Genomic DNA, 57671 nt, shown 5'->3' on the forward strand with positions numbered 1-57671 from the left:
AAAGTCAATAATTCCGAATAATATATTTATTGTTATTTCAGGATAATAGTCCTATTCGCGTTTTTTAGTGCTTTTTACACAGCGGGACGGGGGGACAGGTCCCTTGTCCCAGTAACCGAATGAATCCTATCCAAAACTCAAAAACTCCTATTTAGAAGCCTTTATTTGTCCCTCAAAGAGAACAGACTTCTAAATAGGAGGTTCTTTTTCATCTTCTCAGCTTTTCAAATCTCACCTTACCGCCTCTTCTTAACTGAACAACCTTCCAAAGATCGTCTCTGGCTATTTTCCCAATGGTTGAATATCCCCCGATGGTTTGTGCGTCTGCCATTAGAATAATCGGCTGCCCGCTATTCGGGACTTGAATGGTTCCGAATTGAGTGGCTTCAGATAAGATATCGCTTCCATTTAGAAACTTAAGAGGGTTTCCCTCAAGAAGATACCCCATTCGGTCTCCGCCTTTTAGCTGATAGGCGGATTGAAAGAATTCATTTAAACTATCCGGTTGAAAACGGTCCCAATGCGGGCTCGGCCAGATCCTCACCTTCAGATCCGCAGAATATTCAGGAATTTCACTTCGGCAAAGCCCTCTTTGAAATTTCCCTGATTTTCCCTCTCTAGCAAATAAAATCATTTCTTTTTTCAATGGCAAGCCAAGCTTCCCCTTTGGATAAACGGACGAACTGCCTAAAAGCTCTTCAGATAGAAAGCCGCCTTCTGGCATGATATAAGCGATGCTCCCTTGGATCGGCCTCGTCAAACTTAACGTTTGACCCTGATAAATATTGAAGGTTTTCCAGTTTGGTACGGGCCGGCCATCTAATTTTGCCCCTAAGTCGGCTCCTGTAATGACAATTCTGTGATTAGCCAAAATCTCTAATTCTATCCCGCCTAAAAAAATCTCGAGGGCAGGACTGTTGGAATCATTCCCTAAAATATAATTTCCTAATCGAAAGGCATGGAAATCCATTGCACCAGATACAGGTACACCAAACCGCCGATAACCAGTGCGGCCCAAATCCTGAATTGATCCATAGACACCTGCTTTCAATACTTTAAACAGCGGAATCATATCGGCATTCCTACTGAACGAACAAGAACGCCGGCACTTTCCAACATTTTGCGGATTTCCGAGGAATAGAGGGCTGCATTTTTTCCATCGCCATGAAAGCAAATTGTATCTGTCTGTAAAGACAGCCATTGTCCAGACCGCGTCTTTACCCGTCCGTTAAAAACCATTTCCTTCACCTGTCCAAGAATATCATCAAAGGATTGCAGGACAGCATCTGGCAGGAGTCTTGAACATAATCGGCCATCTTCCGTATATCGCCTGTCCGCAAAAGCTTCAGAAGCTGTTTTCAATCCAATCTTCTGACCGGCATAAATGAGTTCACTATTGCATAGTCCGAATAAATAAGCCTCAGGGATAGAGTCATAGACTGCTTCAGCAATCGCTTCGGCAACTTCACTCTTTTCCGCTGCCGCATTATACAGTGCGCCATGAGGCTTCACATGCTGAAGCGGTGCCTCGTGAATCTCACAAAATACTTTTAATGCCCCAATTTGATAAACGACACAATTATAAATTTCTCGCACTGTCATCTGCAGCTCTCTGCGCCCAAACCCTTGTAAATCAGGGTACCCAGGATGGGCTCCAATCGCTACTCCAAAGTCCTTTGCACGCTTCACCGTCTCCCTCATGACATTAAAATCGCCAGCATGAAACCCGCAGGCAATATTCGCGGATGTGATGTGCTGGAAAAGGGATTGATCTTCTCCAATTGTATACGCCCCAAAGCTTTCTCCTACATCAGCATTTAAATCAATTCGCATAACGGCACCTCCTTGTAAGTGAAAAATACGATCCGTCTACCGTTATTTTGCATGAAAGTTTGACCTTCTGCTAGGTCATTCTCCCTCTTTTGTCTATCCTACGATAAATCTCTTTATTTCCTCTGGATAACTAGCTAACTCGTTGCTTATCTCGTAAAACTCTACTAGCGAAACCGGCTGAAACACTAGCTGATCCCCTGCTTGAAAGAAAAATGGCTCTTTCCTTTCTGGCATGTACAGATCAAGCGGGGTTTTCCCAATAATATTCCAGCCTCCGGGACAATCTAGGGAATAAATCCCTGTTTGACTGCCGCCAATTCCTACTGTCCCCTTAGCTACCCTGTCTCTTGGGGTAGCTAATCTAGGCGTGGCCAGCTTCTTGTGGAGCCTGCCCAAATAAGGAAAACCAGGTAAAAACCCAATCATATAAACCGTATATGTATGCCCTGCGTGAAGGGAAATTACCTCTTCCCTTGTTAGCTTTGTATGATTTGTTACTCGATCCATATCTAAACTAAACACATCGTCATAACAAACGGGGATTTGCAGCTTCCGTTCCATCGGTTCCGCCTCTTCCTCTTTGCAATGGATCCATTTATTCAATAGACGTTCAATGATCTCATTCGGTTCTTTTAGTTCTTTTTTAAAATAAATCGTTACCGTATGGAAGCTTGGTACGATTTCTTGAAAGAGATCACCCGAATGCTGTTCAGCTATTTTGCTAAACCTCCGCACCTTATAATAGGTTCCTTTTTCCACCTCGCTGCCAAAGCTAAAGCGTAAGCTGTTCTCACCCGTTATCATTGCTTCCGGAAGCTGTTCGTATAATTTACTCATTATCTTCTGTCAAAGCTTTAATGCAAGTAACAATTCCCTTTGTTAAATCTTCGTGGGACCAGCTTGGAATTTTCCCATGCTCAATAGCAAGCTCATGGGAGGCAGGAATATGGATAAACCCAGCAGGGAGGCTCTTATTTTGCTTTTTTGCATAATGCAGGCCTTGATACATGACGTTATTACATAAATAAGTGCCGGCTGTATTAGAAATTTCTGCTGGCAGGCCTGCTTCCTTTAAACAATTCACCATCTTTCTAATAGGAAGAGTAGTCATATAGCCATCAGCTCCCAGTTCTTCAATCACCTCATCAACAGGGACATTGCCGCTATTATCAGGCTCCCCATCGTTTACATTAATCGCGATTCGCTCAGGCGTCATTTTAAAACGTCCGCCTGCAAGTCCTAAGGAAATAAGCGCATCCGGCTGAATAGTTTTCAAATACTCTAAAAGCTGTGCACCCGATTTCTTAAAATCTACCGAAAGGATTTCCCCATGAATCTTATAATCTCCAATCACTTGCCCGTTCAGCTCTTCCACAATACGCATCGTTGGATTAATCGTAAATGTCAAAAATGGTTCAAACCCAGTTAATAATAAAGTCTTCATACTTAAACCCCCTTATGAAAGTTGAATCGGACGAACCCGTTCATAGGAAAGTCCATTCACATTTTGCCGTTTCACATCAATTCTTGCCCTTTGAACAACATCCAAAATGGCTAAATCGAAGATAACATGTGCTTCTATACAGGTCTGAAGAACTTCCCCATAGACAACCTCATCAGCCGCTTCCGAAATAATTTCCGCGCCGACCCATTCGGGATATCTCGAAACACCAATTGTTGCATAGCTTGGGGCAACGGTTGGCTGCCTATAAAAATGTATGCCTGGTGCTCCTTCAATCGGAAATACTTCTGGCAGCCACTGGTTTCCATACTTTCTAAATCGTTCTTTCCAATAGCGATTTTCTTTTTCAATTTCTGTTCCACAAATCGCTTGGCTGATCTCGTTGACGATTGCATCTAAATTATCTTCATGCCTCTTACGGAAGGCACCAGTTGATAGTCTCCCAATCCCATAAATCCTTGCACTTGGAAGAAAATAAGAGACTGGAAAGCGCGGCGGGCTGTTGTAGCCTGCAAAAGGCTGAACCCATTCATGAGAGGGGATGCCATGATCATCAACAATGATATCTGGTGCCCATCTTCGAAGAACCTCAGGATAAATATTTGCCTCGCCAAATACCGTTTCATGAAAACGGACAAATGAATATTCCAATCCAACCGCATTATATCTCGCTGCATGATGCTTCCATTCTGGATGTTCCTTTGTAAGCTTCGTCATTAATTCATATCCATCCGGATTGGCTAATGGAAGGAGGACGATATTTATTTCCTTCAGCCAGTTATCCGACCGTTCGGAAGCACGTTCTAGTAATTGCAAGATAGCAGGCGTACTAGACACCTCATTCGAATGATGCCCTGCCTCTATGAAAATCGTTTTCTTAAATAAGGTCATTTTTAAAGGAGAATAATACTCTTCCTCTGTATCTAGGAAGCATTCAATAATCGGAATCGCATGCCCGCGATAAGAATGATCCGGATATAACACCCGCGAGGAAGGATGGTTTTTAAGCCACTGATCAACGTCTGGGTGGAGATGCCGGTCCGGCTTTTTAAATGCCTCTATTGAAAGGGCCATTTCCTCTTTGCCATTTGCCATCCTCGCTTTAGAAAAATCCCCTGCTTCATTAAACAAAATGGCCGTTGTTACCCATTTTTCACTTTGTACATCTTCCCAGGCATACACGCGAATTCGCGCCTCTGGCTTTTCTCCAACCCTCACATGCATAAAGGGGTGGACACCGCCGGGTGCATCAAAGGGCTTCCCTTCAAGCTCTTCGCCTAAATAAGCAAAATAATCCAATGTATTAAAATATAAATCTTCATGTAAAGCCTCTAGTGCAGAAACCCGTTCTTCATCCACCGGAAGCTTAGCTTCCTCCTCACTCATCCACACATCGATTTCGATCCGGTCAAATAACGGCCTTGTATGCCCTTGGCCCGGACGATAAGCTGACACTTCACTTTTAAGTTTGGTCAGCACGTTATCTACATAAAAACGGTAAAACCGTTCCCGATCGGTTTGAATCAAATGCTCTTCTGCCACTCCATTTTTCCATATGCGAATAGCACTTGAAACTGGGTACACACTGTGCTTGCCGTCGATATAAGGCAGCCTTGAAACGGGCACATCCAAAGAGCTGACAAAGTGTTTTTCCCCTTGCTGATCCAGTCCATAAATCTCATATGTATGGCGGAGATTTTCTTCTAATTGGTATGATACGAAATCTGCCTGCAAACCCATTTCCTCTTCAATAAGCCGATCAGCGGGATACAATTCCTGAATCCAGCGAATGGGCAGCTCCAGCCCATTTTCACCAGCTTCTGCCCTTACTTTTATTTCGATTGCTTTATATTGCTGGAGACTTGGTATCATCTCTTCCATCAGCCAATGCAGGCCAGCTTTATAAGCAGAGCGAATGGTCAAGGAATGGACTTGAGGAAAGATGGCCCGCCATTCCCTTTCAAGTCTTCTCCGAACCTCTGTTGGTTCTGATAAAAAGATTTCAACATCGGCCCCGGCAAGATTTTCTGCCCTTTTTAAAAGAGCAAAAGCTAAGTCTACTTCCCGCTCATCGATCCATTCCATCTCAAATAGAAGCGGCGCTTCCTTTTTTTGCGCTAATTGATGCTTCTGCTCCCAGTATCCAAATACTCCGCCATCACTCCAATGGGTAGCCCTTGCAAGCTGATGGGCGGAAGTTGCAATATTTTCTTTTCTTCCTCTAAGCTGCAATACATTGGGTTTCAGGAGATCCATTCTAGACTCTTCATCTTCCAGCACTTCCAGCTGCAGACTCGCTTCCTTATTCCCTGTTACTGGAAATACGATTTCTGTCGAATACATAGCACTTCTTGCGGCAAAATAACATAGCTCACGCAAGAGTTCTGCCGTCATTAATACCTCGTGAACACTTATATTCATATGAAGAAGCCTTGCCGGTGAAGCCTCCGTGCTTTTCCCCATTCCTGAAAAACTCCATAAATCACTTAAGCTATTTATTTCTGGTGTGGCAGCAGCATACCCACTTGGAGAAACAATCATTGAAATGGGCAGCTGTCCTGCATACAGCCTGCCATCTCTTAATTCAATCACATCGCTTGTCTTACCTGCCAGTTCTGGATCCATAGCAGCTAGCAGCTTTAACAGATCCGACAGCTCCTGTTCAGTTTGATAACGGATCACAAGCTGGTTATTTTCCAATTTAATATCTGTGGCTGCTTCCGAATGCACAAAACTCAGCTTCACCGCTCCCTCACTCGATTCAAAGAAACGAAATGATAAGGAAGTCGTTTCAAATCCTAAGCGTGCACAAAAGTCGATTAACCCTTCAGGTGCCAAATGATCCGGAAGATCGATACATACATTTGTGCCATCGATGACGCCATCCCCATTTTTATCACACAATAGGCCCTCTTTCGTCCAAATCGAGAAGATGTTTTCCACTTGTATTCACCTACAATTTCATATTTGGATCAAATTTATCCCGCAGCCAATCTCCAAGCAAATTAAATCCTAGTACCGTCAGCATAATGGCAATTCCGGGGAATGTCGCTGTCCACCAGGCGGTTGTCACATAGTTGCGGCTATCAGCAAGCATGCCTCCCCAAGACGGAATCGTTGGATCAACCCCTAGTCCTAAGAACGTTAGCGATGCTTCTAATAAAATGAATTCAGCGATATACATCGTGCCAAGAACGAGGATGGAAGACATTACATTCGGTAAAATATGCTTCCTAATAATCGTAAAGGTCGTACCGCCAATCGCTTTTGCCGCATGGATATATTCCTGTTCCTTCAGTGATATCACTTCTCCTCGAATCAGCCGGGCAAAACCAACCCAATACGTTAAGCCGAGGATAATAATAATCTTCCATATCCCTGTACCGAGCACACTCATAATTACAATCGCAAATAAGATAAACGGAAAGGCTAATTGAATATCAGCCACACGCATGATAAAATCATCCAGCCACTTCCCAAAATACCCAGCTACTAATCCAAGGATGGTTCCAATAACTAATGAGATTAAAACGCCAAAAAAACCAACCATCAAGGAAATTTTCGCCCCGTATATGATTCGGCTGAACAGATCACGCCCAACCTGATCTGCACCAAGGAAGAAAACTGATTCACCCGTTTCATCTGCCCAGGATGGAGGTGCGAGCCGAGAGGTTAAACTCGCCTTTGAGGGATCAAATGGAGCAATCCATTGGGAAAAAAGAGCAGCAGAAATACTTAACAATACGAGAATCATTCCCGCAACACCCGCGGGATTTTTCTTAATAAAACGCCAGATTTTCTTTAGGAAAGAAGGCTTTTGCTGACTGATTGGCTGTGGTGATTGTTCGAGCTGTATAGATGTCATGATCGGCTCCCCCCAATTTTGATTCTCGGATCAATAAGCGTATAGCTTAAATCAATGACTAAATTAACAGCGACCATAATCACGGCAAGGAAGATTACGCCACCCTGAATCACTGGGTAATCCCGCTGATTGATCGCATCAATAATCAAACGTCCAATCCCTGGCCAAGAAAAAATTTGTTCAACAATGACCGTCCCTCCGAGCAGTGCACCGAACTGCAAGCCAAGGAATGTTACAGTAGGCAATAACGCATTTCGGAATGCATGCTTGATGATCACGGCAAAATCACTGATTCCTTTCGACTTCGCTGTTGATATGTATTGCTGATTCATAACCTCCAGCATGGAGGATCGAACAAGCCTTGCCAATATCCCAGATAAAATCATCCCGAGCGTAATCGATGGGAGTATCAGATGCTTGAAGCTTTCAAAACCCGATGATGGCAGCCATTTCAAATTGACGGCGAAAATAAGAATAAGCATAATCCCTAACCAAAAGTTAGGAAAGGAAATGCCAATTAATGAAAAAATCCGCCCAAAGAAATCTACTCCTGTTCCGCGCTTAACCGCTGATAGTATCCCTACCGGAAAAGCAATCATGATTGCAACGGCCATTCCCCCAAAAGCTAGTGCTAGTGTTGCGCCGAGCTTTTCTTTAATTAAGTCAATGACTGGCATCCCGCTTCTAAAAGATTCTCCAAAGTCAAAGGTGATAAGACCTTTTAAAAAGATGCCATATTGCACATACAATGGTTCATCTAAACCGAGATTTTTCCTTACCTCAGCGATCGCTTCCTTCGTCGGTTCTCCTGCCTGAAACATAACGGAAACAGGATCTCCCGTTAACCGGACGGAAAAAAAGATGATTAACGATATAGCAAATACAACTAAAATGGTATGAAGCAATCTTCGAATAATGTAAGCAATCATTTGGTTCCCCCCTTAGAAAAGCGCAAGGCACTTTATTCTGTCTATCAGCCTATGGAATATAAGCCATTGGCGCAGTTATTTTAATAGAAAGAGATAGCATGAGGCTCATACTATCTCTTTATGTTGCATGTCTTTACTTAACGGTTACTTCTTCTAGTCGCATGCGATCTTCATGCGGCGGCTGGAAGTTTTGAACTCGTTTATTGACTGCATATAAATCAACAGCCGAATAGAGATTCAACTCAGGTGCCAAGTCATAAAGCAATTCCGTTAGCTCCTTGAAAATCGCTTTACGCTCTTCTGGATCAACACTTGCACGCTGTTTCTCCAGAAGCTCTTCCACTTTTTCATTTTTAAAGGATGGATTCCATTGTTCTCCTTCGTAATACATTAAGTAAGCGGTATTATCAAAGTCTAGCGTCCATCCGCCCCAGCCTTGACGATACATATGGCCAGCTTTTGCATTTGGAATTAAGTCTGAAGTTAATGTTGTACTGTCTGCTGTGTTAATATTTACTTTGATGCCTACTTCCTCTAAGTAGAAGGAAACAGCCTGTGCAATTTCTTTAAAGTTTCCATCGTTCCCAGGAATGAATAGGTCAATTGCTGTTCCTTCTTTTACGCCAGCTTTTTTCAATAATTCCTTTGCTTTTTCCGGATCATACGGGTAAGGTTCTAAGTCCGGATTGTTTCCGAAAGAAAGCTCACTTTGGAATGTGCTAATTGGCTTTCCATAGCCGCCAAGAATTTCGTCTATTATCGCTTGCTTGTCCACCGCATAGTTGATTGCTTGTCTTACTTCCTTGCTATCAAATGGCTTCTTGGCAACATCAAAGCGTAAAGAGAAGGCTGTTGGTGTTCCTACCTCCTGCAGTTCAAGGAAGCCAGATTCCTCCACTGTTTTCGCCTGCGATACTTCTACGCGCTTCATAATGTCAATTTTGCCAGTCTGTAATTCTGCTAATCTTGTAGATGCCTCTGGAATGATTTTATAGACAACCTTATCAAGCTTTGGCAATCCTTCTTTCCAATAATCAGGATTCTTTTCTAAGACGATTTCCTGGTCGCGCTTATAGCTAGTCATTTTGAACGGACCTGTACCAACAGGATTGTTGTTAAAATGCTCGTCCCCTTTTTCTGCCAAATAGTTAGGCGGTACAATCACAGCCCCGTATCCTGCAAGCTTTGTTAAAAGGACTGGATCCGGCGTATTTAATTTCATGATTACGGTAAATTCATCTACAACTTCAACACTTTCAATCGATGTGTAATTGGAATATTGAGGACCTTTTTGTCCTTCTTCCCCTAATAGACGGTCAAAAGTAAATTTTACTGCATCTGCATTAAACGGCTCCCCATTATGGAAGGTTACTCCTTGGCGAAGCTTAAATTGCAATGTTTTATCATCTAGATATTCCCAGCTTTCTGCAAGACCCGGCTGCAGCTCCAAATCTATTGTTCGATCAACAAGCCCTTCAAATACAGAGGTAGCAACTGTACTCCAATCTAACAGGAACGTATCAATCGGATCCCAGTTTTGCGGATCTCCTGAAACACCGATAACAATTTCATTGCCGCGGTCTTTCACCGGATTTTCCTCACTATCTTTGCTTGAACCTGTACTAGCTTTTTCCTTGCCTCCGCTTGAGCATGCAGATAAAATCATTGTAAAAATCACTAGAAGTGCTAATAATGACGTAAGCTTTTTCTTCATCAATGTCTTTCCCCCCTGTTATTGTTTCGTTTCTATTTTTGTACCGTATGGATATGGGTGGTTACAGCCAATTTCTTTTGAAATGCCTGCTGCCGCCTCCCAAAGCGGTCCTACGATATGATGGATTTTATCTCTTGGCAATGAGGTCGAAAATCCCGCGATGCTGATCGAGTAAGGAACTGCTCCAAACCGATCATAAATGGGAACAGCAATTGATACCGTACCTTCCTCTAGCTCAGAGTCGCTATATGCAAACCCTTCTTTTCGTGTTTGTTCAATTAATGTTAGAACTTCCTCTTTCGTTTTTGGCGTCTGACTTGCATAAATGGTTAAGGGGGCTTTTAGCACTTCCTGTACCATCTCATCTGGCAAAAAGGAGAGGAGCGTCCGTGTACATGCTCCCGCGTATAAAGGGGCATGGCGGCCAACCTTTGTATACAGGCGGACAGGTCTTGTACTCTCAACCTTCTCAATATAAACGCCTTCATACTGATCGCGAATAACAAGCTGGACGGCCTCATTAAAGGTTTCCTGAAGCTTTTTCATAAATGGAAGGGCCACCCGGCGAATCTCAAATCTTGCAGCTACCCGTTCCCCCATTTCAAGAAATTTCAGGCCCAATCCATAGCTCTCTCCGTCCACAACTAATCCATCCTGCTGAAATGTCATCCGCTGCAAATAACCCATTTCAGTAAATCCTCTTAATAAGCGGAAGGCGGTTGCTTTTGGAATGCCTGAATGCTTTGATAGTTCATCCAATCGCCAATAAGGCTTCTCTTCTGTAAAATAATCAAGTAAGCTTAATGCTTTTTCTAATGTTTTACTCATTTCACTTCTCCCGCTGCGACTGCAAGTTTTTCCGGACTATCATATAGGTGACAGGATACGGCATGGTTATCTCGAATTACCTGTAAAGACGGTCTTTCTGTTTTACAAACGTCCATGCAAGAAGCACATCGAGGATGGAATGTACATCCGTCTGGCGGATTCGAAGGACTTGGTACATCTCCTTTTAAAATGATTCGATTCTTCTTTTGCAATGGATGCGGACTCGGCAGTGCTGAAAGCAAGGCTTCAGCATATGGGTGCAGAGGCTCGTCATACAGGCTGTTCTTATCAGCGATTTCCACCATTTTGCCTAAATACATCACGCCGATCCGATCACAGAAATGCTTTACTACACTTAAGTCATGTGAAATAAATATATATGTAAGCCCAAATTCCTTTTGTAAATCCCTCATTAAATTTAGTACTTGCGACTGAATGGATACATCGAGAGCGGATACCGGCTCGTCGGCAATAATTAATTTCGGTTTTGAAATAAGCGCTCGTGCGATGCCGATCCGCTGCCGCTGTCCACCCGAAAATTCATGTGGATAACGTGAAAGCTGTGCAGCCGTTAAACCAACCTGATCGGCTACTTCGAGCACTCTTTTTTCCCGCTCGCTCCGTTCACTCACACCAAAGTTGATAAGCGGCTCTTCAATAATATTTCGAACTTTCATTCGGGGATTTAAGGAAGCAAACGGATCTTGGAAGACAATTTGGATATCCTTTCTTAGCCTTCTCATCTCATTTGGATTTAGTTCAGCTATATTTTTGCCTTGAAAGTAGATGTTTCCTTCAGTTGGCTCAAGCAATCTTAGAATCGTTCTGCCTGCCGTACTCTTTCCGCAGCCCGACTCCCCTACGATTCCAAAGGTTTCTCCCTCCATTACCTCGAAGGAAACGCCATCCACTGCCTTTACTTGCTTCATAGTTTTGTTGCCGAAAATCCCACCTTTGATAGGAAAGTATTTTTTAAGATTATCCACCTTTAGCAATACGTTTTTTTCTTCCTTCATGTCGTAGCCACCTCCGACTCCCCTTGTTCATAAAGCCAGCACTTTACCTTTGAGCCATTCTCCATTTCAAAAAGGGGCGGTGCTGCCTTACAGCGTTCATGCGCAAAGGAGCAGCGAGGAGCAAAGCGGCAGCCGGCAGGCATTTTGCCTGGAGCTGGAACAACACCCGATATGGAAGAAAGATATTCTTTTTGCTCGTGAATGTCTGGCAATGAAGCTAATAAACCTTTCGTATACGGGTGGCTTGGCTGATCAAAGAGATCAACAACCAATGATTCTTCTACAATCTCCCCTGCATACATGACAATCACACGGTCGCACATTTCTGCCACAACCCCAAGATCATGAGTGATCAGCACAATCGACATATGAAGCTGATCCTGCACCTTCTTCATCAATTCCAGAATTTGCGCTTGAATGGTTACATCAAGTGCAGTGGTAGGCTCGTCCGCGATAAGCACTTCAGGATTACACGAAAGGGCGATTGCAATCATTACCCTTTGACGCATTCCGCCTGACAGCTGATGAGGGTATTCATTCAGTACTTGCTCTGGTCTAGGAATGCCCACTAGCTTAAGCATTTCCAATGCACGATCTCTCGCTTCTTTCTTCGAAATTTTCTCATGGTTCAGAAGCATTTCGTTTATTTGGGCGCCAACTGTATAGACCGGATTAAGAGAACTCATTGGCTCCTGAAAGATCATCGCGATCTTTTTGCCGCGGATTTTTCGCCAATCTTTCTTGGCAAAGCTATTGAATTGCAAATCTCCTAATCGAATATCTCCGCCATGTCTCTCCACGCCCGCAGGCAGCAACCCCATTAAAGAAAGAGACGTCATACTTTTTCCACAGCCTGATTCTCCAACAATTCCGAGCGTTTCCCCTTTATGCAGGTGAAAGTTTATTCCATTTACGATAGCAATCTCTCTGCCATCCTCATCCTTAATGCCAACCTTCAAATCATCCACTTCTAAAACTTTTTGAACCATTATGACACTCCTAACGGTTTCATTTTGTGAAATGCAATTTCATTTTTTAAATTATTTTAATTTTAATTAACTGTCTGAAAGTTTGCAATAGTTTTTTGAAAAAAGTGTGATAAATATCACCGAGGGATAAAAGTAAATAAAAAAACTGCACACAAAATTAGACTAACCTAGAAAATGAAACACAATAAAACACCTTCGAAAAATTAACACTTAATTAAAGTGTTAATTCGGAGATGTTTTTGCGTGGGCAAACACGTATATTCAAATGAGGTTAAATGGGCAGTAGTTAAAGATAAGGTGAGTGGTCAGTTCACGAATCAAGAAATCATGGAGAAGTATGGGATTAAAAATGTATCCCAAATCAAAACGTGGATGAAGTGGTATCGCGAAAATCAGATCTATCGATTCGACCAACCAATAGGTAAACAATATTCATATGGTCATAGACCTGACCGTTCAAGTGATACAGCAGGAGAATGAGATCTTAAAAATTTGCCGTTGCTCATTGGCTGTCTTTCACACTCAATATTGTTCGTGGAATTTCACAGCACATTCAACCAGGCATCGATGACATCAACCATTTAATTACAAAACTTGATACTGGAAGTACGCTAATCGCCATTGCCTTTCACCGTTAAATGGAAAAGGAGAATGATCCTATGATCACTCTCCTTTTTTCGTTCCTATACCTCTATTAAAATACAGTGCAGCAAAATATTATTTCACTGTAAATACCATTCTTACCAGAACTTTTAATGGTTTGCCGGCAGGTGTTTTTAACTTTTGATTTAATGTTAAAATGTATGTTTCTCCGCTTTTATATAATTCATTTGCTATTAAGGTAATTTCTTTATGATTATCACTAACCTTGAATGTCAATTGAACAGCCTCTCCCTTTGAATCTACAATCGATAGACTATCATTGTTCACTGATTTTGGGTCAATAGGAATATTCATCTCCATCTTCCATTGACGATCCGGAGAAACGTTGAAGCTCGACTGGAAATATTCATAGGGCTGGTCATCATGAATTAATACAATTTTTCTTACCTGATTTTTCAGCTCTAAAATAGCGGGAGCGTCTGCTTCATTTGGAGTTTTTTCAGTTAGTGAATAACGAATGATTAATACTTCCCCATTAGCTATAGGGCTTTCAAAAACAATCTTTTTGTTTTTTAATGCTGGTATGTCTTTTTTATTTAACAACAGCTTATTTCCATTTATCTCCGTATATACTTCTTCATTTCCCTTTGTTGTTGAGACAATGTTAATGGATGGACCATCTGGGGTCGGCATTGGTGCAGGGTCCGGGTTTGGCTTTGGACCGGGATTTGGATTCGGGCCGGGATCCGGGTTCGGATCAGGATCTGGGTTTGGATCCGGGTCTGGATTCAAATCAGTAACCTCCACATCCACATATGTCGTCTGTAAGCCAAACAATGCACCTATCTTAGCTTTTCCAGCAGTTAACGCCTTTAATATTCCATTAGAATTTATTATTCCATATCCCCCATCGATAGGCAGCACAAAAAATTGTACAAATCTTGTGATGTCTCTCTTATCACCGTTATGCTCCACTGCAAACACGTGAAGCTGAATGGTTTGTTCCTTTAGAAGCTTATAGGCTGTCTGACCGAATTCAATTTTTTCAATTTGCTTAGAGTAATCGATGATACTTCTAAGCAAAAGCCCACTATTTGCGGTCAGTTCATCTTCGGCAATTGAGTTTGTGAATTCCCCACTCGCGATACTCACACTTACATTTCGAATATCTCCAACATAGGCTTGAATGGATTGCCCTTTGAGAACTATTTTGGCAGACTGGGGACCTATTCTGACAATTTGATCCACAGAAACCCCAGTTGGCAAATTCAGAACCTTCCAGTTGGCACTATTTAAATTATCCACAAACAAATTGCCATCTACTGTGACGATAATGCTCTTTCCGTCTTCCTCCCCCTCCCATATCTCTTCCTCTTGTGATAACGTAATTGAACTTGTCGTTTGTACAGCAGTGATTGTCAGGGAATTTGCTGAAAGGAACTTTTGACCCGATATAGTTGCAGTTTCTAAAACCTTCACTTTTAATGAATAGTCTTGGTTAAAATCAGTTCCATCAAAGGCCAGCAGCAGCTTTACTGCCTTATTATCAATCCTCTCAATACGTTCCACTTTTAAACCAGCAGGGCCGTCAATGAGTTCAAAATCATCACTGGTTAGTTCTTGATTTTTAAAAGAAGCTCCGCTTAATTGAACAGTAACTTCACTTTTGTCTAATGTATTTTCTACTAATGGAATATTAGATGAGATGGTTGCCTTTCCTGTTGGAAATAATTGATTTGTTTTAGAAGCTAGCATGTTTTCCGTCGCAGCTACTCTTACCATGACTCCATCCGTATCCGAATAGAGCTTGAGCTTCTCCACACCCGCTGCCATGTCAGCTGTCACTTTAGACCAGGTCTTCTCTTGATCAAGACTATATTCCATCTGTTCCGTTGCATTTTTTAATATATAGTCATCTTCCCCGCCGATTTTTTCTAAGATGACGTTTGGAGGGTTGCTTGGCTCAGGTATATCTATTAGAAGCTTGTATGATTGGGGGTCCGCCTTTTCACGAATATACACTTTTCCTGGTTTAAAAACGATCCCCGCTGTTTCTCCATCTTTTGTGTCGATCCACTCCCCATCTAACCCGTTTGATGAATTCAAGCTATACTGGAATTGTTGTGAGGTATTTACTATTTTTCCTTTACCTACATCTGCTTTAATCACATCAATTTCCTGCGTACCAAATACTTTTAATTCGTTAATCGATGCCCACAAATGATTCATATTGTTCCCTTTAGTGATCGTCAGCTTTACATATCGGGCTTTAGCAGCGGGAAATGTCTTGGCATGCGTTTCCTTTGTATGGCCATTCATCCGATCCACTTCTATCCAGTTCACACCATCTAGACTTGCTTCAAGCGTAAAGTCAGCTGGGCTCACAATGATTCCGTTATTCATAAGGTCATTGGTCATGAAACTCGTTAGCTCCCAACCCGTTATTATGGAAGCGTATCGCAAATCCACCTTAATCCAGTACGTTTCTTCTCCAGCAGCATACCATCGGCTTGTATAATTCAAGTTATTGTCTACTGTTCTTTCTGGACTATAAGGAGCTACATAGCTACTCGCCTCCACAGGTTTTCCTTTAGCAATATTTTCTGTGCTTGCCATTGCTGCGGGCAAATGGACAGCAAGAAGAATATATAGTAAGAACAGCCCCAGCAATACTATTTTGGCAGAAATTTTCCCCATTATATTTTTCCTTTTTAATCGTATCTTCATTTATTTGTCTCCCGGAAATTTCCCATTTATTGAGATGTAATAAGAAACGTCTGCTGAGGGTGCGGCATCAATTAAATTAGGAAGATTTATGTACTGCCCGTTCCTTCCGCCAAACCTGTTTCCGATAAGTGAATATAACGGTATATGCTCTGCTATCTTTAGCTCTGCACCATCACAGCGCAGCCAGCCATTTATGCCTTTCATATCTTCATTTTTAAATAAACGGATTTCGCCTACATACACATTTGAGTCATTTTGATTATCAGACTCATAGTACTTTATCCCCGGGAGCGGACTGGCATTACGAAGATCTGGTGTACGGCCGCCCCCATTTGCTTCTTTGAACTCATTATTTAATGTTCCTGGATAGAGCATCATTCCTGCATAGGACTGAATATCTGCTGAACCGGGCAATGAGCCCTTCATTGAGATCATATAATTGATTCCTCGCAATGGATTGGCACCTCTTAAATCAGGCAAAGAATAGGAGAAGTCATCACCGCCAAATGTTGTACCAATCACCGAAAATAAGTCTGGGTTAAATTCCTGTACCTTCCGCATACCATTTAAATCTTGCCAGCCATCTTCCATAATCCGAAAGTCTCTATATGGAAAAAGCCGAATTTCCCCCACATACCGTTCGATCGTTGAACTCCTATCTGCTGCAGCAATATACTTCAGTTCATTTCCGTTTAAAAATAATAAGATTCCCATAACGGCTGCTAAAAATAATTTCCTTTTCAACCCTTTCACACCCTTTCATTTGTCGTTTATACAAATTACGACATTATTACTCTAATTATATGGTTAATTATATTACTTTCAAGTATTATAATTGTTTTTTATTCAATTTTATTTGAACTTTCACCTTTCTATGAAAAAAAATGTTTCAAATCTATCAAAAAAGGTAAGTAATAGAATACAACTGAATAATAAAAAACTTTTGGAGGATGATAGTTATGCGTAAAGTACTTGTTGCCAATAATGTTCTGGATGTACAGGAAAAGATCACTCAACTAGCTGCTGAAGGATATTCGAAGGAACAAATATATGTTTTTGCACATGATAAAGATTACTCCAAAGAATTAACGGATGATACACATACTCAAAGCATGGATTTAGAGGAAAGAGGAATTGTGGATACCGTTGCAAACATATTTAAGTCAAGGGGAAATGAGCTTCGAAGCCATTTTGAAAATCTCGGTTTAACTTCAGCAGAAGCTGATCAATACGAAGAAGAATTAGATCGAGGGAAAGTCGTTATCGTTGTCTCATCAGAACAGTTATCAGCATCTAACATGTCGGTTTAAAACTAGTTTTTATATATTCGAAGCAATAAATAAGGCTCTGCAGTGATTTTCTCTGCAGAGCTTTTACTTTTTTATGGCATTGCCTAATTTGTAAATCTCCCTCCATTTAAATGATTATTTACAATTTTTCCTAAAAGTGATATCATAATAATATAAGTTAGATATTGTGAGGGAGTGAATCAAATGAAAGAAAAAAGCGTTTTTCAGGTGAATGGTTTTATTGGGATATTATCAATCATTGTATTGCTTGGACTTGGTGTATGGCTTTTAATGAATGAGCTATTTGCTGCTGCCATTCCATTACTTGCAATTGCTGTTCTTTTAGCTAGCGGGATTACAATTGTTCAGCCTAATCAGGCGGCAGTCGTTACATTTTTCGGAAAATACTTAGGCTCTATTCGTAACAATGGACTATATTTGACGGTGCCGCTTTCGCTGCGACGCAATGTGTCTCTAAGAGTTCGAAACTTTAATAGCAAACGTTTAAAGGTAAATGATGTCGAAGGGAATCCGATTGAGATCGCAGCGGTGATTGTTTTCAAGGTTGTCGATTCTGCTAAAGCTGTGTTTGATGTGGACAATTATGAGGAATTTGTTGAGATTCAAAGTGAAACAGCGATTCGCCATGTGGCAACGAAATATCCTTATGATACGTTTGAGAATGCAGATCTTACATTAAGAGGAAATGCTGAAGAAGTTTCCAATGAATTAACTGCTGATTTACAAGACCGCCTAAATGTCGCTGGGGTTGAAGTCATTGAAGCAAGATTAACACACCTTGCCTATTCAACTGAAATTGCTCAAGCGATGCTGCAGCGTCAACAAGCAACAGCCATCATTTCAGCCCGTCAAAAAATTGTTGAAGGTGCTGTTGGAATGGCACAAATGGCCATTAAGCAATTGGAAGCTGATCAAACAATTGATTTAGATGATGAGCGCAAAGTACAAATGGTGAATAATTTATTAGTAGCCATTGTCGCAGAAAAACCAGCCCAGCCTGTTATTAATACGGGGACACTATATTAATGAGTGGGCTCTATGTCTAAGAAAAAGAGTTTTCCATTACGTTTGGATCCTGAACTTTATGAGATTTTGCAAAAGTGGGCGGCTGATGATTTTAGGAGTGTAAATAGCCATATTGAATTTCTTCTTCGGGATGCAGCTAAAAAAGCTGGAAAATTGAAGAAGTCGCAGGAGTAAAGACTTTATTCAAACAGTCTAAGCAATAAATACGAACACCCTTATTAATCAAACGTTTGATTAGTAAGGGTGTTCATTTATTGTAGGTAATTAGAAATTTACTGCAAAAAAAGCAGGACAGATTTCCCGCCCCTTGCTGAACCCTCCGTATTTGTAACATTCCATTCTTCAAGCATTTTTCATTTCACTTTTAAGTATTTTCATAGCAATGGGCGCTGGTGCACATGCTTTTAGCAGATTAATTATTTTGTAACAGCAGTTAATAGAGATGGTTCATTCCTATCAGGACAATATCACTATTTTTTTAAATTTGTCCGCCTTATACATACAAACTAGTACAATTTGTCCACGGGTGGTGCCAGGCACCGTTTTCTATGATAGAATATGCATAATATAGATTATTTTGGGAGGGTTGAGAGAAAAATGAAGAAAAAAGTCGCAACTTTTGCAACTGCTGCTCTTTTATCGGCTAGTTTTTCAACGAGTGCCTTTGCATCTACCTATACGGTACAAAAAGGAGATACGCTTTCAAGTATTGCCAAAAAGCACAATACGACCATTGATCAGCTTAAATCTTTAAACAATCTAACAACAGATTTCTTAGCTTCCAACCAAAAGCTAAAAGTTGCTCAATCCACTGCCCCTGCCGTTTCGAAAAAAGCAGCAGCAGCTTCCACTTTGCCGCAAGCTGTACAAGCCTACACAGTCGTTCAAGGTGACAATCTGAGCAAAATTGCCGCAAAACATGGAATCAAATTGGCTGACCTCATAGCTTGGAATAACTTAAAATCAGATATTATTTATCCCGGGCAAAGCTTAAAGGTGTCTGCTTCATCTACTGCACCATTAAAAGCACCTGCAGAGGAAGCTCCGCCTGCGCCTGCACCTGCTCCGTCACAAAACAATAATCAGACTACATACATAGTAAAGAGCGGGGATAGCCTTTCTCGAATTGCTTCTCAATTCGGAACAACGGTTCAGCAGCTGCAAAGCTTAAATAACTTAAAATCTGATTTAATTTATGCTGGTCAATCATTGCTCGTCAATGGACAAGGGAAGCCCGCAGCCGAGCAAAAGCCTTCGGTCAACGATCAAGTAACGAATACGGATTTGCCTTTATTAAATGAGGCACTCAAGCTAATCGGCACCCCTTACCAATATGGCGGTTCAAGCATTAATGCCTTTGATTGCAGCGGGTTTATTTATTATGTTTTCAACAAGGCAGGAAAAGCGATTAATCGTCTTTCCTCTGAAGGCTATTATAGCCGTTCCTATTATGTGGATACCCCGCAGCCTGGGGATTTAGTCTTTTTTGAAAATACGTATAAACCAGGAATTTCCCATATGGGTATTTACATAGGCGACAACCAATTTATCCATGCGAGCACATCAAATGGGGTAATGATTACAAAACTAAGTGATGCTTATTACCAAAAGCATTTTGATGGGTTTAAGCGATTCTACTAATTTAATAAAATGCTCTTACATGAAAAAGGATCCATCTTCAGCTGAGAAGATCGATCCTTTTCCCTTATGTCCACCCCTCACATACAAAACCACTCATTTTGTCCACGAGCGGTGCCAGGCACCATGTTTAAAAATGTTAATCAAACGTTTGATTAATATCTGCAAAGGGCTTTAAAAAACTTCATCCCATATATATTCTTCATCCTCATCCGTATAAAACATCGATATATGAGCATGTTCAAGGTTTAACTCTTCTTTTGTATACGTAACAAGATTGGAAAAGAGCTCCCTGTCCCTGTCTTCTTTCGCTTTGGATAGACGAACCGTTATAGCTGGTTTCTCTTCACTAATGGAGTACCCAATAGAAGATTCGGCTGTGTCACCAAACTTTTCTTGAATGTAAGGTACTAATGCCGGTTTTATTTCGGTATTTATATAATCGTCTTGCTTTTCAACGGTTAAGGAATCCTCCATTTTTTCCGTCTCTTTATTGAAATACACTTTAAATGTCTGATTATTATCCTTATTCCTTACCAATGCTGCATAATCAAAGTATCCGTAATTACCCATGTTATCATACAACGTATCGTAAATTTCATAATGCCCATCTTCAAAATTAGACTGCAAATACTCTTCAGCCTGGGCAATTACCTTTTCTTCTTCATCCTTATCAGGAGTCATTTCTATTATGAAAGTCATGACAAGAACAGCAGCCCCTGCTAGTAAAAGCCCAATGGCAATAAAGGCTGTCTTTAAATATTTATTCAAAACCACTCCTCCTTTCTGTCCATCTCCCGCACACAAACTCATTCCATTTGTCCACGGGCGGTGCCAGGCACCGGTGAAGGACACCGGTGAAAGGCACCGGCGAAAGATATTTAGGCTCCAACTGTTTGGATGTGTGTTTCTTCACCATTTTTAAATACGCGAAGGAACTCGTAGTCTTTCGGTCTGTGAATTTCGTATAATTTATACGTTTCTTGATTCTCCTTTCCAATGTCAGAGCTCTCATTCAAGTAAATAGAAAGTGCGTCTTCTTCTTCTTTCACATCGATGGAACCAAAGCTCTTTCCTTCATCAAGAAATTCCTGGCTTAAAAATAAATAAAACCTATCCTTCTTACCATTCAGGATATAAATCCCATTCCCTGTTCCATCTTCATTTATTTCCATCTGAGTAATAAAGTCTTTTACATTGGCCCTTGCCTTTTCTCGACTAATCTCTGAAAATGCCAATTTACCATCGTTCATATTGCATCCCATTAGCAGCAAAAGCATCAATGGCAATAACAATAATTTCTTCAATACTTCACCTCGTTATCGTTTCGAAAACTCTTGATTAACTTATTCTAGTATTTCTCCAAATATATCTAACACTATCTAAAACTAAATAACCGTTGCCCCAAGCGATTGTTCAAAATGGCTTAATGCCCACTCATGCCCTGCCTGATTAAAGGATGCGACTGCATCTTTATGAATGACCATTTTAAATCCTTTGTTATACGCATCTACTGCTGTGTGGAGCACACAAATATCAGTGCAAACCCCTACTAAATGAATCTCTTCAATTCCACGCTCACGTAATTTCATCTCTAAGTCCGTTCCAGCAAATGCGGAATATCTTGTTTTATCCATAAAGTATATATTTTCTGATCCTTTATTCGTTTCATACAGCTTTTTTAATGCACCGTATAAATCTCTTCCTTTTGTATGACGGATATTATGGGGAGGAAATAGTTTGGTTTCAGGATGATACGGATCTCCTTCCTCATGGACATCAACGGCAAACACTGTAAATTCCCCATTTGTGATAAATTCTTTTGTTAGATCAACCATTTTAGCTTCTAACGCCTGCCCTGGTTCCCCACAAGTCAACGCTCCATCAGTTGCGACAAAATCCTCTGTATAGTCAATATTAATTAATGCACGTTTTGACATATTAGCTCACCCCATTTTTTAATTTCTAAATAAATGGTAATTCAAGGGTGACTTTTTAGCAACTATCTTTCTTTGTCACGGCAAGGTTAGCTATCTCTATATCATTCCGTTACATTTTGAAAATTCCAACAAACATAGATAAGATAGAATAGAATAATCACACTTGGAGGGATAGTAATGGAACTAACTGTTTATTTAGCTGGGCAGATTCACGATAACTGGAGAGCGGAATTGGAGGAAAAGGCAAAGGAAAAAAATCTCCCATTAACATTTGTTGCACCTCAAACCAACCATGACCGGTCTGATAATATTGGTGAAGAGATTCTAGGGAAACAACCTGGCAGCCTTTATAAGGATGACGCAGCATCTGATATAAATAATTTCCGGACACAAGTTTTAATGAAGAAAGCCGATATCGTGATTGCCTTGTTTGGAGAAAAGTATAAACAGTGGAATACAGCGATGGATGCGACAACGGCCATTATGATGAATAAACCAACGATTATCATTCGACCTGAATCATTCATACACCCGTTAAAAGAGCTTTCCAATAAAGCAAATGTAACGGTAGAAACAGTTGATCAGGCATTGGATGTGATTCGTTATATTTTTGAATAAAGCATCACACGCTTTGAAAAGGCTCTGGAATGTCCTTGGAGCCTTTTCCGTTTTTCTAAGCATCTGTTCACAACCAATGTCGGATTGCTTCATTTCACTGTGCCTAAGTATTACATCGTACTAATTAGCCCGACCATTTCCTTTTTACACAGAAAAGAAATGGACAGACTACCCGCCATTTCTATTCGCTAGCTTTATTTCATTGTAACGATTAAAACGACGTTTAAGCGTTTGTATGAAGGAAGTCACGGACTAGCTTTAAATAATCTTCGTTTTCTTCTTGCTGGGGCGAGTGTCCGCTATTTTCAAAAATAACAAGCTTTGAATGAGGAACCTTCTCGGCAATTAGCTCAGAGCATTCTACAGGTGTGATCCAATCGTGCCTGCCTACCGTCACTAATGTCGGAACAGAGATTTTGTGTAGGTCAGGAACTAGATTAAAATCTGGTTTATTGTAGCGAAAGGCATAATTATGCGTCTCATATCGATAATAGATAGAATCCAGCCGAGCTTTTACTGCTTCCTCATCAAATTCGACCGTATAAAGCGGCTGAATAGCTGTGAACAAATCCTTTAGATCTTCATTCGATTCCACTTTCCCATCGAACAGCCTACGAATGCCATCTTCTGTTATTACCGGCAAATTACTCTCTAAAGCCCTGTCCACCGATAGATGATCAAATTTATTATCTGCAGCTGTATCACGTAATAATACATGGGTAACATGATCAGGATAGCGGAGCACATACTCAAGCGTTAGAAATCCGCCGTATGATCCGCCAAGAATCTTAATCGGGCCTCCGACTAAAGCTTTCCGCATTTCCTCAATATCTGCTGTCCATTGTTCATGCGTAAAGGGCGGATTTCCTCCTGATCGCCCAGATCCACGCATATCCATAAATACAAGACGGTATTTGTCACCCAGTGGTGAAAAAGATTTAATATCCCCACGGCAATCACTTAAACCCGGAGCGCCATGAATGAAAAAAATAGTCTCTCCATCAGGGTTCCCATGAATTTCATAGTAAAGCTCGTTATCATTAATAGTCATAAACATACTAGCTGCTCCTCTCATTATTTTTTAACAAATCTAGGATCGAGTGCATCACGTAAGCCATCGCCTAGAAAATTGTAGGCAAGAACCGCGATCGTAATGGCTGCTCCCGGTAAAATTCCAAGGACAGGCGCCGTCCAAATATATTGCTGGGAGTTTTGCAGCATATTGCCCCATGTCGGTGTTGGAGGCTGAATGCCTAGACCAAGATAGCTGATCGCACTCTCAGTAAGAATGGCTGCAGCAATTGTTAATGTTCCTGAGACAATAATAGATGGGATAATTTGCGGAATGATATATTTTGTTAAAATTCTGATCGATTTTGCACCAGATGCATTAGCTGCTTCAACAAACTCATATTCCTTCCATCTTAATGTCTCCCCATATACAACTCTCGCAATCTCCATCCAGCTAGATAAAGCAATAACGACAATCACCATAATCGGACTTGTCCCAAGAACAGTTAAGGCAACGAGAACAAAGAAAAAATTCGGAATCGCCATCATCGCCTCTGTAATTCTCATAAACACCGATTCTACAACCTTCCCAAAGAATCCAGCACAAGCGCCAACAAAGGTACCAATAAGTAAAGAAAATAGCATGGCTGCTAAGCCAACTAGTAATGTCACTCTCCCGCCATGAAGCATTCTGGCAAACACATCACGTCCAAGGTCATCTGTACCAAATGGATGCTGTAAAGACCAGCTAGCTAACGCACCTGCATCTTGAAGCTCCTCTGGATTCATAGACCACACGAAAGGGCCAAGAAAAACAACTGCATGTAATACAATCAAAAACCATAACGAAAAATAAGCCACTTTATTTTGACGTAATCGATGAAGTAAAGAATTCTTTCTTTTATTTGATTGAACTGCTACTCCGCTAGAAACATTTGATTGAGTAGATGCTTCCATTCACCTCACCTCCCCAGGCTGTTTATACATTTTTCACTCTTGGATCAATTCGAGAATAAACAAGATCTACAAATAAATTACACACAACGACCACAATTGTAATCATGACCGTCACACCCATCACAAGCGGATAATCTCTTCCTCTTGCCGCTTCAATAATTAACGTTCCGATTCCTGTCCAGCCAAAAATCGCTTCAGTAATTACTGCACCACTTAAAAGTCGCGGAATAAGAACACCGATGATTGTAACGACTGGAATTAAAGCATTACGCAAGGCATGGACATACAAGACAATGGACTCTTTTGCTCCCTTCGCCCGAACCGTACGTATATAATTTTGTGAGATGACTTCAAGCATGGATGATCGAGTAAAACGTACAATATTTGGAAGTACGGTAGTCGTTAAAATAAGGACGGGCAAAATTAAATGGGAGACCCAGCCCCATAAATCAAAGTCCGCTCCACGAGATCCAACACCTGATGAAGGCAGCCAGCCAAGAGTAATAGAGAATAGCAGAATCAGCATTAGCCCTAGCCAAAACGCTGGAACAGACAAGCCGATTACACTCATAAAATTAATCATATGATCCTGGGCTTTCCCTCTTTTAATCGCAGATAATACCCCCAAAAGAATGCCAATAATAACAGAAATAATAATAGTAAAAACAGTTAATTCAATTGTATAAGGAAGTCGTTCAATAATACGTTGAATAACTGGCTCGCTTGAAGTAAAAGATATTCCAAGATCCCCTTGAACCGCATTTGTGATCCAATCAATATATCGAACATATATGGGCTGGTCTAATCCTAATTTCTCAATCATTGCCTGACGTTCTTCCGGAGATGCTTCCATTCTCATCGTGCTTGCTGGTCCACCAGGTGCAAGGTTAATTAGAAAAAAGGTGATGACTGTTACAATAAGCAATAAAACAACACTTTGTCCCAATCGATTAAGCAAAAATCTTAGCACTTCATCTCCTCCTTACTTTCCTTGTGAGTGGAAGGGAAGTGTGTTGTTTGCACACTTCCATCTCTCTATTCCCTATTCCTCGATATACCATTCATGGATATAATGTAGGGCATCCCCAAATGCAAGGTCTGGAACACCTTTAAGTTTATCCACTCGTACTTGCGCTTCTTGCGGGTACCACAAGAACATATATGGCAGCTCCTCGGCCATTAATTTCTGGGCATCCATATAGATGGCTTTACGCTCTCCCACATCGCTCGCCTGTGCACCGGCATCAAGCAGCTTATCTAACTCCTCATTCTGATAGGCAGGTATATTCATACCTTTAATACTATTCGAATGCATATAGGCTGATAAATCTGGATCGGCAGGATATCTCCACCAGTTTAGGCTCATTTCATAATCCCGATTGACGACAACATCTTGAACCATCGCATTCCATTCCATCGCATTTAATTTAACATCAAGGCCGACCTTTACTAAGTATTGCTGTACCATTTGGGAAACAGCCTCCAGATCTCCTTGAATCCCTATTTCAAAGTCAATTTTAAACGGTTCTCCATCTTTATCGACAATGCCATCTCCATCTGTGTCTTTCCACCCGGCTTCAGCAAGAAGTTCTTTGGCACGCTCCGGATCGTAGTCATACCGAGTAACATCATTTGTATAATATTCTTTTAATGCTGGTGCAATCCCCGCATCGGCAATCGTCCCATATCCTTTTAGCACGGTATCAATGATGTTTTGACGGTCGATTGCATGAAGGATGGCTTGTCTAACCCGTACATCTTGATATTTTTCCATCGTTTGATTCACAATAAGCCAGAAGAAGCGCGTCGTCTCTCTTCCCTCTACAGTTACACCCTTTGCCTTTTCAATTCTTTCAAGTGCTGCCAAATCATCTAGAGCAAATATAGAGAGCTCTCCGCTTAATATCTGAGCAACATGTGTATTTGCATCGGCAAGAACTTTATACTCTACCTCATCAAGAAGAGCAGTCTCACCATAGAAATCATCATTTCTTTCGAGAACGACATTTTGACCAGAAGTATAGCTCTTTAACTTAAATGATCCGGTTCCTACTGGGTTCTTTTTATTAAAAGAAGTTAATTCCCAAGGATCATTTCCCTCAAAAATATGTTTTGGAAGAATTTCTGTATTAAAGCTTAAATATGCTGGTAAAGCAGCTACTGGGCTTTCCATTAGAAACTTTACTGTGTAGTCATCCACCACTTGAACTTCTTTAAGCTTTTGGAAGTACGAGGCATTATTTGCCCCTAACTCTTTATTTAAAACAATTTCATTAAAGGTATAGGCGACATCCTCTGCCGTGAATTTCTCCCCATCATGCCACAGAACATCGTTTCGCAAAAAGAAGGTCCATTCAAGGCCATCCTCTGAAGCCTCCCATTTTTCCGCTAGGTCAGGCGCCGGCACTAAATCTTTTCCAGGCTGCGTTAACCCTGAGAAGAGTACTCTATTGATGACATTGGATTCCGCATACGCATTTGGATGCCATGGATTAAATGTTGGGTCGGCAACAATCGGAATGGAAACCTTACCGCCTTTTTTAGGTCCGCCACCCGTGCTGTTCCCATTTTCCTTTTCTCCACTTGAAGTAGCGCTGTCTCCCCCATAGGAGCATGCTGCAAGAAGAACGATGGAGAGCAATAGGGTACTAAAGAATTTCCATTTGCTTTTCTTCATTTTCATCTACCCTCTCAAATTAATTTATTTTGCCCAAGTAGCCTCTAACACCCGGAAGATATTTCCGCCAACCACTTTGCGAATGTCTTCACGGCTATACCCTTTTTTCACTAACCAACGAACAATATTAGGGAAGCATTCCGCTGGGTTTTCAAGTCCTTTTACATATTCAACCTTGTGCAGGTTTGCCATTTGGGCACTCTTAATGGAAAGCTGGCCTGATAGAAGATCATGGATCCCGACGTGATCTCCGAATAACGTATCCGGGCCAAAGGCCACATGGTCGATTCCAACTAGATTGGCTGTGTACTCGAAATGCTCCATAAATGATTCGATATTATGTTCTGGATGATTATGAGTAATCGTTGAATGTGGAGCCGCTTCAATCGCAATTACTCCTCCTTTTTCCGCACAAGCTTTAATAACATCATCAGGCTTTAACCGTTTAGTATCCCAGAGAGCACGGGCTCCAGCATGGTTAATCGTGACAGGCTTTTCACTTGCCTCAATCGTATCTAATGATGTTTTATCCCCGGCATGAGACACGTCAATCGTAATTCCAAGCTTATTCATACGGCGAACAGCCTGTTTGCCAAATACCGTTAATCCACCATCATTCGGTTCTCGTAAACCCGATCCTAATTGATTCGCTTCAGAATAAACAATCCCCATCGTACGGATACCAAACCCATACAAAACATCTAATCGATCAAGCTCGTTTTCAATCATTGTGGAAGATTCCAATGCCCCAACAAAAGCGATCTTTCCTTCCTTTTTCGCGCGGTATAGATCGGAAATACGCTCTGCTTTAATGACCATGTCCTGATGGGCAATATCACTAAAACGAATCCCTAAGTCATGAATCACATCTGACCATTTCCAGCCTGCTTGTGAGGTGATCATTGCTGTTCCATCCATGAAGTTCTCGAAAATGACATCCAATCCGGATTGGCTCAATGCTTCAAAGCCTGTCCAATCACGTCCTTGGCGTCTAAATTCATAGAACTCCTGCAAATTCTCTGGCATAACAAATGTATGCTCATGCATGGAAACGATGTAATCCTGTTCTAAAATTTCTTGAACGGTTTCTTCTTCATCTGCCGATACGGGATAAACGTACGGTGCCACTCGATCATTTTCTTTCGATAATTTATACTCTTTATAATCCACACCAGCTTCTAAATACTGAAAAGATTTATACCCATCATACATTTTCTTATTTCCTTGCTTTGTCGTTTGTGTCATGTTAAAAACTCCTTTTCGTTTTTTAGACTGACTATTCTGTTTATAAAAACATTCAGATAACTAAAGAGGCAATTGTTCTACATTTCTTGAAGCAATCGCTTCTTTAAGTGTTTGTCCTTTTTCTAGTGGATAATGGCAAGCGACATGGTGTTTACTGCGTACTTCTACTAGCTGGGGCATTTCATTCTTACATCGTTCTGTTGCGAGTGGACATCTTGTACGAAAGCGACAACCAGATGGAGGATTAGCTGGAGAAGGTACTTCTCCTTTCAAAACAATACGCTCTTTTTTCAAACGTGGATCTGCTTCAGGAACAGTCGATAAAAGGGCTGCTGTATATGGATGAGCAGGGCTCTCGAAGATGTTGTCTGTTTCAGAAAGCTCAACGAGTTTTCCTAAGTACATCACTCCAACACGATCCGATATATGCCTCACTACATTTAAACCGTGGGCAATAAAAAGTAAGGTCAGCCCTAATTCTTTTTTTAGCTTCATTAATAAATTGATTACTTGTGATTGGACTGAAACATCCAGTGCAGATACAGGTTCATCAGCAACAACAAACTCTGGATTTAACGCAAGGGCTCTTGCAATTCCCACTCTTTGCCGCTGCCCCCCAGAAAATTCGTGCGGGTAACTATTGTAACGGCTAGGATCAAGCCCCACCAATTCAAGCATGTCCTTTACTTTCTTTTCCTTTTCAGCGCCTTTAGCCACGCCATGGATTTCATACATTTCACCGATTATTTGTCCGATTGTAAAACGAGGGTTCAGCGAACCAAATGGATCCTGGTAGATGATTTGCATCTGTTTTCGAAGTTTCCTAAGTTCATGTTTTTTATGTAATAATATATTCGTATTATGATAAAAAACCTGTCCCCCTGTCGGCTCTTGTAACCTCAAAATATTCCTGCCAAGTGTCGACTTCCCACAGCCTGATTCACCAACAAGTCCTAATGTTTCTCCTTTGTAAATGTTAAAAGAAACATCATCAACAGCCATAACTACCTTTTTTTCTTTTTTAAAATAACCGCCTCCTTTGATTGGAAAGTGTTTTTTTAAATTCTCGATTCTCAGAAGTGGTTCTGTGCTGTCATGAGCAAACTCCTGTGGATTAAGATTCAATGGATACACCCCCTTCTTCATCCATATGCAGTAAGCTGTTATCCATCAGATAGTCGACATGCCAGCAGGCAACCTGCCTGTCTCCTCTCTGCTCCAAAGGCGGTTCATCGAGATGGCATTTATCTGTTGCAAAGGGGCAGCGAGGAGAAAAACGGCAGCCCGCTGGAATCTCATTCAAACTAGGAATAGACCCCTTTATAGATTTCAAAGGAACGCCGCGCTCTCCGTTCATTTTAGGTACGGACTCCAATAATCCCTTTGAGTATGGATGTAATGGCTGATCAAAAATATCATTTGTGTCGGCAATTTCCATCACTTTCCCTGCATACATAATAATAATTCGGTTTGCCATCTCCGCAGCAACACCAATATCATGTGTAATGAGAAGGATGGACATATGACGTTCTTCTCGTAATTTGCGTAAAAGCTCTAATATTTGCGCCTCAATCGTAACGTCCAAGGCTGTAGTCGGTTCATCTGCAATTAGAAGCTCCGGCTCGGAAGCTAACGCAATGGCAATCATTACCCTCTGCCTCATTCCACCTGATAATTCGTGCGGATATTGTTTCAATCGGGCCTTAGGATCTGAAATACCTACCAGACGGACAAGTTCTTCCGCCCGATTCCATGCCTCCTTCTTACTAAGTGAATGATGGAAAAGAATAGCTTCTTTAATTTGCTTTCCGATGGTAAAAACAGGATTAAGTGCTGTGAGCGGTTCTTGAAATATCATTGATATTTTTGACCCTCGAATCCTCCTCATTTCCTCGCTATTTTTGGTCGTGATTTCCTCATTATTGAATTTAATTTCTCCGTCAATGATTCTTCCATTTTCATATTCTACAAGACGCATAATGCTCATTGATGTGACACTTTTCCCACTGCCTGATTCGCCAACAATGCAAATCGTCTCGCCCTTTTTTATATCAAAAGAAACACCATCTACAGCTCTGACAAATCCCTCCTTTCCTTGATAACCAGTGACAAGATTTTTCACTTCCAGAATCTTATCCAAATGATTTCCTCCTCCCCACTAAGATAAGTTATTCATTAAATAATTTCTTCTAGATGGAAAAAAGACTTTGCTTAAAATAAAATTCATATTTTCCTGATATTCTTTCAGTATCGGAAGAATTTTCTTTGCCTGTTCGTCTGTTAAACGATAGTCTGGGCCAGCAACTGATAAAGAGCCAAGAATATTATTCTTTTTATCAAACAAAGGAATAGATACAGCAGCCACTTCCTCAAACGTTTCACTGGATGTATAGAACCAGCCTTGCTTTTTAATAAATTCAAGCAAAACTTGGAAGCTTTCTTTTGTATCAATCTGTCTCGCTTTGTTTTCTATCCCGTGGTCGATAATTTTGTTCTGAATGTCTGGGGGAAGATGTGCTAGAATCACTTTGTGTGAAGCACCAATATACAAGGGACTTCTCTTTCCAACCGATTCCGAAAAACGAACACTTTTTTCACTCTCCACGATTTTCAAGTATAGACCTTCTTCATTATCAACAATGGTCAGAACGACACTTTCCCCTGTTCCTAAAGCAATCCGCTTCATAATGGGCTGAATCATCTCAGATATCTTCAGATTTTCTTCCACCACATTACCAAGCTCCATAAATTTGATCCCTAATTCATATTTGTTTGTTTCGGTGTTTTGAACAATGTATCCCTTCTCCTCAAATGTGGAGAGAATACGATGAACAATCGTATGACTCATATCTAAATATCTCGCCAGATCCCTTAATCCCCAAGAGGGTTTCTCCGCTGTAAATGCATCTAATATACTAAGGGCTTTACTTACCGTTTTAGAGCTCAACATCCCACACCCTTCGTGGTTCGATATTCGAACCAGTGTTATGAATTTTATAATGTTTTTCTAATAATATCACTATAAAAAATATTGTAAATACTTTTTATTTATTTTTTTAAAATTTCTGACTGTTTTAAATAAGCACAGTCAACTTTTTCTGTATTTCTGATCTCGAGCATCCATGGTATGATGAGGATAAAAATTTTGAGGGGGGTTTTTGCATTGATACGATTCGGGATAATTGGGACAAATTGGATTACCGAGAGATTATTAAGCGCTATACGTGAAATGGATGATTTTTCATTAACGGCTGTATACTCTCGATCAGAAGAGAGAGCTCGGGAGTTTGCTTCCAAATATGGCGCAGCTGCTATTTTTACAGATATAGAGCAAATGGCGAATAGCAATGAAATGGATGCCGTTTATATTGCCAGCCCTAATTCTCTTCACGCCAAACAGGCGATTACTTTTTTAAGTAATGGCAAGCATGTGCTTTGTGAAAAACCAATGGCATCTAATACAGCTGAAGTCGAGGCCATGATTCAGGCTGCCGGTCAAAATCATGTTTTACTGATGGAAGCATTGAAGACAACTTTCCTGCCAAACTTCAAAAGCATTCAAGAGAATATACATAAAATTGGCAGAGTGCGCCGTTATGTGGCCAATTACTGTAAATATTCCTCCCGATATGACGCCTACAAGCAGGGGGAGGTTTTGAATGCCTTTAATCCTGTCTTTTCGAACGGATCCTTAATGGATCTCGGTGTTTACGGGGTTTATCCGATGGTTGTTTTGTTTGGAGAACCGGTTGAAATTAAAGCAAATAGTGTCATGCTTGAATCGGGTGTGGATGGTGAAGGCAGTCTTCTAGCAACATACCGCGACATGGAGGCAGTCATCATGCATTCAAAAATTAGTGACTCCTACGTCCCATCTGAAATTCAAGGAGAAGAAGGATCCATTATAATTAATAATATTTCTAACCCCGATAAGGTGGAAATTCGATATAGAGATGGTCGCCGAGAGGATATTTCTATTAAAGATGACAAGGAAGCAATGTATTATGAGGTTAAAGAATTTATCGATCTAATAAAAACCGGCCAGGTTGAATCAAATGTAAATTCCTATCAGCATTCAACCATTACAGCAAAAATTTTAGAGGATGCACGGAAACAATTTGGTCTTTACTATCCCGCAGATAAAGTGTAACTCCATTTAGCGGGGGTTTCCGGCGTACAGGATGTGGCAGTGCCGACATGAAGAGCAAATCAGCTATATAGAAAAAGGAATAGTGGAATTCGAAGTGAATGGGAAAAAGAAAATTCTGTGTGCAGGAGATGTACAGTACATTCCTTCTAACGTGCAGCATCGTGTGAAAGTAGTGGAGGAATGTGTGATATTGGATGTTTTCACACCGATCCGTAAAGATTTATTGCAAGTGTAAGGTCAACAGGAAGGGGTTTTAGCCCCTTCCTATTTTTTATGGAGGATTCTCACGTCGTCTCCACCGATGATTACCATATCTGTCATATCGATAAACAATCCTGTTTCTACAACACCTAGTAATAATTTTAATTGTTTATGCAGCTCTTGAGGATTTAGGATGACATCAAATGTACAATCTAAAATATAGTTGCCATTGTTAGAAACGAAAATCTCCCCTTCCCTTCTTCTTAATTCTGGAACTGCACCAAGCTGTGCAATCTTCTGTGCCGTCACTTCCCATCCGAAAGGAACGACTTCAACTGGGAGTGGGAACTTACCTAATTGCTGCACAAGCTTGGACTCGTCAGCAATAATGATAAGCTGTTTTGCATGTGCATCAACAAGCTTTTCACGAAGAAGCGATCCGCCTCCGCCTTTTATAAGATTAAAATGAGGGTCAACTTCATCAGCACCATCGATAGCAATGTCTAGACTTTGAACTTCGGAAAAGTCTGTAAGCGAAATGTTAAAATCTTTGGCCCATCCCTCCGTTCTTACGGAAGAAGGAATCCCTTTAATGTTCAAGCCTTGCTCCACTAGCTCGCCCATTTTTTTCAAAAGCCAATATACGGTTGAACCTGATCCTAATCCAATGATCATCCCATCCTGTATAAATTCAGCTGCCTTTTCTCCAGCTGCCTTTTTACGTAAATCTGTTTGGTTTAACAATGGAAGCACCTCGATTTTGTCGGTTTTATTAAGTATATCAAAGTAAAAAGGCGAATGTAATATGTTTCCATGCCTTTTGCTGCGCTACGAATAAACCTTCTTATCCTGATAATAATGCGCCCTCCCCCCTGTCCCTTTCCAGCCGAACTACATATATAGCTGATAAAACGGTGGTGCAAATAAATGAATGTAAAATCAGGCAATGTAGAACAGTTTAAGTCCTATTCCCAGTTTAAGAATCTGCAAGAGTTTAATGCCCATATCAAGATGTGGCTGGCGGTGCATAAAAACAAGCTCACTAAAGGAGAATTAGTCGGGCTAAAACGGCTCATCCGCTTTGCTGCGAAAGTGCCTGGTGTATGCAATGCGAAAATTGGCACCGTGTTAAAGGCGATTCATGAAGAATATGGCGGAAACGGAATATCCCGTTCCACATTTAAACGAATGATTGCTAAAGCGACTTCCCTCGGAATTCTGACGGTGTACGAAACAGAGAGAAAAAATGGTTCTCAGTCTAGTAATCTATATATATTTAATTGTTTTCCTACTAGTGAACCACCTAAAATGAAAAAAATGAACCACCTTAATAAAACTAGCCATCTTTCTAAAACAAATAAAAAAGATAATAAAAAACGTAAGGAGGATGAGCTTGACCATACCTATACAAGTGACCGTGTTCCTCATGCATTTATGCAAGTAGTAAAATGCTTCTTTCCTGAAATGAAAAGGATTGAAGAATTCTGGCGAATGGCAATCATTGCTGCTTATAGCCATAACCGTGAGAGTGAAGAAAAAATGATAACGACATTAGCCATTCATTCCTTTAAGCAGCTCATCCGAAAAATGAAGTCAGCCATTGAAATAAAGAATCCCATTGCCTATTTCTACGGAATCTTACATAAAAAATTAGAAGAGCTCTATTTTGAGGAGCTATTCGAGCTCGGCTTTTCTACTGAAAAGGAGCAAATTTCTTACGTGCATTTTAAAAGATCTTAAAATGCCTATCACAGGCAACGATTGTACCAAAAAAAGCCGAACATCCTATTATTTTGGTCAAAACTCTCTTTTTAAAGCTATTTTTATGAACTTGCCCTTTTTTCCGTGTAAAATTGGATTTTGCTCTGTTCGCTGAACACGCTGTATTCCATTATGGTGGAGTTAACCCGGGAATACATGAGCAAAGCGCGCTTTCTGAAGGGATTAACCATGGAAAGCTTTGAGCAACTCACTACTCAATATACACCGATGATTTACAAAATTATTTCGTCTTTAAATATTTATATGAACAAAGATGAGTTCTTTCAAATCGGTCTTATCGCATTATGGGAGGCGTATAAACGGTTTGATCCGGAGAAAGGGAATTTCACCAATTATGCCTACACCTTTATTAAGGGAAGACTTCTCACTGAAATGAGCCAAGCGAATCGGTATATCGAAAATACGTACACTGTGAATGAGGAAATCTTCGACTTCATAGCGGATGAGTTCAGCTGCTGTCCGTTGGAAGAGGACATTCTCCTCTCCTATTGCCAGGCGGCAGCTCTGACCGAAAATCAGACAAAGTGGGTTCTTTATACATGCTTAAAGGATTGTAGTGTGAAGGAAATAGCCGAAATAGAGCAGGTTTCTCTATCAGCAGTGAAAAGCTGGCGAGCCGGAGCAAGAAAGAAGCTTAAAAAAGCAAGGCAAGAAAATAGGCTGTTTTAAGTTTTAGTCAAGAAGCAAGAGGCGAGACCGCTTGTTCTCTTGCTTCTCTCGAATTGTTCATTAGAATGTAACAATTCCTGCTTCCTCAGTCAAACCTAGGTATTTCGTAGCATCATTCAAACAAATGTTGTCTTTCTCATTAAAAAAATTTCCCCTTGGAAACTTAAATGAACTACTCTATATGTAAGAATTACTCCTAATGTTATCTAATAATTTTGAAAGGAGGGAATAAGTGGACAACTCAAAGTTAAAGTATATCGGTTACACGTTAAAGAAACTGAGAAAGTCGATGCTGTTGACACAGCAGGAGCTTGCCTTCGAAAGCGGCCTTGACATAAGAACCATATGCTTGCTGGAGAATAATAAGCAGGAACCGCTTTTGGGTACGCTTTGCTCCCTAGCCGAAGCATTAGAAATGGAGCCTTCTGAATTTATGAAAGAAATTGAAAAAGATGTACGTTGCGCCGGGATTCATAAACAAAAATTTGAATAGCTCCATGTTCATATGGAGTAGTAATCATTTCATAAAGGAGTCGATTCGCTTGATTATGCTGAGACACTATATGATCAACAAGTATTTCATGGAAATGACAGGCTATTATGACCGCAACGGAAAATTATGTACCCTCGTCACAGAAACAGGAAAGACCTTCATGGTCGACAAATCGCCTCTTGAAATCATCAAGGTCAACATTATGTGTGCTGGATATGATTTAAGAGGGGCGATGGAAACTGCCAAAAAGCTATTAGGCAATATTTATCATTGTCCTATTTTAGTTAACCCAATCGATCGAATTGTCTTATTTCCTACCCTATCACCTAAGCATACCGAGTGCGTATGGTACAACCCCGTTCACATCAAAAGAACAAGCAGCCTCAACCACCAAACATTCATCATGTGCAGCAACGGCAAAACGAAACTCATCAGAGCCAAACTATCATCATTCAACTGTAAAATCAAGAGAGCCGAACAGCTAGAAGCCATGACAAGAGTTACCAGCTTTTTCATCCTTAACAAAAGAAGCGATAGTGTCCTGAACAATAAAATGTTGGAGTTCTATTATACGTAGAGAGTGCTTGGCTTTTTTCATAACATAAAGAAAAGCCATGCAGAGAGATTGTTCAACAAATAAAGGAGAAGCAATTACTGTCATTGCCTCTCCTGGTTTCTTTAGAATTTTTTTAAGTTGGCTTCATTCTTCCAATCTATTTAGAAGAGACTTTACATGCTAGATTTGCAGTAGTAACCATATATTTGCTTTAAGGTCTGAACTTACATCAAAAACACTAATTACTAACTTTAGCCACTCAGCATTAGAAGTCTCCTTTATTTTTCTTGTGTCATCTACTCTAGCTTACTCATTAAATAACGAACTGTATCCTTACCCACTATAAAGCTATTTACTTACTGAAAGATAAAAAGAGCCGCCCCGCATGAAGGGCGACTACTCTTTCATTAGGCAGCATGTCCATTAAATTCCGCTCTTTGATCTTTTTTTGAAGCATCAATCATAAGGAATATTGCAGACAGTATATGCATGATCATGCCAACAAACGGAATCCAAGCAATACAAGAAGTAACAATTCCTAGTATACTCCCTACTGAAGCACCACCGTCTTTTTTAGTTAAAACTAGAGTAATAATATGTAATACTAACATAATAGCTAAAGGTATCCATGCAAGGCTAACAATAATCGTTGCACCTAGGACAGGAATCCCCAAAATTGCTTCTAAAGCACCAGTTAACCACTTCAATATTCTTGAAGGAGACATTGTAAAACACCACCTTTTTTAAAATTTTTGAAAAATTCATATTAATCGTAACACTATTTACCTAATTTGTCTTTCATTTACATGAAATTTTACCTATGTATTTACTAAATTTGCATATAAGCTTTTTAAAAATACAAACTATCTATTGGTCTACTTGATAATTTTCCACATGCGATTAGATTTCTTCATTCTAACATAAGTGCCGAAACATAATAAAAGGGAGCCACCGCATATAACGGCAACTCCCTTTCTATCATACCCACGAGACACAATTTGAAGCAAAAAAAGAATGCAAAGATGGACGTTCCTCATATACAATTATTAAACCAAAATGAAATAAATTTAACAGCACCACTCAAATTTAATAGGATACAGTTATGGCTGTAAATTAATTATATGTCCATCCTATCTTGTTGAAAATTATTCTAAGCAAAAATATTCATTTCATTTGCTAATGGCAGAATAAAAATATAGTGTTTGGCAGTTAATTTAAGCAACTCATGGGTTTGTGTCCAGGGTAATTATTAAAAATTTGTTCTAAGAAAACAGGATCCTTTTAATCTTCCTTTATAAAAATAGCATCTTTATGAATAAATTTCTCATGTCCAGTTGAAAGGTTATCTAGAATTACAATTTCCTCTTTACCTATTAACTCCCTAACAAGATGGCTAGCAATATAAACTGCTCTACCAACTACAAGAATCATTTAGTTTTCTTCTCATAATTTAAGGCTGCCCAATATAAGAGGCAGCCCTTTAATATGCGTTTCGATTAACAAACCCATTAATTATCGTTTTATATATAATCTTAAGATCAAACAGTATCGTCCAATGTTCTATATAAAATATATCATGTTCAATCCGATCAGCAATAGATGTATCTCCTCGAAGCCCTGATACTTGTGCCCAGCCAGTGATACCCGGACGGACGTGATGTTTAATCATATATTTTGGAACCTCTTCTTTAAATTGATCAACAAAATAAGGTCTTTCCGGTCTTGGACCGACTACACTCATTTCACCTTTTAACACATTAAAAAATTGCGGTAGCTCATCCAAACTCGTTTTTCTTAAAAAACTACCAAACCTTGTTCTTCTTGGATCGTTTTCAGTTGTCCATTGAGTATCAGATTGTGTCTTAGGCATATGTTTCATCGAACGGAATTTATACATTGAAAACGTTCGCCTATTTAACCCTACACGCTCTTGTTTGAAAATAATTGGCCCTGGAGAGGATATTTTTAAAATGAGTGCAATGATAAGCATAATTGGTGATGTTATTAGGATGGCAACGATAGCAAAGAATATATCAAAAGCTCTCTTAAAAACTCTATTGGATGCTTCATCGAGTGGAACATCTCTGATACCAATTATAGGTAGGTCACCTAAACTTTGAAAGTACGGTGTTGCAGGTAATATATCATAAAAGTCTGGAATAATAGAAACACGCACTCCTGCTTTCTCGCACTGGATAATAATTTCTTTGTACTTAGGATAAACAAAAAGAGGTAAAGCAATAATTACTTCATCAACTAAATTCGAAGAAAGAACTTTTTCAAGTTCATTAACCTTCCCTAAAATTGGTTTATATCCATCATTAAGTTTAGTACAGTAATCATCTAAAAAACCAATTACTTCTATGCCGAATTCAGGATTCCCCTGAAGATTTTGGTAATATCTCTTCCCAACTTTTCCTGCTCCTGCAATCAAGATAAATTGTTTGTTATAACCTTTTCTCCGAAAATATCTAAGTGTTTGTTTGACAATATATCGATAAAGAGACGTACATAGAAACGCTAATATAAAGAATATAAAAAGGAATAATCGTGAAATATCAACAGATTTTACAGTGTATAAAACACTAAGCAAAATAAAAATGCTAAATAAATGAGCTTGAAAAAGCTTAGCTAATTCCGTAGCAAACTTTGCTTTTCTTTTAGGTATATACAATGTACTTATGTATGCAATTAGTATAAATGAAAATCCATAAATAATACCCCAAAACCAATAATTGGAGAAGGGTAAATGTGTGGTTGACTGTCCTTCATCAAAACGCATAATCCAAGCAAGAATAAAGGCTGCCTGTATACAAAGAAAGTCTACCCCTGCATAGATTTGTGTAATAAACTTTTCTTTTCCCCTAATCATTTCAATCACCATTAAACGGTTATTTTTTCAAAAAATTTTTTATATATTCATAACCCAACTTCAATAAAATGCCGGAATATACCATTAAATTAACTATAAAGAGCTGCCTTTTAGCAAAATGTTTTCTATGAAACAAATACATTGCCCTATGAAATTCATAAACGATTTTAAACGGCTTTTTTCGACTACTAGCACCTTTGTAATGTATTATACTTACATATGGGTAGTAAATGATCTTCCAGCCTGTAGCTTTAATTCTATAACACCAGTCAATGTCCTCTCCATACATAAAAAAACTTTCATCTAGTAATCCTACTTGAGATATTGCCTCTCTTCTAACAAGCATAAAAGCACCTACTAAACAATCAACCTCATGAATTTCGTTCATATTTAAATGGCTTAGATGATATCCATTAAATCGAGGATTATCAGGATATCGTTTTGCAAGTCCACTCATGTAATAGAAAGAGGCAGAAGGAGTTGGGAATCCTCGATGACATGCTTTATCCAAAGAACCATCTGGGAGCAAAACTTTACATCCACTTGCACCAACATCTTTGTTATCATCCATAAACCGAACAATTGTATCTATCGACCTATTTTTCACTATTGTATCAGAATTTAATAGTAAAACATAGCGTCCCTTCGATAAATTAATAGCTTGGTTATTTGCTTTAGAAAACCCTAAATTTTCTTCATTTTTAATTATAATTACGTCTTTAAACTTTTCCTTGATTGCTGCAACAGATCCATCCGTTGAATTATTGTCCACAAGAAAAATTTCAAATGAAGAAAACATCTTACTTTTATAAATTGAATTTATACATTCCATTGTTATTTTTTTTGTATTATAGTTTACAATAATAATACTTATATCCAGTTCAATCACCTCTATAAAGCGGACTACCCTATTAACTTACTTTTACATTTTATCATTTACCATCATACGACTATTCAAAAAAATAAACAATCTCACATACGAGATTGCCTATTTTCTCTTTTCCCCTATTTGTTATTAATAAACTCACTCAGCGCTTCTCTCCATGGCCGAAGTTGTCCAAAACCATTAACTCTCATTGCAAAGTTATCCAAAACAGAATACGATGGTCGAGTGGCTTTATTAGGGAATTCCTCTGTTGTTAATGGAGTAACTTTTACCTCTAAACTTGACTCTTCAAAGATTGCTTTCGAAAAATCATACCAAGTGCATGATCCACTATTGGTTGCATGATAAATCCCATACTTTTCCGTCTGAATTAAGCGAACAATAAATTGAGCTAAATCAACTGTATAAGTTGGAGAGCCAACTTGATCATTAACAACACCTAACTTATTCTGATCCTTCGCAAGTCTTAGCATTGTATGAACAAAGTTATTCCCATGTTCACCATACACCCATGCAGTTCGAACAATAAAGTATTTTGTACTAAGAGTTTTAGTAAGTTCTTCCCCAGCATATTTTGATTTGCCATAAACACCTAAAGGATTTATTTGATCATACTCTTTGTATGGTTCTTTTCCACTCCCATCAAATACATAATCAGTACTGATATAGCACATTTTTGCTCCATACATCTCAGCAGCAACGGATAAATTTCTTTGTCCCCAGGCATTTACAGCAAATGCAATATCTTCATTAGACTCAGCCAAATCCACCTTTGTATAAGCTGCTGCATTAATAATAACATCAGGTCTTATTTTATGAACAATTGCATGTACAGCCTCTTGATTTATTATATCTAACTCTGATTTTGTATATGCATATGTTTCCATCGGATAATTTTTCAATAGATTAACAAGATCTTGCCCTAACTGACCGTTTGAACCTGTAACTAAGACCCTCATTGTTTTTTATCCAGCCATTTGCTATATTGCTTTGAATAATAAACCTGATATTCACCGTTCAAGATATCCTCCCACCAAGAACGATTATCTAAATACCAATCAATTGTTTGCTCTAACCCTGTTTCAAATGTATAAATAGGTTCCCAACCAAGAGTTGTGACAAGCTTTGTTGGATCAATTGCATAGCGTTTATCATGCCCGAGTCTATCTTCAACATACGATATTAATGATTCCGATTTCCCTAAATGAGTAAGGATAGCCTTTACCACTTGTATATTTGTTCTTTCATTATGACCACCAACATTATAAACTTCACCGTTGACACCTTTATGAATTACTAAATCAATAGCCCTACAATGATCTTCCACATGTAACCAATCCCGAACATTCTGCCCGTCTCCATAGACTGGGAGAGGCTTATCATTCAATGCATTAATAATCATTAGTGGAATTAGCTTCTCAGGGAAATGGAATGGTCCATAATTATTGGAACAACGAGTAATATTAACAGGCAAACTAAAGGTTTCATAGTATGCCCTAACAAGTAAATCTGCCCCTGCCTTACTTGCACTATATGGGCTATTGGGAGCCAATGGGGTTTTCTCCGTGAAAAAACCCTCCTTACCTAATGAACCATATACTTCATCCGTTGAAACCTGAACATACTTTTGAATTTTATACTTTTTAGCTGCATCTAGTAGTACCTGAGTTCCCTGAATGTTAGTCTTAATAAATATCCCAGGATCCAATATACTACGATCCACATGGGATTCTGCTGCAAAGTTAACAACTATATTTATTTTCTCAGCAAAAATAGATTCAACCAATTCAGTATCAGTAATATCACCCTTTATAAACTTATAATTTGCCTTCTCTTCTAATTCTTTAAGATTATTAAGGTTTCCAGCATAAGTTAGTGCATCTAAATTAATAATTTCATATTCAGGATACGTACGTACCATATAATTCACAAAATTACTTCCAATAAATCCTGCTCCACCTGTTACTAGAATTTTCATCAAACTCATTCCTTACTTTTATAAATAAATTGACTCATTGTATCTTTTAATAGTGGATGATTTTTATCTTTATCCGACAGGATTGGATTACTAGTTGGCCAAGTAATACCTAAATCAGGATCATTCCAATATATCCCTCTATCATGGTCAGGTGAGTAGTAATTATCTACCTTATATTCAACTTCAGTATTGTTAACAATTGTACAATAGCCATGAGCAAACCCTTTAGGGACAAGTAATTGCCGCTTATTGTCCTCACTTAAAATAAAACCTTGCCATTTTCCATAAGTTGGGGATCCATTACGAATATCAACTACCACATCATAGATGGCCCCTCTAGTAGCTCTTACAAGTTTTGTTTGAGCATAAGGTTCTAATTGATAGTGAAGCCCTCTTACTGTCCCACTCTCCATAGACAAAGAATGGTTATCTTGGATGAAATTATATGAAAATCCTTGTGCTTTAAATAATTTTGTATTATAACTTTCCATAAAAAAACCACGGTTATCTTTATAAACTTTGGGTTCAAATAGATATACATCTAATAAATCCGTATCTATAAAACTCACTATTAAATCCCCTCACAGTCTTCGATTAGCTAATTCGATTAAGTATTTTCCATATCCGTTCTTCTTTAACGGCTCAGCTAGATTCAACAACTGTTCTCTAGAAATATAACCTTTTCTAAAAGCAATTTCCTCTAAACAAGCAACTTTCAAACTTTGACGGCTTTCAATTGTCTCTATAAATGTTGATGCTTCTAGAAGAGATTCATGCGTACCAGTATCCAACCATGCAAACCCACGACCTAATAGTTCCACATTCAGGTCCCCAAATTCTAAATAAGCCTTATTTATATCGGTTATCTCTAATTCTCCCCTTGCAGAGGGTTTAATGGACTTTGCAATTTCAACAACTCGATTATCATAAAAATACAATCCAGTTATAGCATAACTCGACTTTGGTTTTTCAGGTTTCTCTTCTATTGAAATAACTTTACCAGAATCGTCAAACTCCACAACACCAAATCGCTCAGGATCTTTTACATTATAACCAAAAACAGTTGAGCCACTATCACGTTTTGCAGCTTTCTCTAACATAGAAGTAAATCCCTGTCCATAAAATATATTATCACCTAATATTAAAGCTACCGAATCTTTCCCAATAAACTTTTCACCAATGATAAAGGCTTGTGCCAGTCCATCAGGGGTGGGCTGTACCTCATATGATAATTTAATACCAAGTTCATTTCCATTCCCCAAAAGTTGCTCAAAGCGAGGAGTATCCTCAGGAGTGGAAATAATTAGTATTTCTTTAATACCAGAAAGCATTAAAATTGAAAGTGGATAATATATCATCGGCTTATCATATATTGGTAGTAATTGTTTTGATACTGATCTTGTTAATGGATAAAGACGTGTACCACTACCGCCCGCTAAAATTATTCCCTTCAATGCATACACCTCTATGATTTTTAAATTCTAAGTAAAATGATTGAATCGCTTCTACAACCTTTAGTATGTCTTTTCTGGACATATTGAAATATAACGGAAGTCTTAACAATTGTTCACTTTCATTTGTAGTGAATATATCATTTCCATTAAAAGTTCCAAATTTCTTTCCAGCATCTGAATTGTGAAGTGGAATATAGTGAAAAACTGCCAAAATATCTTTAGATTTTAAATAATCAATTAACCTTGATCTTTCTTCAAGTCCTCTGGTTTTGATATAAAACATATGGGCATTATGTTTGCATTCATCAGGAATTACAGGTAGTGTAAGATAACCCTTTTCAACTAGACTATGAAGTTTATCGAAATAAAGATCCCAACTGCCTAATCTATTTCTATTTATTTGTTCAACACTTTCTAATTGAGCATACAAACATGCAGCATTTATTTCACTAGGTAAATAGGAGGAACCTACATCTACCCAACTGTATTTATCAACTTGTCCTCTAAAAAACCTTGATCTATTTGTTCCTTTTTCACGAATAATTTCTGCACGTTCTACAAATCTCTCATCATTTATTAATAAGGCTCCTCCCTCTCCGCAGGTATAATTTTTCGTTTCATGAAAACTATAGCATCCAAAATGTCCAATAGTACCCAGGGCTTTACCTTTATAGAAACTATTTACCCCTTGTGCAGCATCCTCCACCACTATCAAATTATATTTTTGAGCTATTTCCATTATCTTATCCATTTCGCATGATACACCAGCATAGTGAACTGGAACTATTACTTTTGTACGCGCTGTGATTGCAGCCTCTATTTTATTTTCGTCGATATTCATAGTATCTGGACGAATATCAACAAATACAATTTTTCCGCCTCTTAAAACAAATGCATTAGCTGTTGAGACAAATGTATAGGAAGGCATAATAACCTCATCTCCAGGTTGAATATCAGCTAAGAGTGCAGCCATTTCAAGTGCATGCGTACAAGAAGTAGTTAATAGAGCCTTTTTACAACTATAGTTTTCTTCAAACCATTTGCTACATTTGGAAGTGAAGCTACCATCACCAGATAATTTACTTTTTTTAAGAACTTCTTGTATATAAATAATTTCTTTTCCTGTAACAGCAGGAACATTAAATGAAATCATTTTCTTTACCTACCTTATTATAGTGACTTACTGGTGACTATTACTCCTGCTACTACAAGTAATAATCCAATAATTTTCCCCACTGAAACTGTTTCACTAAATAAAAATATTGATATTATAAAAACTAAAACAAATGAAAGACTTGTAAATGGATATGCATAGCTTATTTCAAATTTGGTCATTGCTACCATCCAAAATAACGAGGCAATAAACGCAGAAATAAACCCAGACAAAATAAAAGGATCTAATAATAATTTTATTAAGTAAATAACCTTTTCTACTATATTAACAGGTAATTCATTATAGATCTGCATTCTCCATTTCAAAACAATCTGCCCGTAAACTGTGAAAACTATGGTTCCAATAATATAAATAAATCCACCCATTACTTTTCTCTCCATCCCCAAATATAATAGGGGGCATCAGGACCAGTATGGAAAATTAAATCTAAGATTGTAACTCCATGTTCAAATGGAGGATGGAATTGATCATAAATTGGATAATTCGAGTAATCTTTATAAAATAGCTTAATATTACTTTTTTGAAATAAATCATTATTAATATAACTTTCGGCTGCTGGACCAGAAATATATAAACCACCATTAACTGATTTAATTAAATCAATTAGTTTTTCATCTTTCTTCCCTTTACTTTCAAAAAAACTACTATCTATAAATTCAGTATGCTTAATACCTAATATTTCTCTCGAAATAATCTTAATTACTGATTGATTAAATATCGATAAGCTATCCCATTCTTTATCTAGATAAATTTCTTCAAAAATATCCTTGTACATATTAAAGAACTTTGCTTTTTGGTAGAAGAACTTAATAGTTTCCCAATGATCCTTCTTCCACTCTTGGTTACCTATTGTCACTGCATTAATTAATCTATTAGTATTATTTCCAACTGGAATAGTCAGCCATTTCAATCCATTATCAGTTTTAATTTTATTTCTATTTCTCCAATCACGTGTTGTATACTGCACATCATCTAAAAAAATAAAAATATCTGAATCATTTATAATATCAAAATATCCTTTCCAAGGAATATAATTTGATTGAATTATTGCTACACTTTTCAACTTTTATCCACCCTTTTTTTAGAATAAACACTACCAGCCTTAATAAAGGAATTCTCAGGAACTACCGTATTATTTACAACAACCGCACTAGCTCCAATAAAACAATTATCCTCCACTTTAGAAAATCCACACACGTTACTATTTGGTGAAAAAAAGCTATTATTACCAATCTGGCAATCATGGTTAATTACTACACCTGGCCATAAAACAATTAAATCATTAAGTAAAGTATTCATTTCAATAATCGTGCCAGCCATAATTATATTTCCATTTCCAATCACGCTTGACCTATCAATAATTGTCTTTGGGTGGATAAGATTAATAGTTTCGTAGCCATAATTTTTTACATTTAAATGAATATCCCATCTGGCTTTTAATGAGTTGTAACCTATTCCATTAACTATTTTATATTCCTTATTTGAATATCTTTCTCTAACTTCTTGAAATGTTCCTAATACCGATTCTCTTTTCGGCTCATAATCATCAATAAATCCTATAAATTTGTGTCCACATATATTTACTAAATTTTTCAGAGTATGAGCAAAATCCTTAGAACCATAAATTATTACGTTCTCCACTTTTACTCCCCACAATTCTGATATACTTAATCATGTTTTTCTTGAGTAGTTTTCAACTGCCCAATTAAATATAATGGTTTTTTTGATGTTTTAAAGTTTATTCGTGATATATATTCACCCATTACACCAATAACTATCAACTGTACACCACCAAAAAACAATATTGCAGCCATTATCGATGCATATCCACTTACAGTAACAGAGCCCGTTAATTTACTAAATAATATAAATATTAACCAAACTAAGCCAAGTCCTGATGCAAAAATGCCAATCCAAGAAGATATCTTTATTGGAATTTCTGAAAAAGATATAAAAATATTCATAGTATGTTTCATCAATTTGGTAAAAGTATAATTGCTATTACCACTACCTCTTTCAGAATGCTTAACTATTACTGAAGAATAGTTATTTGTTAACCAAGATAAATAACCATCTATGAATGGATAGGGAGAGTCGAATTTAAGTAAAGCCTTTGCAATATGGCTTTTTATCATTCTGAATGATGTATAATCATAATTCAGGCTAGGTATTGCTTTCGTAAATAATTTTCTTGCTAAATCAGATGTTAAGTTACGCCACAATGAATGAGTCCGTTCATTAAAGACTCCATAAACTAAATCATATCCTTTAATACACTCTTTATATAAAAGGGGTATATCCTCAGGATTTTGTTCCAGATCATCATCAATAGTCACTATCCATTTCCCTTTAGCATGTTCAATACCACACATAGTAGCAGCATGTTGACCGAAATTTTTACTAAGCCTTATCGAAGTAACACGCATATCGTTTCTAGAAATCTCCTCTAAAATTGCCCATGATGAGTCACCACCACAATCTTCTATAAATAATATCTCAAATGATTTATCAATTTGGGATAAAGATTTAATTAATTTCAAGTAAAGCTCTTTTAGATGGCCACTTGAACGATATACTGGTATAATTACTGAAATCTCAATTGCCATATTGTCCCCCAATTTTTCAGTGACCTTATAAATGGTTTTTATTTAAATGATTCTAAACGCGATACAAAGATTTTTATAGAATAATTCATGCTATTGATACTATAAATATTTATGGTTATTACGATACTTGCTTTTATTTTAAAAAAAGAAAAGCATTATCAATTTTGATTATACAAATATCTTGTACAAAACATTATAAGAGAATAGACACAGCAAAACCTATTTTCCAGAACTTTTGAAACCCTTAAAATCAGTTTGTCTCGATATTTTTTACTATTATACTTAATTCACGAACATCATTTGACATACCTTCCTTATTAGGAACAAACGATTTATCTGATCTAATTTCTATTTTCAATAAGTCGTTTTTAGGAATCGCTTTTTCAATTTGAAACTCACCTTGTTTAATCGCTTCATTTACTAAAATATTCCCATTCACAAAAATCGATAGGTTTATCTGTTTAAATCTTTCAGGTACTATACCTTCTATAATTATCTTTCCTCTATCTCCACTTTGGAAAATTGCAGTTGATTTCTTATTAATCCACCTAAAGTTTTCCTCTTTTTCATACCACCCTTCTTCTAATATTGCAGTATCTAATGTATTACCTATTTTTTTATCTCTTCGAATATCCATTAATACATAGTCTCTTGCTTCTATTTTAATAACAGTAGGATCATCATTAAATTTTGATATAACATTTTTAACATATTCAAAGCCATCAATTTTTTCTTTTGGTAAGATTATAAAATCTACTTTTGACCATTCTAAATATCTCCTAAAATTGTATTCTGAAGAAATAATATTGGAATTGCCAAGATGAGGAGAAGCAATTCCGGTTATATTTTCATATCTAGTGGGTAATCTGTTAAGTATTTGTTCTTGTCCAAACCCAATAGCCCGTGTTTTACTGGGGATATCCTCAATATATTTTGCTATCTCTTTTAATCCATTGATCTCAAAAAAGTTTTCATTACTTTCTATTTGATATATTTTTAAATTTGTAGAATATTCTTGTGTTCCCCAGCTCCAAGAAGAATGAGAAACAAAAGAAGTAAGGATTTGTATGGGTAAAAATAATAATAATCCCCGTAAAACCCAGATCCTAATACTATCAATCTTTATATTATTAATTAATAAGGTATAAAAACACACAAATGCTAGAATTATTGGAATTAGAAAGTAATTACCATCACCACCATTTAACATGAAAGAAGCAAAAAAGATACCTATTAAAATAACTGGAGAACAGAAAATAAATAGTGATGAGGTATAAAATTTATTTATTTTAAATTGATTAAAAAGAATCAATAATAATATAATTATTAGAAGAAAAGCAACTGAATTACTAGTCCATAGCATTATTATATGTGGGAAATCCTTCGGGTCTAATAAAAGTTTATACCATCTTTCTAATAATCCTTGAATTGAAAAATTAATACTTAACCCATCAACATTATGTTCTGAAGTAATAGGATACTTCGGCTCAAATCCAAGTTTATTCCATAAACCTATGCCTGCAGGATAAACAGGGTAGCCTGTTAATTTATATGTTCGGTAAATTGTCAATAATAATACAGTAATCGAACCTAATAATAACCAATATGATGAACAGCCCTTTCTAAACTTTTCCAATAAGTTCAAATGCCAATAATGCTTTTTCGATAGATATAGCATCATTACAAAAAAACCAATGACAATAAAAGGAGTATATAAAAAACTAGTTGACTTTCCACCAAAGGTAAGAAGTAATGACGCAAACCCAAAGACTAATTCCTTTTTATCCCCTGTCTTTATAAAAATCCATAGAAGATAAATACCAAATAATGTGAAGAAAATCGAGAAAATATCCGGTTTAGCAGTCGCTGAAATGTTTGCAAACGCCGGAATCGTAGCTATCATCAAAGTACCTAACAAAGAATAGAAAGAATTTTTTCTAAAACTCTCAATAAGCAAGTATATTATAATTAAACTTAATACAAAAAATATAATGTTTATAGTATAGATAAAACTATTATCTCTTAAATCACTTAGTGGCAAAGTAAAGAATTCAAATAATTTTGGATAAAAATGGACAAACTGGACAAGCCCTAAATTATCAAAAAAGGAATTATCACCCACAAGAACATATTCTGGCCTAAGACCATACCATATCGAATCATAATCAATAGCTCTATTAGATTTACTAAGCAAAGCTAAAATCAATACCCCTAAAATAGATAGTAAGTCCTTTTCCTTTTTAGAAGATAACTTTAATTTTTCAATAAAAAACCATATAAATGGCTTCTTAATCCCTTTAGAAATACTAATAATAAATAATACAATAGTTACTACCCTGATAATATTTATTGTTCCCAACCCTATTAAAGACAAGAGTAAATTTACTAATGACCACATTGTAAAACCGATAAGGAAATTTTTTAAATAAAATATGAATGATTCTTCACTAGTTTGAATTTTTACTTTTCTATTAATAAACCTCCCTATTGAAATTATTATCTCAAAATAAAATATGACAAAAATTAAAGGAACAAATAAATTTATATTTATGATATATATTGATGTAAATAAAATTACAAGATAAAAACTATACTTAGTTCTAACAACTCTATTAATTAAGAAATAACACATCAGTAATATTAGTAGGACCAATCCACCTTCTACAGTTTCTGGTTGGACTAAGTGCCAGCTGTATACATCAATTAGTATGTTATCAAATATTATCACTTGAGAGATAACAGCAATTATTATAATAAAACAAATAAAAATCAATTGATGTTTAAAATCTTTTTTCAATTTCACTTATCCTCCATTGCTATTACATCAGCTAGTTTATTATTGTTTCTTTCAAGAAACAATATATTCATTCCAACTCCAGCACTCTTACCTGCCTCAATATCACTTTCCTTATCCCCAATTAATATAGATTCTGATAAGTTAATATTATATTTTCTCGCGGCTTTAAGTATCATCCCCGGATTAGGTTTCCTATCAAACGAATCCTTTTTATATTTTCCAATACCATGTGTTGGATGAAAAGGGCAATAATATACCTCTGTTATTAAAATCCCTCTTTGTTTAAACTGATCAATCATCCAATCATTTAATTTATGGAAATCTTCTTCTGTATAATAACCTCTTCCAATACCTGCTTGGTTTGTAATGACAATAATTAAATAGCACTTATCCTGAAAATACTTTGTTAATTCAAATATGCCATCTATAAATTCAAAATCCTCTATTTTATGAACGTAACTTTTCTCAAGATTTATTACTCCGTCTCGATCCAAAAATAAAGCTTTATTCATTGAATAACTCCTTTATTTCTTCCTGAGCTTTCTTGTAATCTTCTGGAATGCCAATATCTATAAAATATTCATTGGATTTGTATCCGTTTACACTGAGTTCCTTCACTCTAGTCTCCAGAATTTGTTTTTCAAAAGAGAATGTTTGTGGTAATTCATATTTCTCAAATACATTCTTATTTAAGATGTATACTCCGCCATTAATATAACCTAAAGATTTATATTTCTTTTCCTCAAATCCAATAATTCTTTCTCCATCTAAAATTACCGAACCGTATCTATCAAAATCTGATAACTCTTTCAGTGCTACTGATATATCTGATTTTAATCTATGATGGAATTTTATAAACTCTGATAGGTTAATATTGAATAATGTATCTCCATTCATAATAATAGCACTATCAGATTTAACTTTTTGAAGCGCCTGTTTAATTGCTCCTCCTGTTCCAAGTGGTGTTTCCTCTACTGAGTATCTAATACTTGTATTTTTATACGCAAAAGAGTAATACTCCTCAACTTTTTCATGTTTATATCCTGTACATAACACTACAGAGTTTATTTGATACCCAGATAGATAATCCAGCAAATAACTTAAAAAAGGCTTATTAGCGATTGGAGCCATTGGCTTTGGAACATCATTAACCACCGTGCTTAACCTTGTTCCAAAGCCTCCAGCTAATATAATAGCTTCCATTACTGTACTTCCTTACCTATAAGTTGAAGTTGGGCAGTAAAACCTTGTCCAAAAATAGCTTCTTCTACAATGGAACAAATAATATGCCCAATGAGTATGTGGGATTCTTGAACTCTAGGTGTTTCATTAGAAGGAACTTTTATACAATAATCGCAAAGTTCCTCCATTAACCCACCTTGCCCTCCAGTTAACCCAACTGTCATAATATTTTGAGCCTTACATTCTTCTAATGCTTTCAAAATATTCGGTGAGTTTCCCGATGTAGAAATACCAATAAACATATCACCTTGATTACCATTTGCTTGAATTTGACGTGAAAAAAGCCTCTCATAGCCATAATCATTACCAATTGCTGTTAGTATGGAAGTATCAGTAGTTAGAGCTAATGCAGGCAGCCCTGGCCGATCAAAGTAAAATCTGCTCACTAATTCCCCAGCAATATGCTGGGCATCAGCTGCACTTCCACCATTACCACCAAGTATTATTTTGTTTCCCTTTTTATAAACTTCGATTGCTTGTAATGATACTTGTTCAATTAACTCCATTAATTTTTTATCGTTAATAATGTTTTGTTTGACTTGGATAGAATCGATTATTTGATCATTCATAAACTCAAAAATAGAAGATTTCATTTGTTTACACTCTCCATCCCTGTGTACCCTTATTAACAAAATGCACATCTTGAATACGCCCATTTTCTTTTTTTAACGTATTAATCACATCTAATCTTTTTATTGGATCTACTATAAACATCATAAATCCTCCGCCACCAGCACCGGAAACTTTCCCACCAATAGCACCTGCATTAATCGCCTTAGAATAGATGTTATTTATCGAATCATTGGAGACAGCGGTTGCCATTTTCTTTTTTGCCTCCCAAGAATGTCCTAACAATTCTCCAAAACCCTGGATTTCCCCCCTTAACAATGCTTCTTTCATATTTACAGCATCCTTCTTTAATTGATGCATTGCCTCTAAAGAGGTTTGAATTTTATTAACAGTATTACTTGACTGTTCATCTATAATTTTTGCCGATTCTCTTGAAACACCAGTAAAATAGAGAACTAAAGAGCTTTCTAATTCATTTAATATCCAATTTTTTATTCGTAAAGGGTTTACAATCACCCTATCATTTTCGTAAAATTCCATAAAATTAAATCCGCCAAAAGTAGCCGCATACTGATCTTGTTTTCCACCATTTAATCCAATATCTTTTCTTTCGATTTCAAACGCTAAATGGGAAATATCATATTCTCCTAAAGGCAAATTCAACCATTCAGTAAATGCCTTTAAGATCGCTACGACCATTGTAGAAGAAGAGCCTAATCCTGAACCTGCTGGGGCATCCGAATAAGTAGTAAGTCTGAATGATAATGGCCTTTTTGTGAATTCCTTAACAATTCTGTTATAAACACCTTTATGAAGGTCTAATAATCCATCTAATGGAATATAGTTACTAGACATACATCCAAAACTTTCATTTCTATCGGCAGCATAAAAAGAAATTTTATTATCATTTGTTATCTCGATTGTGCAATATGCATACATATCAATCGTTGCATTTAATACGTATCCACCGTACATATCACTATATGGTGAAACATCAGTTCCTCCGCCTGCTAATCCTAGTCTTAGTGGTGCTTTAGACCTGAATATCGTCATATTTTATTAACTCCTTATTTACTAATGTCTTCAGAAATCACCTTTATTACAGCACTTGTTGAAAAATTATTAAGAACAAATTCCAATGAAGACTTCGAAAGTTGATTTAACTTATCTATATCATCATATAAATCTATTACATTATTAGCAAAGCCACTTTCAGTATCAGAAATTGTTAATATCTCCTCACTACCATTAATGCCTTCAGCTCCAACCGTCGTTGTTATAACCGGTACTTGATGATATAACGCCTCAATAACTTTCCCCTTAACACCTGCTCCATATCTTAAAGGGACAACAACCAATCTACATTCTTTATATAGTTCTAATAACTCATCATCTGAAACAAATCCAGTAACTATAATATTTGTAGATGAGAGATCAGTAATTTCACTTGGAGGGTTTGAGCCTACAATATAGAACTTCATACTAGGCTTTTTTTCTAGAATTTCAGGAAAAACAGAAGAAACAAACCAATGAACTGCATCAATATTAGGTTTATGACTAAATCCACCTACAAACAGTAATCCTTCTTTTTTACTAAAATCTTCTTTGATGTAGTTTTTTTCATCATAAATATATGCTGGGATTGATTTAGCATTAATTTTAGGATAGTACTTCTTTATTTCATCCACTTCTACATCAGATGGATAATAGATAACATCGGACTTTTCATATAAACTAAACTCTGTTTTTTTCCATTCTTCAGCTGATTCCTTTAATAATTTATTGCCAGTTAATTCAAATTCCCTATACTCTCGTAAGAAGTGTAAATCATGCCCATAATAGACTATTCTTGCATTTGTATGGTTCTTTAACATATCAATATATTTAATCGAAATATGTGGCCTGTTTAAATACACATAATTAATATCCTGACCATTCCTCTTTAGCCAGCCCTCTATATTTTTAAAATTATAGGGACCATAGAGTACTTCAATTCCAATATCTTGTAATTCGGAAGTATAAGGTTCGTGTTTAAAATAATTGTCACCAATAAATTTTACATTAAAGCCCATTTGAACAAACAGCTTAAGATAGTGATAAGTTGTTCTACTTCCGGCATCTTTATCAAAATGTGGAACATAATGGTCTATTACTAATATAGTTTTTTTAAATTTACTCCTATCTCTTGCCTTAAAAACATGTTCTCCATTTTTATAATGTTCCGTGGATAGAACATTTGACCATTTCTCTACAAATTTCTTTTTATTTAATTCTTGGTATCTTTTAACTCCAGAATATACATCATTCCCATGAGAGATCCCCTCAAAATGAACAACAACCGATTTAGGCTGCAGAATTACCTTATATCCGTGATTTCTAACTTCGAAAGCTAAATCCGAATCCTCAAAATAGGCAGGTGCATATCTTTCATCAAAACCGCCGATTTTTTCCCACAAACTCTTCCTTATCATAATACTTGCACCAGAAATATAATCTACCTCTTTAACATAGTTATATTCAGGGTTTTGTGGATTATCGAGTCTTCCATAATTCCAACCGCTTGCATCATCCCAAATGATTCCGCCAGCTTCTTGTAATCTACCATCTGGATATACTAGTTTAGATCCAACCATACCAGCATTCTTATCTTTTTCCATAAGTTCTACTAAAGTACTAAGCCAATTTTCTTGCACATTGGTATCATTATTTAGGAACAATATATATTTACCCTCTGCAAATTTGGCAGCATTATTACAATTTAATAAAAATCCTCTATTTTGACCATCACGAATAACTTTTACATTTTTTATATACTCATTAATATTAACCGTTTCATCAGTTGACATATCATCGGCAATAATTACTTCATAAGAAATATTTTTGGTATTGTCATATATTGACTTTAAACAAGAATATGTATATTCCCATTTATTATAAACAGGGATAATAATAGATACCTCTAGTTTGTATTGCTTCTCAAACTCAATTATGTTATATTCTTCAACTATTCCTGTTAATACTAGATTATTTGAAGTTTCTAATTCTGAATTTCTATCAATATAGTTGTCAATTCTGCTTTCTAGCAGGGAAACATTATCACTCTTCATGTAATATTTTAGTTTTTTAAAATTTTCACGATTGATTAATTTAATATTTTTCTTACACACAACTCTATAAAACAACTTGATAAAAAGCCGAAATTTGCTTTCCTTTGGAAAAAGTTTATCCCTTAATTTATAATATTTTAATAGCATAGCCCAGCCATCAGATTCTAAAATATTATTTAATTCCCGTTCTATTCCTTTGAGTTGTTCTAGTTCATTTTTAATATTGTTAATTGTTTCATCTCGATTCTTTTCAAACTGTGTTAACTCAAATTTCGCTGACTCTAAATCCTTTCTTAATAATTCATTTTCACATGATAAATCATTTTCAAGTCTATTCTTTTCTTCATTTAGATTATTTATATAATTATCTTTTTCAAGAATATCAGCATCTAATTTAGAAATATGAGAATTACGCTCTTCAACCTGTTCTTGAAGTTCCATAATACGTGAAATAGTATTATTATAATTCCCTTTATCCACTATAATGGAATTTATATTGAGATCCTCAATTTTTTCATTAGAGCAAACTGCCACTATATATTTGCCATACTCACTTAATGGTTCTTGAGTAATTCCTCTATACTGTTTGCTTTCTTCATCACCAAGGAGATATACAATCTCTTTATATTGAAAAAACAATTCAACATGTTCAAATTGGGATTCTAGGAACTTCCTGAACTCCTCTATATAAAATTCTTTCATATGGAATGGGTTACTATATTTCCTATAATCCGAATATATTTTTTTATTTGGCGTGGACATAATAAGTAATCCATCTTTTTTTAGCACTCTTTTAATCTCGAATAAAAATTTATTTTGGAGTTCCTCATTTACATGTTCAATCGTTTCAAATGAAATTACAACATCAATTGAGTTATCTTCAAAAGGTAGTCTATCTATACTCGAATTAAAAAACCTAATATTCTCTGTATTATATTTTTTCCTAGCATGTTCAATCGTTTCTTCATCAATATCAATTCCATAAACAAAATGAGCATATTGTGCTAATGTATTTGAACCATAGCCTTCGCCACATGCAGCATCTAATACCGTCTTTCCTTTTACTAGATCAGTTACTGAATAATATCTTTGAATATGCTCATACTCAATTTCATTGTCTATTTTTGAATCAGGAATGAACCTTTCCCCAGTAAATTTCATTTTTTAATCCCCTTAATATTTATAAGACCTTGAACTTGGTCTCCTCCAATACTAAAAACCCCTCTAAGTCATATTCTTGATTATCATTTATTTTAATAACTAAGGCATCATGGATCCAACAATGCTGGGTATGATCATACTGAGACCCAGAGGCAACTGCTGGAGAGATTGTATAATAACCTTTTTTTAAATTCGGAATTTGAATTTCAAAACTATATGTAATTTCTTGACCATTAAATCCATCATCTATTGCCTGGTTTAGCACAAAACTATTTGTTTGAGTTACTATATTTCCTACCCTATCCTTAATTGTAAATCCAATTATTGGGTTTTGGATTCTTTCATTAAATTTAACAATTATTGATAGAAGAACCCTCTCACCAATTTGAATAGAATCAATTTTATTATTAAACATATCAAACACACTGATTCCTGTTATTGTTGCTTTATTATCTCCAAAAATTTGTAAACTTGGATGAATAGGATCAATTTCGTTAATTAAACTTTTCTTCTTTTGTATAAATTCCTCTTTTGCACTTCCATTTTCTTTATAAACATTTAACTCACTACCGGCCATAAACGCTTGATACTTTTTGGAAATTTCGACCGGATCACCTTGATCTACTATTCTGCCTTCATTTATCCAAATTAATCGATCACAAAATTTATTTAGTGTCAGTAAGTCATGAGATACAAAAATAATAGTTTTTTCATTTTTTAACTGTTCAATTTTCCTCAAACATTTCTGCTGGAACCTGATATCACCGACACTTAAAGCCTCATCTACTATTAAGATATCCGGATCAACATTAATTGCCACAGAAAACGCTAACCTAACAAACATTCCACTTGAATAATTCTTTACAGGCTGATTAATGAAATCACCAATATCGGCAAAAGAAATAATTTCATCTAGTTTTTCCTCGATTTCAATTTTACTGTAACCCATTATAGTTCCACTAAGGTAAATATTCTCAAGACCAGTATATTCAGGGTTAAATCCTGCCCCAAGTTCTAATAATGCCGATACCTTACCATTTACATTAAAGTCACCAGAAGATTTAGTAAGAACACCAGTTAATATTTTAAGAAGTGTAGATTTACCCGATCCATTCTTACCGATAATTCCTATACTTTCCCCTTCTTGAACTTCAAACGTGATATCCTCTAAAGCGTAAAAACTTTTACCAATTTTCTTCCTTCCTAACATTAAAGCGTCTTTAAGTCTATCGGTTTGATTATTATACAAAGTATAGGACTTAGTAATATTATTTGCCTTTATTGCAATACCTTTCATTTTCAAAACTCCTATAAGACGTCTGCAAAATGAGGTCTTAGTTTTTTATATATGAAAATGCCAATTAGAAAACTTATTATTGAAAATACCCAAAAATATAGTGTTAAATTAGGTTTATCCCAAAACCACTCTTTATATATAAAGGTATGTCGATACCCTTCAGTAATATAAAAAACCGGGTTCAATTTAATAAGAAATACATATTTTGATGGAATAATATCCAATGACCAAAATATAGGCGTTAACCAAAAGCAAAATTGCAGCAACATGCTTACCACCTGGCCCACG

The 57671-nt window shown here is 37.3% G+C and carries 57 protein-coding genes and 1 pseudogene (1 of these 58 running past the window's edge); 12 read left to right on the forward strand and 46 right to left on the reverse strand.

What is annotated here, in order from left to right; all coding sequences use genetic code 11:
* Positions 1-208: 208 nt before the first annotated feature.
* The 11 genes from RUH74_RS15730 to RUH74_RS15780 all read right to left on the reverse strand — a co-directional run bounded on the left by RUH74_RS15730 (position 209) and on the right by RUH74_RS15780 (position 12636).
* Positions 209-1072, reverse strand: a complete 864-nt coding sequence (locus RUH74_RS15730) for a 5-oxoprolinase subunit C family protein (protein ID WP_313801641.1) — start codon at positions 1070-1072, stop codon at positions 209-211.
* On the reverse strand, positions 1069-1833 hold the full coding sequence (locus RUH74_RS15735) for a LamB/YcsF family protein (RefSeq protein WP_313801643.1): 765 nt from the start codon (positions 1831-1833) through the stop codon (positions 1069-1071). Before RUH74_RS15735 ends, RUH74_RS15730 begins: the two co-directional genes overlap by 4 nt.
* Positions 1834-1926: 93 nt before the next feature.
* Positions 1927-2670, reverse strand: coding sequence for a 5-oxoprolinase subunit PxpB (gene pxpB, locus RUH74_RS15740; protein ID WP_313801645.1), 744 nt, complete (start codon positions 2668-2670; stop codon positions 1927-1929).
* The gene (locus RUH74_RS15745; protein WP_313801647.1) at positions 2663-3277 is read right to left on the reverse strand and encodes a pyroglutamyl-peptidase I; all 615 of its coding nucleotides are present in this window, start codon (positions 3275-3277) and stop codon (positions 2663-2665) included. The genes pxpB and RUH74_RS15745 overlap by 8 nt, the downstream gene beginning before the upstream one ends.
* A 12-nt stretch (positions 3278-3289) precedes the next feature.
* Positions 3290-6238, reverse strand: a complete 2949-nt coding sequence (locus RUH74_RS15750) for a M14 family metallopeptidase (RefSeq protein ID WP_313801649.1) — start codon at positions 6236-6238, stop codon at positions 3290-3292.
* Between the two features lie 10 nt (positions 6239-6248).
* A complete protein-coding gene (locus RUH74_RS15755; protein WP_313801651.1) occupies positions 6249-7160 on the reverse strand; it encodes an ABC transporter permease in 912 nt (303 codons plus the stop codon).
* Positions 7157-8089, reverse strand: coding sequence for a nickel ABC transporter permease (nikB, locus tag RUH74_RS15760; RefSeq protein ID WP_313801653.1), 933 nt, complete (start codon positions 8087-8089; stop codon positions 7157-7159). The genes RUH74_RS15755 and nikB overlap by 4 nt, the downstream gene beginning before the upstream one ends.
* A gap of 133 nt (positions 8090-8222) precedes the next feature.
* Complete coding sequence (locus tag RUH74_RS15765; protein WP_313801756.1) at positions 8223-9803, reverse strand: ABC transporter substrate-binding protein; 1581 nt, start codon at positions 9801-9803, stop codon at positions 8223-8225.
* 18 nt (positions 9804-9821) lie between these two features.
* Positions 9822-10631, reverse strand: coding sequence for an IclR family transcriptional regulator (locus tag RUH74_RS15770; protein ID WP_313801655.1), 810 nt, complete (start codon positions 10629-10631; stop codon positions 9822-9824).
* On the reverse strand, positions 10628-11647 hold the full coding sequence (locus RUH74_RS15775) for an ABC transporter ATP-binding protein (RefSeq protein ID WP_313801657.1): 1020 nt from the start codon (positions 11645-11647) through the stop codon (positions 10628-10630). Before RUH74_RS15775 ends, RUH74_RS15770 begins: the two co-directional genes overlap by 4 nt.
* Positions 11644-12636 carry an ABC transporter ATP-binding protein gene (locus RUH74_RS15780; RefSeq protein ID WP_313801659.1) on the reverse strand — a complete coding sequence of 331 codons (993 nt, stop codon included), beginning with the start codon at positions 12634-12636 and terminating at the stop codon, positions 11644-11646. Before RUH74_RS15780 ends, RUH74_RS15775 begins: the two co-directional genes overlap by 4 nt.
* 243 nt (positions 12637-12879) lie before the next feature.
* On the opposite strand from RUH74_RS15780, the pseudogene RUH74_RS15785 reads away from it, so the two are divergent.
* Positions 12880-13101, forward strand: a pseudogene (locus RUH74_RS15785) (transposase); the annotation flags it as partial.
* 252 nt (positions 13102-13353) lie between these two features.
* Here the strand turns inward: RUH74_RS15785 and RUH74_RS15790 are convergent.
* A complete protein-coding gene (locus RUH74_RS15790; protein ID WP_313801661.1) occupies positions 13354-15966 on the reverse strand; it encodes a discoidin domain-containing protein in 2613 nt (870 codons plus the stop codon).
* Positions 15967-16710, reverse strand: a complete 744-nt coding sequence (locus tag RUH74_RS15795; protein ID WP_313801663.1) for a tail fiber protein — start codon at positions 16708-16710, stop codon at positions 15967-15969. It abuts the gene before it with no gap.
* Positions 16711-16925: 215 nt separating this feature from the next.
* Between RUH74_RS15795 and RUH74_RS15800 the strand changes: the two genes are divergently transcribed.
* The 4 genes from RUH74_RS15800 to RUH74_RS15815 all read left to right on the forward strand — a co-directional run bounded on the left by RUH74_RS15800 (position 16926) and on the right by RUH74_RS15815 (position 19943).
* The gene (locus RUH74_RS15800; RefSeq protein WP_313801665.1) at positions 16926-17276 is read left to right on the forward strand and encodes a YflT domain-containing protein; all 351 of its coding nucleotides are present in this window, start codon (positions 16926-16928) and stop codon (positions 17274-17276) included.
* 183 nt (positions 17277-17459) lie between these two features.
* Positions 17460-18302: an SPFH domain-containing protein gene (locus RUH74_RS15805; RefSeq protein ID WP_313801667.1), complete on the forward strand. Its 843-nt coding sequence runs from the start codon at positions 17460-17462 to the stop codon at positions 18300-18302.
* A gap of 12 nt (positions 18303-18314) precedes the next feature.
* Positions 18315-18476, forward strand: coding sequence for a type II toxin-antitoxin system antitoxin (locus tag RUH74_RS15810; protein WP_313801669.1), 162 nt, complete (start codon positions 18315-18317; stop codon positions 18474-18476).
* 423 nt (positions 18477-18899) lie between these two features.
* The gene (locus RUH74_RS15815; protein WP_313801671.1) at positions 18900-19943 is read left to right on the forward strand and encodes a C40 family peptidase; all 1044 of its coding nucleotides are present in this window, start codon (positions 18900-18902) and stop codon (positions 19941-19943) included.
* 171 nt (positions 19944-20114) lie between these two features.
* On the opposite strand, the gene RUH74_RS15820 is transcribed toward RUH74_RS15815, so the two are convergent.
* From RUH74_RS15820 to RUH74_RS15830, 3 genes are all read right to left on the reverse strand, one after another.
* On the reverse strand, positions 20115-20711 hold the full coding sequence (locus tag RUH74_RS15820; protein ID WP_313801673.1) for a hypothetical protein: 597 nt from the start codon (positions 20709-20711) through the stop codon (positions 20115-20117).
* 110 nt (positions 20712-20821) lie between these two features.
* Positions 20822-21247: a hypothetical protein gene (locus RUH74_RS15825; RefSeq protein WP_313801675.1), complete on the reverse strand. Its 426-nt coding sequence runs from the start codon at positions 21245-21247 to the stop codon at positions 20822-20824.
* A gap of 81 nt (positions 21248-21328) precedes the next feature.
* Positions 21329-21880 carry a cysteine hydrolase family protein gene (locus RUH74_RS15830; protein WP_313801677.1) on the reverse strand — a complete coding sequence of 184 codons (552 nt, stop codon included), beginning with the start codon at positions 21878-21880 and terminating at the stop codon, positions 21329-21331.
* A 177-nt stretch (positions 21881-22057) separates the two neighbouring features.
* On the opposite strand from RUH74_RS15830, the gene RUH74_RS15835 reads away from it, so the two are divergent.
* Positions 22058-22498 (forward strand): YtoQ family protein, encoded by a 441-nt coding sequence (locus tag RUH74_RS15835; protein ID WP_313801679.1) that lies wholly within the window; start codon positions 22058-22060, stop codon positions 22496-22498.
* Between the two features lie 223 nt (positions 22499-22721).
* Here RUH74_RS15835 and RUH74_RS15840 read toward each other — a convergent pair whose 3' ends face one another.
* From RUH74_RS15840 to RUH74_RS15875, 8 genes are all read right to left on the reverse strand, one after another.
* The gene (locus RUH74_RS15840; RefSeq protein WP_313801681.1) at positions 22722-23555 is read right to left on the reverse strand and encodes an alpha/beta fold hydrolase; all 834 of its coding nucleotides are present in this window, start codon (positions 23553-23555) and stop codon (positions 22722-22724) included.
* Between the two features lie 17 nt (positions 23556-23572).
* Complete coding sequence (locus RUH74_RS15845) at positions 23573-24466, reverse strand: ABC transporter permease (protein WP_313801683.1); 894 nt, start codon at positions 24464-24466, stop codon at positions 23573-23575.
* A gap of 22 nt (positions 24467-24488) precedes the next feature.
* Entirely contained in the window at positions 24489-25436 is a 948-nt protein-coding gene (locus RUH74_RS15850; RefSeq protein ID WP_313801685.1) for an ABC transporter permease, read from the reverse strand.
* Between the two features lie 72 nt (positions 25437-25508).
* Positions 25509-27143: an ABC transporter substrate-binding protein gene (locus tag RUH74_RS15855; protein ID WP_313801687.1), complete on the reverse strand. Its 1635-nt coding sequence runs from the start codon at positions 27141-27143 to the stop codon at positions 25509-25511.
* A gap of 24 nt (positions 27144-27167) precedes the next feature.
* The gene (locus tag RUH74_RS15860) at positions 27168-28388 is read right to left on the reverse strand and encodes a dipeptidase (protein WP_313801689.1); all 1221 of its coding nucleotides are present in this window, start codon (positions 28386-28388) and stop codon (positions 27168-27170) included.
* Between the two features lie 60 nt (positions 28389-28448).
* The gene (locus RUH74_RS15865; RefSeq protein ID WP_313801690.1) at positions 28449-29513 is read right to left on the reverse strand and encodes an ABC transporter ATP-binding protein; all 1065 of its coding nucleotides are present in this window, start codon (positions 29511-29513) and stop codon (positions 28449-28451) included.
* Positions 29503-30528, reverse strand: a complete 1026-nt coding sequence (locus RUH74_RS15870; protein ID WP_313801692.1) for an ABC transporter ATP-binding protein — start codon at positions 30526-30528, stop codon at positions 29503-29505. Before RUH74_RS15870 ends, RUH74_RS15865 begins: the two co-directional genes overlap by 11 nt.
* 18 nt (positions 30529-30546) lie before the next feature.
* A complete protein-coding gene (locus RUH74_RS15875; protein ID WP_313801694.1) occupies positions 30547-31338 on the reverse strand; it encodes an IclR family transcriptional regulator in 792 nt (263 codons plus the stop codon).
* A 213-nt stretch (positions 31339-31551) separates the two neighbouring features.
* Here RUH74_RS15875 and RUH74_RS15880 point away from each other — a divergent pair, with 213 nt between their 5' ends.
* Both RUH74_RS15880 and RUH74_RS15885 read left to right on the forward strand, forming a co-directional pair.
* On the forward strand, positions 31552-32538 hold the full coding sequence (locus tag RUH74_RS15880) for a Gfo/Idh/MocA family protein (RefSeq protein WP_313801696.1): 987 nt from the start codon (positions 31552-31554) through the stop codon (positions 32536-32538).
* Positions 32539-32569: 31 nt separating this feature from the next.
* Complete coding sequence (locus tag RUH74_RS15885; RefSeq protein ID WP_396230070.1) at positions 32570-32773, forward strand: cupin domain-containing protein; 204 nt, start codon at positions 32570-32572, stop codon at positions 32771-32773.
* Between the two features lie 29 nt (positions 32774-32802).
* Here RUH74_RS15885 and rpiA read toward each other — a convergent pair whose 3' ends face one another.
* On the reverse strand, positions 32803-33483 hold the full coding sequence (rpiA, locus tag RUH74_RS15890; protein ID WP_313801698.1) for a ribose-5-phosphate isomerase RpiA: 681 nt from the start codon (positions 33481-33483) through the stop codon (positions 32803-32805).
* Positions 33484-33666: 183 nt separating this feature from the next.
* Here rpiA and RUH74_RS15895 point away from each other — a divergent pair, with 183 nt between their 5' ends.
* The 4 genes from RUH74_RS15895 (at position 33667) to RUH74_RS15910 (ending at position 36260) form a co-directional block, all read left to right on the forward strand.
* Positions 33667-34479 (forward strand): hypothetical protein, encoded by an 813-nt coding sequence (locus RUH74_RS15895; protein WP_313801700.1) that lies wholly within the window; start codon positions 33667-33669, stop codon positions 34477-34479.
* Positions 34480-34689: 210 nt separating this feature from the next.
* Positions 34690-35190, forward strand: coding sequence for a sigma-70 family RNA polymerase sigma factor (locus RUH74_RS15900; RefSeq protein WP_313801702.1), 501 nt, complete (start codon positions 34690-34692; stop codon positions 35188-35190).
* Positions 35191-35422: 232 nt separating this feature from the next.
* Entirely contained in the window at positions 35423-35683 is a 261-nt protein-coding gene (locus RUH74_RS15905; RefSeq protein ID WP_313801704.1) for a helix-turn-helix domain-containing protein, read from the forward strand.
* 55 nt (positions 35684-35738) lie between these two features.
* Positions 35739-36260 (forward strand): competence protein ComK, encoded by a 522-nt coding sequence (locus RUH74_RS15910; RefSeq protein WP_313801758.1) that lies wholly within the window; start codon positions 35739-35741, stop codon positions 36258-36260.
* A gap of 386 nt (positions 36261-36646) precedes the next feature.
* On the opposite strand, the gene RUH74_RS15915 is transcribed toward RUH74_RS15910, so the two are convergent.
* The 21 genes from RUH74_RS15915 to RUH74_RS16015 all read right to left on the reverse strand — a co-directional run.
* Positions 36647-36964, reverse strand: coding sequence for a hypothetical protein (locus RUH74_RS15915; protein WP_313801706.1), 318 nt, complete (start codon positions 36962-36964; stop codon positions 36647-36649).
* A 556-nt stretch (positions 36965-37520) separates the two neighbouring features.
* A complete protein-coding gene (locus tag RUH74_RS15920; RefSeq protein ID WP_313801708.1) occupies positions 37521-37670 on the reverse strand; it encodes a hypothetical protein in 150 nt (49 codons plus the stop codon).
* A 49-nt stretch (positions 37671-37719) separates the two neighbouring features.
* Positions 37720-39111, reverse strand: coding sequence for an undecaprenyl-phosphate glucose phosphotransferase (locus RUH74_RS15925; RefSeq protein ID WP_313801710.1), 1392 nt, complete (start codon positions 39109-39111; stop codon positions 37720-37722).
* Positions 39112-39130: 19 nt separating this feature from the next.
* Positions 39131-39991, reverse strand: a complete 861-nt coding sequence (locus tag RUH74_RS15930; protein ID WP_313801760.1) for a glycosyltransferase family 2 protein — start codon at positions 39989-39991, stop codon at positions 39131-39133.
* A gap of 125 nt (positions 39992-40116) precedes the next feature.
* Positions 40117-40956 carry a dTDP-4-dehydrorhamnose reductase gene (rfbD, locus tag RUH74_RS15935; RefSeq protein WP_313801712.1) on the reverse strand — a complete coding sequence of 280 codons (840 nt, stop codon included), beginning with the start codon at positions 40954-40956 and terminating at the stop codon, positions 40117-40119.
* Positions 40953-41975, reverse strand: a complete 1023-nt coding sequence (gene rfbB / locus RUH74_RS15940) for a dTDP-glucose 4,6-dehydratase (protein WP_313801714.1) — start codon at positions 41973-41975, stop codon at positions 40953-40955. Before rfbB ends, rfbD begins: the two co-directional genes overlap by 4 nt.
* Before the next feature lie 5 nt (positions 41976-41980).
* On the reverse strand, positions 41981-42544 hold the full coding sequence (gene rfbC / locus RUH74_RS15945; RefSeq protein WP_313801716.1) for a dTDP-4-dehydrorhamnose 3,5-epimerase: 564 nt from the start codon (positions 42542-42544) through the stop codon (positions 41981-41983).
* 12 nt (positions 42545-42556) lie between these two features.
* Positions 42557-43429, reverse strand: coding sequence for a glucose-1-phosphate thymidylyltransferase RfbA (gene rfbA / locus RUH74_RS15950; RefSeq protein ID WP_313801718.1), 873 nt, complete (start codon positions 43427-43429; stop codon positions 42557-42559).
* On the reverse strand, positions 43401-44582 hold the full coding sequence (gene rffA, locus RUH74_RS15955) for a dTDP-4-amino-4,6-dideoxygalactose transaminase (RefSeq protein ID WP_313801720.1): 1182 nt from the start codon (positions 44580-44582) through the stop codon (positions 43401-43403). The genes rfbA and rffA overlap by 29 nt, the downstream gene beginning before the upstream one ends.
* 17 nt (positions 44583-44599) lie before the next feature.
* On the reverse strand, positions 44600-44968 hold the full coding sequence (locus RUH74_RS15960) for an EamA family transporter (RefSeq protein ID WP_313801722.1): 369 nt from the start codon (positions 44966-44968) through the stop codon (positions 44600-44602).
* Positions 44968-45666 carry a WbqC family protein gene (locus RUH74_RS15965; protein ID WP_313801724.1) on the reverse strand — a complete coding sequence of 233 codons (699 nt, stop codon included), beginning with the start codon at positions 45664-45666 and terminating at the stop codon, positions 44968-44970. The genes RUH74_RS15960 and RUH74_RS15965 overlap by 1 nt, the downstream gene beginning before the upstream one ends.
* Positions 45663-46244 carry a PglD-related sugar-binding protein gene (locus tag RUH74_RS15970; protein ID WP_313801726.1) on the reverse strand — a complete coding sequence of 194 codons (582 nt, stop codon included), beginning with the start codon at positions 46242-46244 and terminating at the stop codon, positions 45663-45665. Before RUH74_RS15970 ends, RUH74_RS15965 begins: the two co-directional genes overlap by 4 nt.
* Positions 46245-46270: 26 nt before the next feature.
* Entirely contained in the window at positions 46271-47209 is a 939-nt protein-coding gene (locus RUH74_RS15975) for a glycosyltransferase family 2 protein (RefSeq protein ID WP_313801728.1), read from the reverse strand.
* A gap of 250 nt (positions 47210-47459) precedes the next feature.
* A complete protein-coding gene (locus RUH74_RS15980) occupies positions 47460-50006 on the reverse strand; it encodes a glycosyltransferase family 39 protein (RefSeq protein WP_313801730.1) in 2547 nt (848 codons plus the stop codon).
* A 2-nt stretch (positions 50007-50008) separates the two neighbouring features.
* On the reverse strand, positions 50009-50518 hold the full coding sequence (locus RUH74_RS15985) for a D-glycero-alpha-D-manno-heptose-1,7-bisphosphate 7-phosphatase (RefSeq protein ID WP_313801732.1): 510 nt from the start codon (positions 50516-50518) through the stop codon (positions 50009-50011).
* Positions 50511-51209, reverse strand: coding sequence for a nucleotidyltransferase family protein (locus RUH74_RS15990; RefSeq protein WP_313801734.1), 699 nt, complete (start codon positions 51207-51209; stop codon positions 50511-50513). The genes RUH74_RS15985 and RUH74_RS15990 overlap by 8 nt, the downstream gene beginning before the upstream one ends.
* Positions 51209-51841, reverse strand: a complete 633-nt coding sequence (locus tag RUH74_RS15995) for a D-sedoheptulose 7-phosphate isomerase (RefSeq protein ID WP_313801736.1) — start codon at positions 51839-51841, stop codon at positions 51209-51211. Before RUH74_RS15995 ends, RUH74_RS15990 begins: the two co-directional genes overlap by 1 nt.
* A 4-nt stretch (positions 51842-51845) precedes the next feature.
* On the reverse strand, positions 51846-52871 hold the full coding sequence (locus tag RUH74_RS16000) for a GHMP family kinase ATP-binding protein (RefSeq protein ID WP_313801738.1): 1026 nt from the start codon (positions 52869-52871) through the stop codon (positions 51846-51848).
* Positions 52872-52885: 14 nt separating this feature from the next.
* Entirely contained in the window at positions 52886-56086 is a 3201-nt protein-coding gene (locus RUH74_RS16005; protein WP_313801740.1) for a glycosyltransferase, read from the reverse strand.
* Between the two features lie 19 nt (positions 56087-56105).
* The gene (locus RUH74_RS16010; RefSeq protein ID WP_313801742.1) at positions 56106-57383 is read right to left on the reverse strand and encodes an ABC transporter ATP-binding protein; all 1278 of its coding nucleotides are present in this window, start codon (positions 57381-57383) and stop codon (positions 56106-56108) included.
* 11 nt (positions 57384-57394) lie between these two features.
* Positions 57395-57671: the 3' portion of an ABC transporter permease gene (locus RUH74_RS16015; protein ID WP_313801744.1), read on the reverse strand. Its footprint extends 518 nt past the window's final position; 277 of the gene's 795 nt are visible here — the last part of the coding sequence; its start codon lies off the right edge, out of view; its stop codon occupies positions 57395-57397.

The sequence above is a fragment of the Cytobacillus sp. genome (assembly GCF_032154635.1).
GTDB lineage: Bacteria > Bacillota > Bacilli > Bacillales > Cytobacillaceae > Cytobacillus.

Bases quoted from the DNA above. Each gene is read 5' to 3' on its own strand.
- RUH74_RS15775 (WP_313801657.1), bottom strand. From the start codon at position 11,647: ATGAAGGAAGAAAAAAACGTATTGCTAAAGGTGGATAATCTTAAAAAA.
- RUH74_RS15735 (WP_313801643.1), bottom strand. From the start codon at position 1,833: ATGCGAATTGATTTAAATGCTGATGTAGGAGAAAGCTTTGGGGCGTAT.
- RUH74_RS15875 (WP_313801694.1), bottom strand. From the start codon at position 31,338: ATGTTGAGCTCTAAAACGGTAAGTAAAGCCCTTAGTATATTAGATGCA.
- RUH74_RS15765 (WP_313801756.1), bottom strand. From the start codon at position 9,803: ATGAAGAAAAAGCTTACGTCATTATTAGCACTTCTAGTGATTTTTACA.
- RUH74_RS15920 (WP_313801708.1), bottom strand. From the start codon at position 37,670: ATGATTCTTGTAGTTGGTAGAGCAGTTTATATTGCTAGCCATCTTGTT.
- RUH74_RS15755 (WP_313801651.1), bottom strand. From the start codon at position 7,160: ATGACATCTATACAGCTCGAACAATCACCACAGCCAATCAGTCAGCAA.
- RUH74_RS15990 (WP_313801734.1), bottom strand. From the start codon at position 51,209: ATGGAAGCTATTATATTAGCTGGAGGCTTTGGAACAAGGTTAAGCACG.
- RUH74_RS15780 (WP_313801659.1), bottom strand. From the start codon at position 12,636: ATGGTTCAAAAAGTTTTAGAAGTGGATGATTTGAAGGTTGGCATTAAG.
- RUH74_RS15835 (WP_313801679.1), top strand. From the start codon at position 22,058: ATGGAACTAACTGTTTATTTAGCTGGGCAGATTCACGATAACTGGAGA.
- RUH74_RS15915 (WP_313801706.1), bottom strand. From the start codon at position 36,964: ATGTCTCCTTCAAGAATATTGAAGTGGTTAACTGGTGCTTTAGAAGCA.
- RUH74_RS15860 (WP_313801689.1), bottom strand. From the start codon at position 28,388: ATGACACAAACGACAAAGCAAGGAAATAAGAAAATGTATGATGGGTAT.
- RUH74_RS15985 (WP_313801732.1), bottom strand. From the start codon at position 50,518: ATGAATAAAGCTTTATTTTTGGATCGAGACGGAGTAATAAATCTTGAG.
- rfbB (WP_313801714.1), bottom strand. From the start codon at position 41,975: ATGAAAATTCTAGTAACAGGTGGAGCAGGATTTATTGGAAGTAATTTT.
- RUH74_RS15840 (WP_313801681.1), bottom strand. From the start codon at position 23,555: ATGTTTATGACTATTAATGATAACGAGCTTTACTATGAAATTCATGGG.
- RUH74_RS15810 (WP_313801669.1), top strand. From the start codon at position 18,315: ATGTCTAAGAAAAAGAGTTTTCCATTACGTTTGGATCCTGAACTTTAT.
- RUH74_RS15805 (WP_313801667.1), top strand. From the start codon at position 17,460: ATGAAAGAAAAAAGCGTTTTTCAGGTGAATGGTTTTATTGGGATATTA.
- RUH74_RS15975 (WP_313801728.1), bottom strand. From the start codon at position 47,209: ATGGCAATTGAGATTTCAGTAATTATACCAGTATATCGTTCAAGTGGC.
- RUH74_RS15815 (WP_313801671.1), top strand. From the start codon at position 18,900: ATGAAGAAAAAAGTCGCAACTTTTGCAACTGCTGCTCTTTTATCGGCT.
- RUH74_RS16010 (WP_313801742.1), bottom strand. From the start codon at position 57,383: ATGAAAGGTATTGCAATAAAGGCAAATAATATTACTAAGTCCTATACT.
- RUH74_RS15995 (WP_313801736.1), bottom strand. From the start codon at position 51,841: ATGAAATCTTCTATTTTTGAGTTTATGAATGATCAAATAATCGATTCT.
- RUH74_RS15925 (WP_313801710.1), bottom strand. From the start codon at position 39,111: ATGATTAGGGGAAAAGAAAAGTTTATTACACAAATCTATGCAGGGGTA.
- RUH74_RS15790 (WP_313801661.1), bottom strand. From the start codon at position 15,966: ATGAAGATACGATTAAAAAGGAAAAATATAATGGGGAAAATTTCTGCC.
- RUH74_RS15895 (WP_313801700.1), top strand. From the start codon at position 33,667: ATGAATGTAAAATCAGGCAATGTAGAACAGTTTAAGTCCTATTCCCAG.
- RUH74_RS15730 (WP_313801641.1), bottom strand. From the start codon at position 1,072: ATGATTCCGCTGTTTAAAGTATTGAAAGCAGGTGTCTATGGATCAATT.
- RUH74_RS15900 (WP_313801702.1), top strand. From the start codon at position 34,690: ATGGAAAGCTTTGAGCAACTCACTACTCAATATACACCGATGATTTAC.
- RUH74_RS15910 (WP_313801758.1), top strand. From the start codon at position 35,739: ATGCTGAGACACTATATGATCAACAAGTATTTCATGGAAATGACAGGC.
- RUH74_RS15845 (WP_313801683.1), bottom strand. From the start codon at position 24,466: ATGGAAGCATCTACTCAATCAAATGTTTCTAGCGGAGTAGCAGTTCAA.
- rffA (WP_313801720.1), bottom strand. From the start codon at position 44,582: ATGATTTCATTTAATGTTCCTGCTGTTACAGGAAAAGAAATTATTTAT.
- nikB (WP_313801653.1), bottom strand. From the start codon at position 8,089: ATGATTGCTTACATTATTCGAAGATTGCTTCATACCATTTTAGTTGTA.
- RUH74_RS15770 (WP_313801655.1), bottom strand. From the start codon at position 10,631: ATGAGTAAAACATTAGAAAAAGCATTAAGCTTACTTGATTATTTTACA.
- RUH74_RS15830 (WP_313801677.1), bottom strand. From the start codon at position 21,880: ATGTCAAAACGTGCATTAATTAATATTGACTATACAGAGGATTTTGTC.
- RUH74_RS15960 (WP_313801722.1), bottom strand. From the start codon at position 44,968: ATGGGTGGATTTATTTATATTATTGGAACCATAGTTTTCACAGTTTAC.
- pxpB (WP_313801645.1), bottom strand. From the start codon at position 2,670: ATGAGTAAATTATACGAACAGCTTCCGGAAGCAATGATAACGGGTGAG.
- RUH74_RS15745 (WP_313801647.1), bottom strand. From the start codon at position 3,277: ATGAAGACTTTATTATTAACTGGGTTTGAACCATTTTTGACATTTACG.
- rfbD (WP_313801712.1), bottom strand. From the start codon at position 40,956: ATGAGGGTCTTAGTTACAGGTTCAAACGGTCAGTTAGGGCAAGATCTT.
- RUH74_RS16005 (WP_313801740.1), bottom strand. From the start codon at position 56,086: ATGAAATTTACTGGGGAAAGGTTCATTCCTGATTCAAAAATAGACAAT.
- RUH74_RS15855 (WP_313801687.1), bottom strand. From the start codon at position 27,143: ATGAAGAAAAGCAAATGGAAATTCTTTAGTACCCTATTGCTCTCCATC.
- RUH74_RS16000 (WP_313801738.1), bottom strand. From the start codon at position 52,871: ATGACGATATTCAGGTCTAAAGCACCACTAAGACTAGGATTAGCAGGC.
- RUH74_RS15800 (WP_313801665.1), top strand. From the start codon at position 16,926: ATGCGTAAAGTACTTGTTGCCAATAATGTTCTGGATGTACAGGAAAAG.
- RUH74_RS15885 (WP_396230070.1), top strand. From the start codon at position 32,570: ATGTGGCAGTGCCGACATGAAGAGCAAATCAGCTATATAGAAAAAGGA.